This is a genomic window from Advenella kashmirensis W13003 (assembly GCF_000506985.1).
In the GTDB taxonomy this organism is placed as follows: domain Bacteria; phylum Pseudomonadota; class Gammaproteobacteria; order Burkholderiales; family Burkholderiaceae_B; genus Advenella; species Advenella kashmirensis_A.
Window position 1 is genome coordinate 57672 of record NZ_KI650982.1, and the last position, 57671, is coordinate 115342.

Below are 57671 nucleotides of genomic sequence, written 5' to 3' on the forward strand. Positions count from 1 at the left end.
TTGCCCGCGCCGCTGGGGCCAACTACGCCGATGCGCTCACCGGCCGCTATGTCCAAGTTCAGGCCGCTGTGCGCCATGCGCTCGGGTTGATACGCGAAAGTCACATTATCAAATCGGATATGCGGCTCCAGATCTGTGGGCGACATTTCACGTCCCGATGCTGTGTCGATACGATTCGCATCGTTGAGCGCATGGATACCGGCCGCTGCCGACTGTCCAAGCATGCCCTGGTGCAGGACTGAGCGCAGGTCGCGCAGCGGACGAAAGATTTCAGTACCCGCCATCAAGACTATCAGAAGCGCTTCCAGGCTCATCTCGCCCTGCACCACGCGCGTTGCACCCAGCGCGATGGCAATCGCGGCTCCCATGGCAACACCCAGATCGCTCATGCCTCGCGTGAGTACGCTAACCGACAAGACCCAGAATGTCTTGTCTGACAGATGACGGGCTCTCTCGGCCAGCCGCAGGCCGAAACTTTTTCCCTGACCAAATGCTTTAAGCGTAGGCAAACCCTGCATGGCGTCCAGAAAATCTTCTCCGAACTCTCTGAGTGCCTGTGCCCGCTCCTGGCTGGCGCGCCGATCCAGCGCGTGTACAGCAGCCGGAGCCAGCAACGAGAAGAGTGCCGCGATGAGCAGTACTGAGGCTGTTGGGAGGTCCCAGAACGCAATAACGGCGAAGATAGCTATGGGTGCAATGAGCGAAATGGCGACCTGGGGCAAATAACGGCCAAAAAACGTCTGCAATTGCTCAACCCCATCGATAACACTCAACATGACGCCACCCGTACGCTGGCTGCCCAGCCAGGCTGGCCCCAGTTCGACAAGACGGTCATACAGCCCCGCACGTAAGGTAAGCTGGATCCCGGCCGCAGACCGGTTAGCTTCGATCGTTCGCAAATGATCAAGCCAGGCGCGCAGCAGCACCATGGCAACCGCATATAACGCCGGCGCCAACCATTGCTGCCAGGGCTGCTGATCGAATACGCGGGACAATAACTGGCCCAGAAAAACGTAACGAGCGATGCCGGCCAGCAACGCCAGCAGGCCCAACAACACCCCACCGAGCATGCGAGTACGCAAACCGGCGGTCATCATCCACAGGCGATAGTCAAAGTACATAGCCACTCCTTTACATCACGATATCTTACTGACTGGACAAGTCAAAGACAATCAATTATGGCCAGCTGGCATTATTACAATCGGGATACATGAGGTCGCCAGATTGGCCGCCGTTGGAACGGGATAATCACACCGGTGTGCGTATACCGCGATTTCTTTCCCATGGCATAAAAACAAGCACTAACAAAGTACACAAGCCGGCGCCGATAAATGCATAATCATATCGGCCGCTGAACACCACATAGGATGCAAAGCACGCGGGCGCAATCATATTGACCAGGTTAACGAGTACGCTTGCACCTGCGGCTGTCTCAGAGACCCATTCCGGAGGCGAGCGCCGGGCAATCTCCGCTATTTGAACACCATTCCAACTTGCCGCTGTGCTTCCCGCCACGAATGCCAGGAGCATGACGGTCCACACAGGCCAATCCGGATTTGTCAGACCCATGAGTGCCGTTGTCGTGGCCGATAGAACCGCTGTTATCGACAATGTCGCAACGGAAGAGTCGAAATAGTCAGATAGCCAACCCAGCATGACGCGGCCCAACACGCCTCCTGTCTGCATCACAGCGAAAACGGCGCCCGCAAGCCCGAGTGAATAACCCATCGCATCGACTAAATAAATGACAGTGAAGGTGAACCAGCAGCTTTGGGCAACCGCAAACAGGCTGCCTACTATCGACATCTTGAATAATCCAGGCCCGCGAGCGAGTGATGCCAGCGGCACCGCAAGATTTCTGAACGATTGCCATGTAGGCAGATGAATCAGGCCTTGTGATATTCTGTTATTGATGCCATCCAGGGTAGCGCTGAGCGACCAGGTAATCACAGTTGGAATAAGCACAATAAGTCCGCAAACAAGCAGTGCAACGCGCCAACCCCACAGGACGACGATACCGGGTATGCAAAGACCCGCAACAATGCCGCCGAGCGGCACCCCGGCCTGCTTGATGGAAAACATCAAATTGCGCTTTCCGGGAGGCGAGAACCGCAGCAGGATTTCACTGCCTGCGGGATTTGCCACGCCATTGCTGATACCCATCGCGAAGCAGGCAGCCAGTGCCACGCCAATGCTTGGCGACAGGAAAAGCCCCAGGCACATCGTGCCCAGCACCAGCGTCAGCTGCAACGTGCGCATTCCGCCAATCGCTTTAAGCATTGCCGAACCGGCTATCAAAATGGCGAGACTGCCAAAGGAGTTACTCGCGGTAAAGTAACCGATCGCACTGCCGCTCCAGCCGAATTCTTCAGATACCGCCGGCGTAATGATGGGAATAAGACGAGAAAGAAATGATGAGGTAGTTTGGAGGATCAGGATGGCTGCGATCGGCGCAAGCCAGTTCGGTGTTGCGTGTTTCATCGTGTCTCGTCAATGATTCTAATGGGATTGTGCGCGGCTACCCTCCAGATCCCAATATGGCTCTGCTGATATCTGCTATGAAATATGATACGCCAATCTTCCGGGTGACATTTGCCAGGCGTCGGCTGGGCAATAAGTATCTGGGCAAACCAGATTGTTTTAATAATTGCCGGAAAGACAAGACCAGGGCAAGAACATGCCCTGGGTTTGATTCTATAACTGATTCAGAAACAATCACGCTCCGGCTTGATCACCCATACCAGTCATGTTGAAGACGCACTACCCTGCTACGCTGATTTAAAACCGATGCTCAACCCGCTGATGGGTTCATAAATTTCACCGAATCCGTGGTTTCAATCAAGCAGAAACGCGTGATGCTCTGGATCGAATTGGCATGCTCTTCGGCGCTATGGGCTGCGCAAGCGTCTTCAAGCACGATCACTTCATAGTCGCGATCGTGCGCATCCCGTACAGTCGCCTGCACGACCGCTTGCGTCGAGACGCCCGAGCAATAAATTCGCTCTACGCCTTGCGCGCGCAGCTGGGCCTGTAACGTTGTCGAATAGAAGGGGCTGACGCGATGCTTGACGACATGAATATCGCCAGGTTGTTGTTCCAGATCGGGGTGGATTTCAGTTCCCCAGGTTCCCAGTTTAAACATGCCGCCTTTGGGCGCACCTGAAAAAACCGGCGACGCAGCCGGGCACTCCTGATATTCAGGTGAAAATCCAACGCGCACGAAACCGACCAGTATCCCTGCCTGGCGCGCTTTTTTGATCGCCTCGGCCGTCCTGGCAATCACATTCCGTTCGCGTACCTGTTCTCCCATTGGACCTTTTCCGCTAGGCCCGTCATCGTGCACGAGATCGTTTTCCATGTCCAACACCAAATAAATCGAACGGGGAAGTTGCATATCGGTAATTCCTTAAATTGGCCAAAAAAATTTAGTCACACCAGATGCCACCATTAACATCCAGCGTTTCTCCTGAAATAAATGACGATTGCGGTGCAGCCAGGAACAGCACTGCAGCGGCCACTTCGGCGGCTGTTCCCATACGCCCCACCGGTATCAGATCACGCAGGGACGATGGGAAATTTTGCGTCATTGCCGAAGCCACCGGTCCCGGTGCAACTGCATTGACGGTAACACCGGAACTGGCCAGTTCCTTTGCGAGGAACGAGGTCATAATATGCACGCCGGCCTTGGACACGCCATAGGCGACATTGCTCGCTTGATCCTGCTCCTGTGGATTCAGCCACGGTCGTGGGTTTCCTCCATTTTTGCCGATGACGGAACCAAGATTGACGATTCTGCCAAAGCCCTGGCGGCGCATGTGAGGAATAACCGCCTGGCAACACAGAAACGTGCCCTTTAGATTGATATCAATCGTCCGGTCCCACTCTGCTTCCTGAAGATGCTCGGCGCTACCGGTGGATACCACGCCAGCAACATTTACCAGTATATCGAGTTGTCCGAATCGCCGAACGATTTCCGCGACACAGTCTTGTATATCGCCACGCACCGTTATATCCAGCAGTCGGCTTTCGATCCCCGGATGTGCCAGGGAATCTTCTGGCTCAGAGATATCCGCAGCCACAACGCGTGCGCCGCATCGGGCCAACGCCTCGGAGACGGCTCGCCCTATCCCCCCTGCTCCGCCGGTAACAAGCGCGACTCTGTTCGTTAACATTTCAGAATTGTACATATTCATTGCTCAAAGCCAGTCCTATGAAAAACCAGTTCGCCGCCCCAACGGCTCGCATATTGATCTCAGTATTGCATCAATCCTCTTGCCCAAGCCGGTCCAATCCGTAAAAAGAGAAGATCTCATCGACCCGGCCCATTTCGGGAAGATTGTGATAATAGCCATTACGGCACGGTTTGGTCCCGCAGAATTTGCGCATATCGGCCATGGCCTCTGCTTGCTTGACCCAGGCGGCCAGAGAGTCAAGAACCGGCACCCCGTCGACCTCCGAGACTTTATTTTGGGCCAGCAATATATTCAAGGGTGCTTCGCCCGGAATGATCACTTCCGCTCCTTTGGCGATGAGTTCGCGTGCAGACTGGCGAAAGCGTTCGATAAGGACGTGGGGGTCCTGAAAAGCATCCAGGACGTCATTGAAGGTGAATCCTACAGGCATCGCTCCCGCAAAACGCGCTGCCAGCCCGTGTACCGACGCGTTCTGGGAGATGAGATCATCGAAATCATCGATAAATACCAGCACGCCGAATTTTCTTCCGAGCATGCAGGCAGTCAACATTGCCGACTCCCCGTAACCCACGACGGGAATATCCACCAGGCCGCGAATTTCTCGCAGCGCCGGATCAGGCAAGGTGCTGATCGCAAACACATCATATCCCTGGCGCTGTGCCTCTACTGCAGCTGTCATGAATTGCAATCCATGAATATACTGTAGCGGTGCATGTCGTATATCGGATCCTGGGTAATTCGTTCTGTATGTTCCAGGAACCATACCGTGCAGATCAATTGTCGTATCCGGTCGGGCAATGCGTTTGAAGTGCTTCATCAATGCGTCATGATAGACGCCTAATTCGTCCAATACCGTAAAACTTTGATGCCAGATTTTCATAAATACACCGAAATTTGAATGATTAAAACAAGCGCTTTTATTTAATTCACTTGTACTTTTGCACTATGAACAACATCCGCCCATTTTTTGACCTCGGCCTGGAAAAAATCCTGAAACTGCGTGTCGGACGAGGCCACTGGCTCGGCGCCCACGCTACGCAGCGTCGCGCTGACCTGCGACGTTTTGACAGCATCTACTGCAGCCCGATTCAACGTGGACACGACAGATGCTGGCGTACCGGCAGGCACAAACAAACCAAACCATGACGTTGCGTCGTAATCTGTCACTCCTTGCTCATCAAGCGTGGGAATATCGGGAGCAACGGTAGACCGCCTTTTACTGCTGACAGCCAGCGCACGCAATTTTCCGGCCTTGATCAGCGGTAGCGTTGTAATGATGTTATCGAAAATCATCGGGACCTGGCCACCCAGAACATCGGCCATCGCGGGTGCAGCTCCCCGATATGGGACGTGCGTCAGTTTGATTCTCGCTCGGCTTGCAAGCAATTCGGTAAAAAGGTGAGCGCCGGATCCATTGCCGGCACTGGCATAATAAATGCGATTTTCGGTATCCGTTTTTTTGCCGGCGCTTATCAAGTCCGCGACAGACTGAATTGAAGAGGATGGATTCACAACAAGCAAGAATGGTGCAGACGCCAGCTCGGACACAGGAACAAGGTCTTTTGAAGGATCATAACTGAGCGTCTTGTACAGGCTGCCATTAATTGCAAGTGAAATCGTGCCGAATAAAATGGTATACCCGTCCGGAGCGGCTTTGGCTACGGTATCGGACGCGATATTGCTCGCAGCGCCCGGCTTGTTTTCAACTATGATCGGTTGCTTAAGTTGCAATGACATTTTCTCCGCAACTGCACGGGCCGCCACGTCAGAAGCACCACCAGCCGGAAATCCCACAACAAGTCTTATTGGCCTGTCGGGAAATTCGGCCAGCGCCAACCCAGGCGCAATCGCTCCAAGCGCCAACAAAATCGCTGTCAAGGAAAAAATCATACGGGATTTTTCTGTCATTAATTTCATTGTCTCATCCACATTGTCTTATTCAAGATAACGGTAGCTCTCATTCTGCACTCTCCGGCGTAAATAGAACATAGAACAATATTGAAGAGACTATTCATTAAAGTTGAATAGCTTGCACATTGGCGCGAATCTCTGCTACGTTGGCATTCGAGTGCCTCTATTTATCACTACCAAGCAATCTGCTTGCCGGATCAGGTCTGTTCATGCCTGGCTCTTGCCGTTATTCATATAAATTGAATGCCATGTTCACTCACAGCCTATTGTCATAATCATATAGACGGCGCACGCTATCGCTGTTTAACGTCATGCGCACGGGTCATTACAGTAAGACGCTTTCAACGGCCAAGGGCCGAATATAAATATGGAGACAAGCCATGAATACTTATTACTCGCTCACCAGCAACCGTGTACTTCTTGCTGCTGCGCTGGTCGCCGCGATGGGCGCCTATCCAGCCATCCCGGCTCACGCTGCCGATAGCGACACGCCATTCCCCAATCATGCCATCCACCTCATCGTACCGTTCTCTGCAGGAGGTGGCACCGACATCCTGGCCCGCCTGTTCGCCAAATCCATTTCCCAGGACTTGGGTCAACCCGTCGTTGTGGACAATGTTGCCGGCGCGGGTGGAATCATCGGTGCCCAACAACTGGCGCGTGCCCCCGCTGATGGGTATACATTAATGTTCGGGACCCCGGGTACGATTCAAATCAATCCGGCGATCAAGCCCGTACAGTATGATCCCTACAAAGACTTTGCTGCGGTTTCGCAATTTTCCGATAGCCCCATGGTATTGGTCGTGAATGCCAAAACTCCCTGGAAGTCTGTTTCTGACATCATCCAGGCCGCCCGGGCCAAACCGGCATCCATCAATTTCGGAAGCGCGGGGGTTGGCTCAATATCGCATCTTAGCGCTGAGATGTTCGAGTTCTTAGCCGATGTCAAACTGACTCACGTTCCCTATCGTGGTACGGCGCCGGCAATCACCGATCTTCGTGCCGGTCTCTTGCAACTGCAGGTCGAAAACATGCCGGCTGTGTTCGAACTGATTAAAAACGGACAAGTGCGTGCGCTGGCTGTGGGCACCAAGGAACGTTCATCGTTTCTGCCGGATCTACCCACCATGGAACAGGCCGGCGTACCAAACTATGTGTCGACATCCTGGACGGGACTATTCGCGCCGGCAGCCACTCCGCCCGGCGTGCTTAAAAGATTGGAACAAGCCGCGATGGCGGCAGCAAAAGAGCCGGATGTACTGAAGGCGCTAAAGGAACTGGGAGCACAGCCGGTGGGAAGCGACTCGGCGGCATTTGGTACAATGCTGAAAAACAACCAGCCGCTTATCGATAAAACAATCAAGGCCGCGGGTCTGGCGAAGAGCTGATATTGGGGCAAGACCCGTGCCATGCAATAGAGACATACATGACAACGCTCGACAAAAACAACGGCACGAAACTGAACCTGCTTTGGGCCATGGAAGTATTCGTGCGTGTTGCCGAATCCGGAGGATTCGCACGTGCTGCCGAGTCGCTTGATCTGGCCAATCCCACCGTGACCGCCTGCATGCGCAAGCTTGAAGTGCACCTGGGCGTCACACTTATCAATCGCAATACGCGGTTTATCTCGCTGACAGAACCAGGCAAACGTTATTTCCAGCACTGCAAGGATATTCTTGAAGCCGTTGCCCTGGCCGAGACAGATGTCGAATCCCGGCTGAAAGAGTTAAGCGGCACGCTGACGATAGAAATGCCCATTGCGATTGGCCAGGCATTAATCTGTCCGGCCCTTAACGAATTTGCCGCACGCAATCCCAGGCTTTCGGTAGCGGTCACACTGACCAACCAGCCCCGCAGCGTGGTCCAATATGGCATCGATGCTGCCATTCGGATGGACGAAATCAGGGAAATAGATCTGATTGCCCGGCCGCTTTGTCAGGCGCGATTCATTCTTTGCGGTTCTCCCGGCCTGGTACGCTCTCTGCCGCAACATCCGGCCGATCTCGATCCCCGGGCCTGCCTTGGACTGATACGCGAGGATCCGCGTGCAATTGTGCCATGGTCGTTGCAGCATGGTACGGAGCGTGTTGAAGTACGTCCACGAGGACCGCTGCACTTCAATAGCAGTGAAGCGTTGATCGGAGCGGCGCTGGCGGGCACGGGGCTGGTCAGGGTGGCCGATTTGTTCGCAAACACACATCTGCAGACTGGCGATCTCGTCACATATTGCCCGCAATGGGATGCGGGGCTGCAATCATTTTATGTGGTCACTCCGCGTGCACGCGCCCTGCCGGGCAAAGTGCGTGCCTTCATCGATTTTCTGCTCGATACGCTGAAAGCCTGGCCGTCTCCGCAGGCATGGCGGCAAGTACCCGTGCGATCACCCGCTCGCGGCGGCTGACGATTCACTGACATATCCATGATAAAGGAAAACGCATGACCTCATCCACGGATCTTCCCCCCGTCCAGGCTTTGACGGGCGGCAGACTGGCCACAACCGCAGAACTCATTGCACGTTTAGAAGAATTTCGCGAGCGCCGGGGCTATGTCAACCCGCAACAGGGTCCGATGGCTGCGGCATTGCCCGGTGTATTTGACGGCTATCGAGTATTCTACAAAGCGCTGGTCCTGGATGAGAAGCATCTGTCGCCGTTAGAAAAAGAATTTGTCTGGCTTGTATTGCTGTGTGTCGCCAGTGAACTGGGAACACACCACCTGAAACTTTTCTTTGATCACGGAGGCACCGATTCACAGGCGCTGGCCGCCTTTCGCCTGGCTGCCTGGGTCAAGGGTACTGACGCCTATACATTTGTCGATGAAAACTGGCAACCCTATTTCCCCAGGCTGTCTTCGCGGCAAGCTTATCTGGACGGCGTGAACTCGCTCATCGCGGGTTTTGACGATGTCACTTCGACGTGGGCTCACCTCGCGCTATTGTCGGCACAAAGCGGCGCGAAATCGAAATGGGGTGTCGCAGCCGAACTGCATGCATGCTATGAACTGGGCATCCCGGAAGCCAGCATGGCAGAGGCCATGAGCGTGGCGCTTTGGCCTTGCGGCGCCAACGCTTTTCATGATGCCGCAGGCGTCTGGCTGGAGATGGTCAGGTCTGGCCAGGTGAATGCCTCGCAACAATTCAAAGCGTGGGCGGCCATGCCCAGCCAGGACGGGCTTGATCTTAAAATACAATCAAAAGAATCAAGCTGATACCGTCATCCAGCGTTCACATGCGCAGTTGACGCCATCACCGACGAGCAAGCCAGCGCCGCCTCTTTGCCCTTGACCGTGAAATGCTCAAAGAAAAAGCGATGCTGTTTTTCATCTTCAAACAGTTCAATTGGCGTCAGTACGCAAGACAACACCGGTATGCGCGTTTCAAGTTGAACCTGCATCAGTCCCGAAATCACCGCCTGGGCGACAAACTCATGGCGATAGAGGCCGCCGTTGACCACAAACCCTGCCGCAACCACCGCCGCGTAGCGTCCGCTTTCCGCCAGCAGCTTGGCGCGCAAGGGAATTTCGAAAGCACCCGGCACATTGATAACGTCCACATTGGACGGATCATGACCAAGGCGAGACATTTCCTGCAGAAACGACAGCCTTGCCTGTCCGACGATATCGCCGTGCCAGCCGGCCTCAATGAACGCAACACGGTCCGGCGTCTGCCCCGTTGCAGATTGATGAGTAGTTTTGGTAAGCATGATGAAACTCCTGTTTTCGTAAACATATAAAAACAGGGCATGGATAGACAGGACATGCCAGACGCACACGTCAAGGTTTTGCGGCCGGGCCGAAAACCATGAACAGACGGTTCAATGCGAACCGACGCAACTGACGCGATCATCAGGCAGGCTGGGCCAGCCCAGCGATATCCCGCTCTCTCTTTATCCGGACTATGACCGTCGGCCCTGGAATCACACCAGGTCTGCTGACCTTGCCGGCGCATGTGAGAAATGGCACGCTGGCAAGCGCTCGCGGGCTAGGCGTCTGTTGACGCCATTACCGCCGGTGGGGAATTGCACCCCGCCCTGAGAACGTGCGGCTTGTCTTCGATCAGCCGAAGACGGATCCGCAGCGGGAGTGTAACACAAGGTCACAGTCAATGACCGTACCCGGCCCGGTCTGCTTCAGGAAGACTTTGACTGTTGCTTACTGCTCTGCCATCAGAATCTGGATTACTTCTTCTGATCTCGCTGAGAACATCCCTTGCGGCGAAAACGAGTATCAGGATAGCTGACGCGGTGACGACGGATACTCGCCAACGCGTGATTTTACTGCGTCCCGCTGAAAATCCCGTACTCATTCCGGCCTATTGATTTGTATATGCTTGCGTAACCGATCAAACACCCGCAGCGCGTTCTCGCCCATTATCCGTGCGCGCGCCTGCGCCGGCAGCCAGTCGACTGCATCGATATATCGCTTCGTATCGTCATAGTTGAATCCCGTCTGCGGATCCACGCCCTTGACGGCTCCGATAATTTCAGACGCAAACAGGATATTTTGATCCGGTATGACCTTGAGCAACAACTCGATCCCGGGCTGATGATAGACGCAAGTATCAAAAAACACATTCTCCAGCAGTGTGTCCAGAGGCGGCCTTCCCATATTCTGGGCAAGACCACGATACCGCCCCCAATGATATGGCACCGCCCCGCCACCATGCGGAATAATGAATTTGAGGGTCGGGAAATCACGAAACAGATCTGAATCAACAAACTGCATGAACGCCGTCGTATCACCATTCAGATAGTGTGCTCCGGTGAAATGAAAATTGGGATTGCAGGAGCAGCTCGTGTGTATCATCGCCGGAACGTTCAGCTCGACCAGTTTTTCATAGAGCGGATACCAATACCTGTCGGTCATGGGAGGGTCTCTCCAGTATCCGTCAGTCGGATCCGGATTTATATTACAACCCACGAAACCCAATTGCTCCACGCATCGTACAAGCTCCGGTATGCAATTGGCAGGACCCACGCCGGGTGACTGGGGCAATTGGCATACGCCTGCCAGCCGGTGCGGATACAGTTGCACGGCACGGTAGATGAGATCATTACAATGCCCGCTCCAGAGCTCGCTGGTGCGGGCATCGCCGACATGATGCGCCATTCCGCCAGCCCGCGGCGAAAACAGCGTCAGATCAATGCCACGCTCCGCCTGGATTCTGAGCTGGTTATCCTCGAGCGACTCCCGGATTTCGTCGTCGCTGATCTGCAATACGGGTTCGTCTCGTCTTATTTGAGCGTCGCTCAGTGTATCAATCTGCCACTGCCGGAATGCCTCCAGGGCCCGAGGTGCTGTTGTATAGTGTCCATGACAATCAATAATCATACTGAATCCAGTTTCCAGACCAAAGCGGGCATGCCCGCCCGCACAATTAGCCATAGTCAGATCAATTAACCTGAATATTGGCTTCTTTCACGACCCGCGTCCATTTTTGAACCTGTTCGCTATAAAACGTGTTGAACTGCTCGACCGTCCCACCGCCAATGACAATTGCCATTTGCTGCAGCTTATGCTGTACGTCGGTGTCTTTCAGGGCAGTGTTGATATATCTGTTGAGCGCCAGAACCACCTCCGAAGGGGTCGCTTTGGGAACAGCGAAGCCCCACCAGACTTTAGCTTCGAGATCAGGGTAACCCAGCTCTTTGGCTGTTGGCACATCCGGCAATTGTGCGATGCGCTTATCGCTGTCGACCATGAGCGCGCGCAGCTTGTGGCCTTCCACCTGGGGAACGGCTTCCAGAGGGTTCAGAAACATGAACGAGACCCGACCGGAAACGAGATCCAGTTTTGCCGGTGACCCGCCTTTGTATGGAACATGCAGCATATCGGTATGGGTGGTGATTTTCAGCAGCTCAGAGGCCAGATGCGGTGCGCTGCCACTGCCCGAAGTTGCAAACGAAACGGCCCCCGGCTTTGCCTTGGCTGCATCCAGCAGGTCACTGAACGTCTTGAAAGGTGAATTCTGGCTGACCACAAGAATCAGAGGCGCATATCCGACATAGGCCACCGGTGCAAGATCATCAACTTCGTTAAAAGACCGTCTGGGATAGACGGCCGGATTGGTCGCCAGGCCGTTGGCGCCGATCAGTATGGTGTAGCCGTCCGCCGCAGCTCTGACCACTGCTTCCGTGCCGATATTGCCGTTAGCACCTGCTCTGTTTTCCACGATGACCGGTTTGCCGGTTTGCTCACTGATACTGCCGGCAAAAATCCGCCCGAGCGTATCGACGGCTCCCCCAGGGGGAAACGGAACGACCAGTGTAATTGGCTTTTCCGGATAGGCAGCCTGTGCCGGGATGGCAATAAACCACCAGAGCGCACCCAGGCTGCACGCCACCACACTGACGATTCTCAAAATGATGATATTCATGAGCTAGTCTCCTGTCTTTTTTAATGTTCGAGAATGCCTGCTACCAGTTGCATGGTGATGACGCCCGCTATGCGTCATCACCATGCAACCATGCTAATCGCAGTCCTGTTCGCTGAAAAGCAACATTTCTGACTACCTGCTATTCCTGAAATGAATATCCGGAAACCGCTTTTTCTTCTATCGTTTGGCGCCGCAGAACAGGCAGGAAACCGGACGTCAATCGCCCTTATAGGAGTGTGTCTCAACGATCTCCTGCAGTAATTCGCCCGTGCACTCAAGCAGTGCGGTGCGAGGGCGTTCCGCCGAGGTAGCCATTGCCAGCACGCTGATCATGTGAGGCGCCGTAATACGGCGCATAAGGAGGTGCTCGCGCGCGTCGCTGATGGCGACAGCATGCTTTGTCGCAATGGCGTATCCCTCGTTTTGGGAAACCAACTGCACGATGGTTGCCACAGCATCAATTTCCAGTGCAATCGTCGGTTTGAGTGCCATGGTCGCCAGTCTGGTTTCAATGAGCATGCGCAATGGATGCGGGCGACGGGGAATAATAAGTGGCAAATCAGCAATCTTACGCAAGGCAATCGTGGGCCCGAGGCTGCGAGCATCAGATTTTTTGCGCGCCAGCAGAACAAGGGTATCTTCGCGCAAAGGTCGTATGTCCAGACTTGACGATGGAAGCGGATCATGTAAAAGCGCAATATCGATTCGTCCGGCCTGCAACCACTCATACAAATGAATGGTCAGTCCTTCGGTCACACACAAATGGGCGTTGGGGTATCGTCGCCTGAACGCCTGGATAAATGGAATGCTTAATGAACGGGCTGCAGCATAGGGCATCCCAAGCGTGACGCTTCCCAGCGGACAGTCCCTGGCATCCTCTACATCGTGACGCGCATGTTCAAATTGCATTTGAATTGTACGCCCATGCACCAACAGTCGTTTGCCTGCCTCTGTCAGGCTGACACCACGTCCATTTCGATAGAATAATGTCTGCCTGAGTTCCACCTCAAGACGCCTGACCTGGCGGCTCAGGGCTGACTGCCCGACGCCAAGCACCATCGCGGCCTGGGTAAAGCTGCCCAATTCTGCGACGCAGATAAAACACTCCAGTTGCCGCAAGTCCATTCCATGCCCCCTTAGTGCGCAATGACATGTGAATGGTTATAACACCAACATGAAATAACCGGTTAATACGTATTCAGTATCATACAATCTATTTTTAATATTGGACTAATATCATTCTTCTCTCATATGCTGTCTGCAAACAGGAACAGGCATATGAATGACAGAAAACCACCCACCTCATCCGCGCTTTCAGGCATCAAAATCGTCGACTTGACGTCCGTCATTTTCGGCCCCTATGCCTCGCTGGTTCTGGCCGATTACGGAGCCGAGGTCATCAAGGTAGAATCGCTCCAGGGAGACTCTACAAGATACACGGGCCCCGCCTACCAGGAAGGTTTGTCGGCCGTTTTTCTCGGCGCCAACAGAAACAAGAAAAGTATTGCGATTGACATCAAAACGCCGGAAGGACTGATGATCCTGCAACGACTGCTGGAAGATGCAGATGTCTTTATGCACAGTATCAGACCCCAGAAATTAAAAAAGCTCGGACTGGATCCCGCTACGCTGACTCAACATGCGCCAGGACTGATCTATGCAGCGCTGCTTGGATATGGATCAAAGGGGAGCTATAGCGGCATGCCCGCATATGACGACATTATTCAGGGCTTAAGCGGCATTCCGGAACTGATGCACAAGCAGTCCGGCGCAATACGCTACCTGCCCATTATTGCTGCCGATAAAACCTGCGCACTGACAGCGGCCCATGCAATTCTGGCCGCGCTCTTCCAGCGGGAACGGGATGGCCGGGGGCAGGTCGTCGAAGTCCCGATGTTCGAATCGATGGTCTCGTACGTGCTGCTTGAACATTTGTATGGCCGACATTTGGCAGACAAAGACCTCGACGCCGGTTATGTACGTGTGCTTTCAGAGTGGCGGCGTCCTTATCAGACGACCGATGGCCATATTTGCATGATGCCTTATACCGATGAACATTGGCGGCGCTTTTTCACCTGTTCAGGAAACCCCGGACGGGCTGAAGACCCCAAATTCCAAAGCATTGCCGCACGTACTCAAAATATAAACCAATTGTATGAGCTTACGGGCAGCATCGTAAAAGCACATTCGACCGCTCATTGGCTACAGTTTTGCCAGGAGCAGGAAATTCCGGCTGCCCGAGTCAATACGCTGAACGAGCTGGAGCGGGATCCGCATCTGCAGTCAGCCGGTTTCTTTTCTGAACTCATGGATCAGGGCCATCGATATCGTTTTACAGGCAATCCGGTTACGCTGTCCAACTCCAAGGTCACTGTCAAAATGCCGCCCCGGCTTGGTGAAAACACAGTTGAAATTCTCAGTGCACTTGGCTATTCAAATCAGAAAATCAATGATCTATGCAGGCAACACGTTATCAAGGATGCCGGGCAAACCACATATGCATAAACGGGAGAACAGGATGCAACAAAGCGAACGCAAAATACTGGGTATGGGCTTCTACTGGCAGGATCTGGAAGTCGGCCAGACATTCGTCACATTCAAGCGAACGATTACCGAAACCGACATCATCAATTTCATCAGTTGTACCGGCATGCTTGAAACCATCTTCATAGACAAGACGTTTGATGCCGGAGCCATTGCCGGCAGACCCGTGCCCGGCGCCCTCACCTACGGCATTATCGAAGGCATACTCATGCAATCCATGGTTCAGGGAACGGGCCTGGCTCTGCTTGAAGTTCATAAAAAAATGCTGGCGCCGGTCGTAGCAGGCGATACCGTGCACGCCGAAGTCGAAGTCAGCAGCGTCACGCCGACCAGCAAAGGAAACCGTGCCGTGGTGGACACCCATGTGGACATCAGGAACCAGAACAACACAATTGTCATCAGCTACGACGTCAAACGCATGCTGGCTGGAAGACCGCAATAAACGGCCATGATCAATATGACAAAAGCACCGGACCACGTATGCTGACCGACTTCAAAATAGCCCATCTGCCCGAAGAGGATGAACACCTGCGACAGGAAATCCGGGCGTTTGTCAAAACCCATACACAGCATATGTCCGCATTTGACCGAGCCCGCTCCTGGATGGGCTTTGATGCCGGATTCAGCAAAAAACTCGCACAACAGGGCTGGCTCGGACTGACACTTCCGGAACAATATGGCGGTGCAAACAAAGGATATTACACACGGTATGTAGTCTCCGAAGAACTGCTTGGGGCAGGCGCGCCCGTATCCGCCCACTGGATTGCCGATAGACAGAGCGGTCCGCTCATTCTGCGCTATGGCAACGAATCCCAGCGCGAATATTATTTACCGAAAATCTGTCGGGCCGAGGCCTTTTTTTGCATCGGCATGAGTGAACCGGACTCCGGATCCGATCTGGCCAGCATTCGCAGCCGCGCCGTCAGGACCGGCACCGGCTGGGTGCTGAACGGCAGCAAAATCTGGACCACCAACGCGCATCGCTCGCACTACATGATCGCGCTGGTGCGCACCAGCGGCGAACCGGACGATAAACATAAGGGGCTGTCGCAGTTCATTATTGATCTGGCCGCGCCGGGGGTAACGGTGCATCCAATCCGCGACCTGGCGGGTGACGAACATTTTTCCGAGGTCTTTTTTTCCGACGTACAGCTTGACGGACAAGCGTTGATCGGCACCGAGGGCGCAGGCTGGGAGCAGGTCAATGCAGAACTGGCGTTTGAGCGCAGCGGATCGGAACGTCTTTATTCAAGCATGGCCCTGGTTGAATGTTTTATCCAGGAGTGCCGCAGCCAGGGATGGGACAGTCCGGCGATACGCGCAACAGTAGGCGCGATCACTGCCCGGTTGGCAGTACTGCGCATGATGTCGCTCTCGGTCACAGGCAAACTGGCCGAAGGGGAACACCCTGCCCTGGAGGCCACGCTGGTTAAAGACTACGGCACCACGCTTGAACAGGACATCCCGAAAATGATCGACACATGCCTGGGCGAGTGTCCCGATTACCAGCCCTCCATTGAACTCGTCAATACGCTGTCTTTTGTCGGGCAGATTTGTCCCAGCTATTCGCTGCGTGGCGGCACGCGTGAAATACTGAGGGGCATTATCGCTCGTGGCCTGGGTTTGCGCTAAGGAATGTGAATGGATTCATTAATTGAAGATGCCCTTAAAGACCTGTTTGGTCAACTAACCAAACCTTCGCAGAATACGGTCACCAGCAAGGAACAGCGCGACGCGATAGCGGATGAAATACAGGCCGGCGGCTTTACCGATCTGCTCCTGCCACAAGAGGCCGCAGGTACTGGCATAACGCTTTTCGAAGCGATCCCCTTGCTCAAGCTGGAAGGCTTTTACAACCTGCCGGTGCCATTTGCACAGACCGTCGTTACGCGAGCATGGGCGCATAGGCACAACATCGCACTTCCGGAAGGCATGACAGGATACGCAGCCATTGCATCAAAACCGGACGCACGGCGGCGGTCTGCCACTTTGCATAAAGCGTGGTACGGCGACTGGGCACATATGCTGGTTGTGAACGGGAACGAATGTTATCTGGCGAGCAGCGGTACAGCTCAGGTGCAGTACCAATACGAGGGAAACCTGTTCGCCGCCATTTCCTGGCCTGACGAGAGCCTGGAGCGTCTTGAAGTCGGCCAGCAGGCCGCGGCGGAATTATCCCGGCTTTGTATATTTTCCATGGCGGCAACAATCGTGGGCGCCATGGAAAAGGCGTTTGAAATGACAGTGGAATATGCAGGCGAGCGTAAACAATTCGGCCGACCTGTGAGCAAATTCCAGGCAGTACAACATCAGATCAGCGAAATGTCGGAACATGTCTGCGCTGCAGGTATGGCGTTGCAAATGGCCGGTGAAACAGGAAGCGCTGTGCTGGCCGCGCCGGCAGCCGAACCGCTTGCCATTGCCCAATATCAGATCGCACATATTTCTGATCGGATTGCCGATATTGCGCACGCGGTTCATGGCGCTATCGGTATCAGCCAGGACTACCCCCTGCACCACTACACCCGCAGAATCCGGGAGTGCAAATCCTGCTATGGGTCCAGTCATTATTGGGCCGCCCTCATCGGTGACCGCATATTGAACAGGCATCAGGATACGTTGCTGTCCGCGCTCACGCAGGCGCAGCCCGGCCGTCAACCACATCAATAGAAGAAGCGCCCCTACCCTCTGGAGGAGACAAATCATGTATTTGCAAGACGTCAAAAGAAGCGGCACCACCTTGCTGTTGGGTGCCATCCTGAGTTGCGTGTCCGGTCTTGCCTTCGCAAGCGACGATCATGCGTGGCCGGAAAAACCGGTCACCATGGTTGTACCGTTTCCTGCCGGCGGGCCAACCGACATTGTGGCGCGGCAGATGGCCAAACAGCTTTCACAGCAACTTGGCCAGCCATTCGTGGTGGAAAATCGTGGCGGGGCCAATGCAACGATCGGCATGCAACACGTCGCCACAGCCAAACCGGACGGCTATACCATTCTGTACAACACCTCCTCCATCGCATTGAGTCCCGCGCTATACAAGAACCTGTCATACGATCCCATCACTGCATTCGACCCCGTTTCGACCACGGCAAATGTGCCATTGGTCGTACTGGTCAATCCTCGCCTGCCCGTCGATACGCTGAGCGAACTCAAGGCGCATATCAAGACGCACAAGACTACTTACGCGTCCGGCGGCATGGGCAACATCACTCACCTGGGTGGTTTTTTGCTTAACAAAAACCTTCAGATCAACGCACTGCATGTGCCCTATAAAGGCAGTGCGCCAGCGCTGGTCGACGTTATGGGTGGCCAGGTGGACTACATGGTGAACACGCTGAACGATTCTCTCCCGGCGATCCGGGGCAAGAAAGTCCGGATATTGGCGATTGCAAGCCTGCGCCGCAACGAAGCCTTACTGCCCGACGTGCCGACGGTTGACGAGGCCGGTCTCAAGAATTTCGAAATCGGCGCATGGCAAGGTGTCGTTGTACCCAGGGGCACTCCAAAACCGGTTATCGACAAACTGAACCAGACGATTCGTAACACCCTGAATCGTGCCGATTTCAAAGCAACCTTGCAGGAACAGGGAACGGAGGCGCTTGGTTCGACGCCCGAGGCTTATCGCGAATTCATCGGAAAGGAAACCGAACGCTGGAAACAGGTTGTGCAGGACGCGGGGGTCACGTCCAGTTAAACGCTGACAGTTACAACCGATACGACGCCTATCTACCCGCATCACACATAAAAACAGCGCACTGGAGACAACATGAAAAGACCATTATCAATCGTCCTTTGTACGGCGGTCTCGCTTTTTGGACTGATCGCACCGGCCACAGGCTGGGCGGCCTACCCCGACAAACCTATCAAAATGATTGTATCCTTCCCGCCGGGTAGCGGAACTGATACCAACGCACGCTATGCTGCAAAAAAAATGTCTGAGAAGCTGGGCGTACCGGTGCTGGTGGAAAACAAGCCCGGGGCAAACAGTTTTATCGCCGCTGAAGCCGTCGCCAATGCAAAGCCCGATGGGTACACGCTTCTATTCGCCAGCAATTCGCCGGTGGCGACCAATGTCGCCATGTTCAAATCTCTTCCCTATGATCCTGTCAAGGGCCTCACACCGCTGGCTAAACTGAGTTTTGGCGCAATGGGTGTCGCAGTTAACGCTTCTTCCTCCTACTCCTCTATCGCTGAGCTGGTCTCCCAGGCAAAACTCAATCCGGGGAAAATGAACTACGGCAGCGGGAGCGCTTCCTACAGGATTGCAACTGAGTTATTCCTGTCCATGGCCGGGATCGCGGCCAAGCAAATCCCATACAAAGGCGCGGCGCCGGCGCTGACCGATCTTGCCTCAGGCCAGGTCGATTTCGTTTTTGCCGACTATGGCGCGATATTGCCGCTGGCCAATGCGGGTAAAGTCCGGATTATCGCCGTCACGGGCACGGACAGGCTCGCAACGGCGCCGGACATTCCGACACTGAAAGAACTCGGTTATCCAGACTATTACATGGTCAACTGGACGGCAGCCTTCGGTCCCGCCGGGCTTCCCGCACAGATCACGAACACACTCGCCGCTACGCTGGAGGACATTTACAAGACGGATGATGCCAAAGCATTTCTGGCCCGGATCAACTGGGAAGCCTTCCCCGGGGGCGCACAAGATCTGGCGCGCTTTCAGCGCACAGAAATACAGCGCTGGTCTGCTGCGGCCGAACAGGCAGGCATACCCAAACAGTAAATTGATCCTTGCGGCCGCAGAAGGATCGGTTACTTTGATAGAATGACCCATGCCGTGACCGGATTGCCTTGTCGGCAGGTTTTCTACATTTGTGATTATCTGGACTCCCTAAATTGGAACTGCGCCGTATCAGACATTTTGTCGTGCTCGCCGAAACGCTGAATTTTCATAAGGCAGCCGAAAAACTCCATATTGCACAACCTCCGCTTTCTGTTTCCATACAAAAGCTTGAGGCCGAATTGGGGGTGATTCTGTTTGACCGCAATTCCAAAGGTGTCGCACTCACTACTGAAGGCGCCCGAATATTGGCCTTGTCGGTGCGTTTATTGCAGGCAGCCGAACAGGTTGAACAGACTGCGCTGGAAATCCGGGAGGGCACGAACGGATCACTGCGAATCGGAATTGTCGGCTCGACCACCCAGCAACTGTTCCAGAAACTGGTTTCAGCGTTTCGTGCCGCCTACCCCAAGATTGAAATTTCGATTCATGAGGCTACGTCGACCCAAATCGTTGAGGCGGTGAGTTCAGGAAAACTAGACATCGGTCTGATCCGTACGCCAATACTGACGAGCCTGGATGTCAATATGCAGGTTCTTGAGAATGATTATTTTATTTTAGCGATGCCCGAAGGCCATGCACTGGGCAGTCGCCCAATCAGGCTCAATGAACTGGCACAGATGCCATTCATCGTCTATTCGCCTGAACATGCGCGTGGCCTGCACTACGCCATGATGGCGGCATGTCAGTCTGCCGGTTTTTCGCCAAAGACCTCCCAAATCGCCGTCCAGGTTCAAACCGTTCTATCTCTGGTTGAGAGCCACTTTGGCCTGGCGCTGGTCCCGTCGGTTATGGCAAACATCAACCGCTACCGGATCACTTATAGAAAGCTCGAAGACGAGTCAGCAATCAAGCGCATCGGCTACGGGCTGGTGTACAAGCAGGATACCGAATCCATGGCCACGTCACGATTTCGAGCCCTGGCCTCGGACATGTCGGTTCGCACCTGACCGTTGTGCACGGACCTTGGACACCATTGCAGCGAACCGATACAATAGTCGATCCTGCCACCCTTTGACGCCCCTGCCCCGATGCCACGGTCAACGACGAATCGAACATGAACCTTTCTCTGCGCCAGATGAGAGCCTTTGCCGCCCTGGCAAGTATGCGCAATTTCACGCGGGCAGCCGAACATTGCTGCATTACGCAGTCGGCCTTCAGCGCATTAATCCTCAATCTGGAAAGGGACCTGAATGCGAAGCTGTTTTCACGGAATACGCGAAATGTAGAGTTGACGGCCGAAGGCGAAGTATTTCTGAACATTGTCAACCATCTTATGCCGGAAACCGAGCGCGCGCTCTCGGAAATGCAAGACCATGTATCCAGGCGTAAGGGACGGGTTGCGATCGCCGCATTGCCTACGATCTTTTCTGCACTCCTGCCCGACATTATCGCCACTTTTATTAATAAGTATCCAGGCATCGAACTGATTGTTGAAGACGTCTCAAACACTTCCTGCCTGGAACTCGTCAGATTGCGGAAAGTTGATTTTGCACTATGCGCCTCTGCCGAGCCCGGTGCTGACCTTATTATCGAAAAACTGGCGTCCGATACCTTTTATTTCGTATGTCAATCGACCCACCCCCTGGCAAACAGGAAGCGTCTGGCCATCATCGAACTGCTGCCTCACCCGATCATTGTGTTCGAGACCGCCAGCAGTATCCGCCAGCACCTGGACGCTTCCGTTTATCCTAAGCAATGGATCAAAGTGCTTCAGGTGAACAATCTTGCCACCGCCGCCGGGCTTGTCGGCGCCGGCATCGGCCCCACTATTGTCCCCCTTCTCGGTTTATGCCAATTCGATCTGAATATATTGCGCGCAATTCCCGTTACATTACCCATTAACGAACGGGATATTTGTCTGTTGCGACGCAAGGACGCAACCGAATCGATTGCCGCTCAGGAATTCATCCGCCTGTTGCGGGCCCGCCTGGCCCGCGAGGTGAGCCTGCTGGCCTCGCGTCACCCCGGCAGTTAAACAAGCTCTGTCCCAGCCCACGCTTCATCTTCGCACTGCTGCAAGCAGGCCGCATCAATCACATTTGTGATTTCGTTTATTAATCGTTTTTATCGATTAATTTACAAAAACAATCCATATATTAGCTAACTTGCCCGGGGTAGACTGCATAAAAAAACTATAACTGCCTACATCCAACAGGAGACCTAATCATGATCCGATTCGCCAAGCTGATGCAAACGGCCGTCCTGGCCGCGATGTCAGTCATCACGTTTAACGCCGTTGCCGACGAGTACCCAAGCAAGCCGGTACGTATTACCGTCGGCATGGCGCCGGGCGGCTCCAATGACACCATTGCACGCCTGATCTCGTCCGAGCTGTCCGAAAAAATGGGCAAGTCATTTGTGGTGGAAAACAAACCCGGGGCAAACAGCACCATCGCCACCAGCGAATTGAAACGGTCCAAGCCGGACGGTTATCAGCTGATGCTGGTGATTTCATCACATGTGACCAACACCATGCTCTACCCTGATCTGAACTACAAGCTGGATGACTTCAAGCCGGTTGCGCTTATTGCCGAGACGCCGTTCGTGCTCGTGGCCAATCCGAATTTCAAGCCCGATACGCTGGCGCAATTCATTGCCCTGGCCAAATCAGGCGAACAGAAAATAGACTTCGGCACCCCCGGCCTTGGCTCTACGCAACATATTGCGATGGAGTTGATGGATCAAATGGCCGGAATCAAAATGAACCATGTCCCCTACAAAGGCGGCGCACCCGCCCAGACGGATCTGCTGGGCGGTGTGATACCCGTTATTTTCGCCACGCCGACCCAAAGCCTGCCTTTTATCCAGAAGAAACAGCTGAAGGCAATCGCGGTTACGTCAAAAAAACGGCTCGCCCAGCTTCCTGAGGTTCCGACCTTCGATGAGGCCGGGCTCCCCGGCTACGACGCCAATGTATGGTTTGGCATCATTGCCCCCAAGGATACGCCCGATTCAATCGTCCAGACGCTCAATAAAGAGATCAACGGTATCGTGCAGAGCGACAAAATCCGCAAGCGCCTTGAAGACCTGGGGCTCACGCCGATCGACAGCACGACACAGGTTTTCCAGACATTGCTGGATCAGGAGCAGAAAAAATGGCGCGATGTCATTAAGAAAGCAAACATTCAATTTCAATGATTTTTTACCCCTTGTCAATTATCAGGAGCTTTGTATCCCATGCCAGTTATTGCATCCGTTTCCGTCTGTATCGCGCGCGTTCCTCTTGCCGCACCGGTCACCTTTTCCACACGCCGGGTGACCGCAAGGGAATATTGTCTTGTTCGCATTCGTTCCACCGACGGCGTCGAAGGGCTGGGCTATTGCTACGCAGTCAATAGTGCCGGCCGCCTGCTCTCCGTTGCTGTGACCGATCTGCTGGCGGCCCGGCTGGTCGGCCAGGATTCCCACAGGGTGGAGGGCTTGTGGGCGGAAATGTATCAGGAAGCGTTGCTGGTCGGCCGAACCGGCGCAGTCATGCGCGCCCTCTCGGCTTTGGATACAGCGTTATGGGATCTGAACGCCCGGTCCGCAAAGCTCCCGCTGTATCGATTTCTGGGTGCAAAAGCCCTGGATCGGGTACCTGGCTATGCGAGTGGTGGCTATTATCTGCCAGGCAAAACAACAGAGGATCTCGCCCGGGAGATGGCAGGCCATGTGCAGGATGGGTTCAAGGCGGTAAAAATCAAAGTCGGACTTGAAAGCATCGCAAACGAACGGAAACGAATGGCGGCGGTCCGCGAAGCCATCGGCGACGACACGCGCCTGATGCTTGATGCCAATAATGCCTGGAAAGATTTGCCGACCGCGCTCGAATACCTGCGGTGCTTCGAGCCGTTCAACCCGTTCTGGATCGAAGAACCCTTCTCACCGGACGATCTGGATAATCACGTTCGGCTGGCGCGCGCGACCCCGGTCACTGTGGCAACAGGCGAGGTTGAAGCGGGCAGATGGCGCTTCAAGGATTTGATTGCGCTGGAGGCCACGACCCTGCTGCAGACGGATGCGACCGTGTGCGGCGGCATCACCGAGTGGCGACGGATTGCCGCCACGGCGGCCAGCCACGGGATCATGGTGGAACCTCATGCCTGGCATGACGTTCATATCCATTTGGTGGCAAGCACCCCCAATACCACTTATGTCGAATGGATGCCCGACGATCACATCGTCAATTTCCGCAAAGTTATTGACCGTCAACTGGTTGCAGACGACGGCGATCTTCTGCTGCCCCAGGGCGAGGGGCTGGGATTTCAGTTTGACGACGCAGCCATCGAACAGTATGGTGTGATCTATCCCGGGGAACAAAACAGATGGATAACCATCGAATAAACCTCGCGCCGTAACAATGCGACAATATAGACTGCCTGGCATGCGTTATGATTACAGTTGCATTCACGCTGCCTTAGCGCTTGACCCTGTCGCATCACGGTTTTGTACCGACCCACACTCAGCCTAACAGGAGACATGATGTCAGAACGTATTAAGGGTGTGTTATCACCCGTTGTTACGCCCTTTAGGGAAGACTTGAGCGTAGACCTTCCGCGCTTTATCGATCAATGCAAGTGGCTGCAATCGAACCAGATCGGCCTGGCCTTTCTGGGTACGAACTCGGAAGCCAATTCTCTTTCGCCGCAGGAGCGGCTTGAGATGATCGAAGCACTCGTTCAGGCTGGTTTGAACCCCAAAGGGATGATGCCGGGAACCGGGGGATGTGATTTGCCTTCGACGGTGCGTCTGACGCAACGCGCAGTTGAACTGGGTTGTGCAGGTGTACTGATGCTGCCGCCGTTTTACTATAAAGGCGTGTCCGACGAAGGACTTTATCGCTACTTCTCCGAAGTCATACAGCGCGTCGCGGACGACCGCCTGAAGATCTATTTGTATCATATTCCGCCCGTCGCCCAGGTCGGCATCACCTTGCCTTTGATCGAGCGGTTGCTCAAGTCTTATCCTTCTGTCATTGCAGGTGTCAAAGACTCTTCTGGAGACTGGCAAAATACGCAAGCCATGCTTGAACGTTTCGGTCCGCAGGGCTTCGATGTTTTTGCGGGAAGCGAAACGTTCCTGTTGCAGACGTTGCGAGGCGGCGGCGCCGGCTGCATCAGCGCAACAGCAAATGTCAACGCTGTCGCCATTCATGGGCTGTATCAGAACTGGAAAGGACCGGATGCAGATGCCCAGCAAAGGGGACTGGACAGGATACGCCAGATCTTCCAAAGCTTCCCCATGATCCCTGCGCTCAAGTCGGCTATCGCCCACTGGAGTTCGAACGACGACTGGCTCCGGCTGCGACCGCCTCTGACGCAACTGAGTCCCGACCAGCATCGTGATTTGATACAACAACTGGAAGCCGCGGGATTCAGCATCACCGGTTTGAGGTAACTGCGGTATGAACGCTGCCCTGCAACTGACGTACGCATAAAAGATGCATAACGTCCGTTACCGGGCAGCAAACCCGAGAATCAGGCTTCGCCCTCACCCGCCGCGGGCTCCGGCGCCTGGCCCGAACGGACTTTTTCTTCGATACGGCGACCAACGTCGGCATCAATACTTTTCCAGTAATCAAACGCACGCTCCAGCACCGGACTACGTACGCCCCCCAGCAGGCTTCCGGCCACCTGTTCGATCAGCGCACTGCGCTGCGCGTCGTTGAATACATCGCGCACTAGCGTGCCGGGTTGGCCGAAATCATCATCTTCGGGATGCAAGGTATACGCTTGACGCACCATATCGCCGTCAGCTTCCCAACCATCTTCCGTCTTGCCAGTTTCATCGGCCCATGGGCGACCACCGCTGTTGGGCACATAAACGGGCGCATTTCCACTGTGTTCATAAGCCATCTGGCCATCAAACATATACGTGTTGACAGGCACTTTGGGCCGATTGACCGGCAGTTGATGGAAATTCGTACCAATACGATTGCGCTGTGCATCGTTGTAGGCAAAGGCACGGCCAAGCAGCATTTTATCGGGCGACAGCCCAATACCGGGCACGATATTGCCCGGCGAAAACGCAGCCTGTTCAATCTGGGCGAAGAAATTTTCCGGATTGCGGTTCAGCGTCATGGTGCCCACTTTGATCAGCGGGTAATCTTTATGCGACCAGGTTTTGGTCAGATCAAAGGGATTGAAGCGATAATTTTTTGCATCTGCATACGGCATAACCTGTACAGACAAGATCCAGCTTGGGTGCTCGCCTCGGGCGATGGCATCGAACAGATCACGTCTGTGAAAGTCGGCATCCTTGCCGGCCATCTCGGATGCCTCGGCGTTATTGAAAAACGCCATGCCCTGATTGGTATGGAAATGATATTTCACCCAGAATTTCTCGCCGGCGGCATTGACCCACATATAAGTATGTGACCCGTAGCCATTCATATGGCGCCAGGTCCTTGGCAGGCCTCGCTCCCCCATCAAATAGGTAACCTGGTGCGCGGTCTCGGGGTTATTGGTCCAGAAATCCCACTGCATGTGATTATCCCGAAGCCCCGAATCGGGCAGGCGCTTCTGGCTGCGGATAAAATGCGGGAACTTCATCGGGTCGCGCACAAAAAATACCGGCGTGTTATTGCCTACCAGATCATAATTGCCCTCGTCGGTATAGAACTTCAAAGAGAAACCGCGTACATCGCGCCACGTATCGGGGCTGCCCGCTTCCCCGGCAACGGTAGAGAACCGTGCCAGCATCTCGGTCTTACAGGCTTTCTGAAAAAGTGCGGCTTTAGTGTACTTGGACACATCTTCCGTGGTTTCGAAAACACCAAATGCACCGGCTCCCTTGGCGTGCGGCTGGCGTTCAGGCACCTTTTCACGATTAAAATGCGCCATCTGCTCCAGGAAATGCACATCATGAAGCAGAATGGGACCGTTAGCTCCGACAGTGAGCGAATTGCGATCGCTTTGCGCCGGTGCGCCTGCTCCGGTTGTAGAACCCGACGCTGTTTTGTTGTTCGAATCACTCATGACAATTTCTCCTTGCAACGTGTTAGGCAAGTACGCAGACAATAATCGTACCTGCATCCTCAATATAGAACATTTATGCTTGGCATGGGTCAGTCTATCCGGTCTATGTGTCACAATGATTGAATTGGAACGTTTATCAAGGTTAATGCAATGGGACTTCTCGTCGACGGCAAGTGGCATGATCAATGGTATGACACTAAAAAAACGGGAGGCCGTTTTGTTCGCGGCGACGCCCAGTTCCGGAACTGGGTCACGCCAGATGGCCGCGCAGGCGCGAGCGGTAAAGACGGCTTCAAGGCACAGGCAGGTCGCTACCACTTGTATGTTTCGCTGGCCTGCCCCTGGGCCAACCGCACATTAATCCTGCGCGCACTCAAGGGGCTGGAGCAAATGATCAGTGTCTCGGTCGTCAACCCCTATATGGGCGAAAATGGCTGGACTTTCCAGCCGGGACCGGGCGTCGTTGCAGACCCGGTAGGCCACGCCGATTTTCTTTATCAGATCTATCAGAGAGCCCAATCCGACTATAGCGGCCGTGTCACCGTACCTGTCCTGTGGGATCTGGAGCGCAATACAATTGTGAACAATGAATCTGCAGAAATCATCCGCATGCTCAACTCTGCATTCGACAGCATTGGTGCGACACCCGGAGACTATTCGCCCGCAGCACTTTTACCGGGCATTGACAAGGTGAACACGCAAATTTACGACAATATCAATAATGGTGTCTACAAGACCGGCTTTGCGACGGACCAGGCTGTTTACGAAAAAGAAGTAAGCAATGTATTTGCCGCACTGGATGAGTTGGAAATCAAGTTGGGGAAACAACGTTTCCTGCTGGGCGATACGGTGACTGAAGCCGATTGGCGGCTGTTCACCACACTGATCCGCTTTGACCCGGTATATCACGGTCATTTCAAATGCAATCTTCGCCGTCTGGTCGACTATCCGAATCTGTGGAGTTACACCCGCGAACTATATCAATGGCCGAAAGTCGCCTCGACAATCAACTTTGATCATATCAAACAGCACTATTATCGAAGCCATCACACCATCAATCCGAACGGAATCGTTCCCTTGGGGCCGGTCCTGGACCTGGACCGCGAACCCGATCGGACTCTCGAAAATGCCGACGACCCGCTATAAAATCAGCGGTTCGCCGGTACACCGCGCACTGGCCTTCTTAATACGATGTACGCGACAATGCCAACCGACAATACAATGGCAGACATCAAAAATGCAGACGTAAAAATATCGCCGTCCTGCAGCCGGAAAATATCATGCGCTTTTCCCGAGATCCATTGCATGAACGACGCGCCCATGAAGAGCGATGTGTTGAACAACGCGATCGCCCTGCCCTGCAAGTGCTGCGGATAAACTTCCTTGGCATCCGCCAGTTGCCAGACCGTATTGCAGGCTGCAATGGCAATGACAACGATAGAAAGAATGCTGACCCATAATTGTTGGCTATACGCAAGCACCACAAAACCGACCACCAGAATCCACGGCTCGATGCACAGATACCGGTACCGCTTTCCCGGGCCAGGGTCCAGGCGCCCGAACAGCATTGGACTGAATACTGAAATAATCGATAACAACAAAGCCAGATTGCCTGCAAATACCAGACTGACCTGATGACGTTCAACCAGCAGCGGCCCCAGCCACAATCCGCGCAGGGTCAGAAACGCAGCATAGATCACGAATACCAGCGCAAGAATGCCTGGTGTTTCGCGGATTTGCAGCAGGGATTTATAGCCGGAAATGGAACGAACCGCCGTGACTGCTTTCTGCTTTATGCTAAGCGCTGCGGAATCGGATTTTTCATCAACATTGCGCACACCAAAGAAAATCAGCAACCAGGTGAGAAAACTTAACACGGCCAAAATGTAAAAGCAGCTGCGCCAGCCAAGGTGCTCAACCAGCCAGGCCGTCGGTGTCGATGTGAAAACCAGCCCGAGGCTACCCGAACCCAGTGCAAAGGCATACATCATGGAAAATTGCTTGCCGGTGAAGTGTCGCGCCATCAGCACGATGCACACAAGGAATGCCGGTGCACAACCGAAGCCGATCAGAATCTGCCCCCACTGCAACATCGCCGGCGTCACCGCCGCAGCAGACAATACTGCCCCAATGACCGAAAACGGCGAAATGGCCAATATCGTTTTGCGTATTCCAAAATTGTCGATCAATAGGCCGATCAACAGTTGCAAACCGCCGAAGGCAATATGAAAGGAACCAATCACTCCGGCAAGCCGGTCGCTATTGAGCATGAATTCGGTTTTGAGCGGCACCGACAGAATGCCCCCCATGGTGCGGTAGGCCTGACTCAATATGAACCCGGACAGCAGAAAATAAAGCATGAGTTTGACTTTATTTATTGGAATTGCCTGCGTATTCAACGGATGCCTCGGATCGGGTTTGTAAAAATAATGAGAGGTTCGATTGTAGCGCACTGCGTCTTATGAGTTATGCACAACAAGATTTCGCGGCGGTCTTGCCTTCCACTTTAAAGGCGGCTTTGATTCTCGGACTCAATCGGCATGGTCATCTGAGCGCTCATTTCAACCAGATCACGCATCACCTGCAACGTGAGTTTCGAATGACTTTGGCCTTTCAATGTGAAAATACCGATCTGACGATTGGGCGCGCCCTTGAGTGTCAATATACGCAAATCCTCTTTGATGAAGGGCCGAGCCGCCGACAGGGGCAGCAAGGCCATGCCACACCCGGCTCGCACAAACTGGGAAATGGTGTTTAAATCCCGCAGTGCAAACGCGGGTGTGAACGTCGCCCCACGTTCAGAGAAATACTGGTCGACACCCGCCCGGGTGCTGGTACCCTCCGGCATGGAAATAATCGGCAGCGCCGCCAGCCCCTCTATGTCCCAGCGTTTGAGCGGCACCGCGACATCGGGCCGGTGCATCAGCACAAAGGGCTCCACAAACAGTTTGGTGAAGCGCAAGCCATCGACGGTGTTTTCTCTTGCCGCCAGGACAATATCGACTTTTCTGTCATAAAGCAGTTCCATGGCCTCGTTGGCGATCAGATCAAAGACCTGCACCTGCGCCTGCGGATTCGTCTTGCCCAGCGTGCGGATCAGTCTGGGCAAGAGCGTTGCGGCCAGCGTCGGCAAGGCGGCAATGGCCATGCGCTGATTGCGCAAGCGGACCATCTGCTCGAAATTGTTCAATCCTGTCTGGTAGCCGGAAACAACCTTGCGGGCCACCTCCAGTAGCGCCTGGCCGTCCCGGGTCAGGCCCACATGCCGGGTACTGCGCTCGAAAAGTCGAACGCCCACGCTCTCTTCAATCGTCCTGACCAGTTTGCTCAGCGTTGGCTGGGTCATATGCAATTGGTCTGCGGCTTTGTGAAAACTCAATGAATCGGCCAGTGTTACAAAAATATGCAGATGCCTTGGAGATAGATTCATGCCTTTTCTCTATCAAATAAGTAAAAAAAAGAACTTATTCTTTTGTCGTCTCAAGTGTAACCTTGATCCTGTACAGATAAAACAGGTGAACATATGCTAAGACTGGATAACAAAGTAGCCCTGGTGACAGGTTGCGGGACAATGGAAAGCGGCTGGGGCAATGGCAAGGCGACTGCCGTGATGCTGGCCAGACAGGGTGCGACCGTTTATGGATGCGACCTGAATCAGGAAGCGGCAGAACGAACGCGCGATATTATTCTGGAAGAAGGCGGCGCCGCGACCGTGCAGCCCTGCGACGTAACCCAGTCCGCCCAGGTCGCCGACATGGTCGCCAACTGCATTGCACAGTACGGCCGCATCGATATTCTGGTCAATAACGTGGGCCGCTCAGAACCCGGCGATCCGGTCACCATGGACGAAGCGGTCTGGCATGAGCAATTACAGGTCAATCTCACCTCTGCTTTCCTGTGTTGCAAGCACGTTATTCCCATCATGGAAGCCCAGGAAGGCGGCTCGATTATCAATATGTCTTCTGTCGCCGGCCTGCGTTACGTGGGAAAACCGCAAGTGGCCTATGCAGCGGCAAAGGCGGCCCTGATGCAAATGACCACGACTACAGCCGTCATTTATGCGAAAAAAAATATCCGGCTTAACTCAGTCGTGCCCGGATTGATGTTCACTCCCCTGGTTGAGCGCCTGGCAAAAAAATATGCAGGCGGCGATTATGAAGCCTTCGTTGCTCACCGCCACGGCCAGGTGCCGATGGGGCGCATGGGCGATGCCTGGGATATTGCGCACGCCGTCCTTTTTCTGGCCAGTGATGAAAGTCGCTACATCACGGCCCAACAGATCGTGGTCGACGGCGGCGTGACCATGACCACCCCTTAACTGTCGGAGACTGGTGTGACACAGTTCAAAGGCCGTGTAAACGGTAAAGTCGCGATTGTGACGGGGGCCGGAAGCGTCGGCGCAGGCTGGGGCAATGGCCGCGCCACGGCGGTTAGGCTGGCCCAGGAAGGTGCGATCGTCGTTGCGGTAGACCGGGATCTGGACGCCATGCAGGAAACCCGGCAATTGGCAGGTGAACATGCCGACGCCATCGCGCCGACTACGTGCGATGTAACAGATGATAACGCCGTGCAGGCGCTGGCGCACGCCACCCAGCAGAAATACGGTCGCATTGATATTCTGGTCAACAATGTGGGTGCCCCCGTGCCAGGCGGCCCCACTACGCTGACCCTGGCACAATGGCAGGCGCAACTTGATCTGAATTTGAGCAGCGTGTTTCTGACATGCCGGCATGTATTGCCCATTATGCAATCGCAAGAGAGCGGCGCGATTGTCAATGTGGCGTCAACCTCAGGCATTCGGTGGACGGGTGCTGCCCAGATCGCGTATGCGTCTGCCAAAGCCGGCGTCATTCAGTTTGGCCGTGTAGCCGCTGTCGAGCATGCACCCAGTGGCATTCGCGTCAATACCGTCGTCCCCGGCCAACTTCATACGCCCCTGGTGGATGCCTTCCTGGCACGGGATCAGGCCGATGGGGACACATCGGCGCTGCTTGCGCGTCGCCAGGCGAGAATTCCGTTACCATTCACCGGCGATGGACGCGATACGGCAAATGCCATCCTTTTCTTGGCTTCGGATGAAGCCCGTTTTATCACCGGAACAGAATTGGTCGTAGACGGAGGCATGAGCGCGCGTTGCGACTGAATGATTCCCCCATTATTTCAAACCTGATAAGGAGCCACAATGGCAAGAATACCCTATGCAACACTAAATCGGCCGGAAACCGCCGAGCTGGAAAAACGCATCACGAAAGAGCGTGGAGAAATATTTCATCTGTATGGAATGCTGCTCAATAGCCCTCCCATTGCCGAAGGCTGGCTGAATTTTCTGACTGCAGTTCGCCAGAAAAGCTCACTCGCAGCCGATGTGCGGGAGTTGCTGATCATGCGCGTGGCCGTCCTGAACGAAGCGGACTACGAGTTTGCGCAACACATGCCATTTGCCATTCGAGCAGGCTATACGCAGTCTCAGATGGAGCAGTTGCGGGAAAACAGGCTACAGGATTTCAGCGATCGGGATAAAGCGGCCCTGGCATACTGCGACGCCATGACACGCCAGATCCGCGTACCCGATGAAACATTTGAGGCAATTCGACCTTATTTCAATGAACAGGAACTGGTGGAAGTCACCGCCACCATCGCCGCCTACAACATGGTTTCCCGCTTCCTGGAGGCGCTACAGATCGACCATGATTAATCAAGACAGGTAAATCCTGGCACAATAACGAGGAGACAAAAGATGAACACAATATTCAAAGGCTGGAAAACAGCCATCGCATTGCTCTGCGGCGCGTTCATGATGCATTCGGCTGCGGCGCAGGAATCCTTTCCGAAAGAGCCGATCCAGTTGGTCATTCCCTTCGCCCCTGGCGATACGGATAAAATGTTGCGCCCCATCGCAGACCGGATGCGCGACACCCTGGGACAGCCCGTCGTCCTGCAATACAAACCTGGTGCAGGCGGTGGCGTCGGTGCCGGTCAGGTCGCCAACGCCAAGCCGGACGGCTATACACTGGTGGGCAGCTCACCCGGTGCATTGGTGATCGTGCCACTTGCAAACAAAGAAATCAAATATGAAACGGAATCCTTCGCGCCGATTGCCGCGTTCTCGAAAGGCGCATTTTTGCTCCTGGTACCGGCTGACTCTCCTTATAAAACGCTGGACGATCTGGTCAAGGCCGCAAAGCAAAAGCCAGGTACGATCACCTACGGCAGTTCGGGAACAATGGGTATCACCCATTTGCTGACCGAAATTTTTTCAAAAAATGCTAAAGTGCAGCTCATGCATGTTCCCTATCAGGGAAGTACACCGGCAGTGGTCGATTTGCTGGGTAAGGAAATTGACATGGCGACCGCAGCAATCGCACCGGCGCTGGGTTATGTGAAGGCCGGCAGATTGCGGGCACTGGCCGTCATCAGCGATCGTCGCACCGCCCTTTTGCCCGATGTACCGACGACGGCAGAGTTGGGTTATGGCGTGAACAGTCCCGCACTCTACGGTATTGTGGCGCCCAAGGGAACTCCAAAAGACAGGATTGACGCCATCTACCAGGCAGCAAAAAAAGCCGTTGCCTCGCATAAAGATGAAATCACCAAAAATCTGGCCACACTGGGCGCAGAAGTGCAATTGCTGGATCCCGAAGCCTATGCCGCCTATTTGCAGGAACAGAAAACGATGTTTGCAGAGGCGATCGACGGATTGACGATCGGAAAATGAGGGTGCGGCATCTGCCGGGCCGATCGCTGTTGCATCATTCTTCGGCCTCAAGCAGTGCTGCGGCAAGACCCAGCAAAACCGGACTGAGTTCCTTTTCAATCTCCGCCGGATCCCTCTGGGTATTGACACTGACATTCAAAACATGAACAGGATGAAACTGGTAGCGTAGCGGTGTTGCCAGTGCGATCACATTGGGCTGCCACGAAGCCAGGCAGTAGCCTGACTTCTGAACCTGCCTGACCGATCTGAGAATATCCCCCTCCAGCGACGCCCAGTCCGCATGACGCCGAAGATGCAGCCGCTGCAACAGCGCACGTTGTTCTGTGAGTGAAAGACTGGCCAGATAAGCGCGTCCAAGCGAAGTCAGTTCAATCGGCACGCGCTGGCCGGCGACCACATTGCGCAGTGACACCTTTTTATTGAAGCGCACTGATTCCAGATAGACCATCTCGTCCCCGTCAATGGTGGCAATACCCACATTGATTTTGTGCGTTTGGGCCACGCGTTGCATCAGGGGTGCAGCACTTTTCAGCACGGCAGAAGCCGAGCGCATTGCGTGTGCAAAACTGAGCAATGGAGCCGCCAGCCGATAGGCCCGCTCTCGTGCATCGTATTCCAGCATACCGGTGCGCACCAGTGTTTGCGTCAGGCGGCTGACCGTGGCCGGTGCAATGCCGGTACGTTCGCTCAATTCGCTGTTCCCGATCAAATCGGCCCCTGGACGAAAAGCCCGCAGAATATCAATTCCGCGTTCCAGCGATCTGTTTTGTGCCGGTCGTGCCAGACGTTGTTGCGCCGAATTTTTCGTCATCTGTCCCTGCCTGTATTTCCATCTAGTGAAATTGTCGTATTACGTTTGTGCAGTTTACCGCATAAACTGCAAACGTCATATTCAAGCGCATACGCCAGTAAGACGAACGTGCAACTACCCTTCAGACAGACAAAATAACAGGAGAGACAATGATACAGATTACGATATCCAAACGCTGGCGACAAACGATCCGTGCGACGCTTTTCACGATCACGGGACTTGCGTCGCTCGTGCCCGTTTCCGCAACGTACGCGGCATACCCGGAACGCCCTATCCGGCTGATCGTGCCATTCGCACCGGGCGGCGGTACGGACATGATTTCCCGGCTGATCGCCGAAGGCATGAGTAAAGACCTGCACCAGACCATCATTGTTGAAAACAAGCCGGGCGCCGGCACTACCATCGGCTCAGACGAAGTGGCACGTGCCAAGCCTGACGGATACACGCTGCTGATGGCGACCTTTGCCCATGTCGTCAATCCCTATTTGCATCCCAAACTACCCTACGATACCGACAAGGCTTTTGCTGCGATCAGCATGATCGGTCATTCCCCTAACGTACTGGTCGTCAAACCGGACAGCCCGATCAAATCGGTGAAAGCGTTGATCGAAGCGGCAAAACAGAAGCCGGGGACACTCACCTACGCTTCTCAAGGCGTTGGCACCTCAGCGCATCTGGCCGGCGAAATGCTGGAGTCCCTGGCCAAAGTAAACATGTCCCATGTCCCCTACCGGGGTGCGGGCCCTGCGCTCAATGATCTGCTGGGTGGTCATGTCGACATGATGTTCGGGACGGCCGCAGCGGTCGGTCCGTCACTGGAAGCGGGCACCTTGCGCGCCCTGGGCGTGACCTCCGCAGAGCGTTCTCCCAAGTTGCCCGACATTCCGACCATTGCCGAAAGCGGTGTGCCGGATTACGTTCTGGACGCCTGGTACGGCCTGTATGCCCCGGCAGGCACGCCTGCTGATGTCATTGAAAAACTCAACGCAGCTGCACACAAGGCGGCCAATGATGAAACGTTCCGTGCGAAAGTTCAGGGCGAAGGCCTTGTCATCTCGACCGGTACGCCAAAAGACCTGGATGACTATATCAAAGGCGAGCAAGCACGCTGGAAAAAGGTGATTTCCGCCAGCAATATCACACTCGACTAGAACCCACCCATAAAAGGAATTGAAGAAAATGAAAAATGCCCTGATCAACGTTGAGGTGCATGCCGGTATTGCAACCGTGTTTTTGAACCGCCCCGAGAAGCGCAATGCCATGAGCGACGATATGCGTACCGAATTCATACGGGTTCTGGAAGACATTGCAGCGGACAACACGATTCGTGCACTGGTGCTGACAGGCAACGGCAAAGGTTTCTGCGCGGGCGGCGACGTTGCCGGCATGCAGCGACGCATGGACGCCCCTGCGGGCGAAGTCGCGATGAATGGATGGAGCCGGCAACAACGGGTCCATCATGCGGTCGCACTGCTGCATACGATGCCTAAACCGACCATTGCCGCCGTCAACGGCGCCGCATCAGGACTGGGCGCTGACACAGCCATGAGTTGCGATTTTATTGTTGCTTCGGATGCCGCGACATTCACCTGGTCGTATATCAACCGTGGCCTGATTCCGGACGGCGGCGGCATGTATTTTTTGCCACGGCGTATCGGTCTGCCCAAAGCCAAGGAACTCATATTCAGCGGACGCACTGTCAAGGCAGAAGAAGCACTGGCTTTGGGAATCGCCGATCGAACCACCTCACCGGATGCGTTGCTGAGCGATGCTCAACAATGGGCACGAGAACTGAGCGCCGGTTCCGGTACAGCACTTGCGCTGGGCAAAACCATTCTGAACCAGACATTCGAGCTGACGGCTACCGAGGCATTCGCGCAGGGCAGCCAGGCTCAGGGGATCTGTTATACCAGCACCGAGCACCGTGAATCGGTAAAAGCCTTTCTCGCAAAAATGGCGGATAAAAAAACAGCCTCATCCACGGAGCACAAGCAGCAATCATGAATGCAATATCACGCCTGATTCAACCGCGCAGCGTTGCCATCATCGGTGCCTCGGCCGATCTGCAGAAAACGGCCGGCCGGCCCCTGTCCTATTTGCAAAAACATGGCTTTGAAGGCGCTATTTACCCGGTCAACCCGCGGGTCTCGCATATAGGGGATGTGCCTTGTTATCCCGATATCGATGCCATCCCCGGCGTTCCGGATGTGGCGATCGTGCTGCTGGGCGCAGGGCGCGCGCAGCAGGCAGTGGCCGAACTTGCCAGCAAAGGTACCGGCGCCGCCATTGTGCTGGCCAGCGGGTATTCAGAGGCCGGAGAAGACGGACAGCGGCTGCAGCAACAGTTGCGCGAGGCAGCCGGTCCGATGCGCATATTAGGCCCCAATACCATCGGCCTGGTCAACCTGACAGACAATATTCCCTTGTCGGCAAGCGGCGCACTGGAAATGGATCATTTTCCGGCCGGTTCCCTGGGCGTGGTATCGCAAAGCGGCGGCATTCTGGGGGCCCTGCTCTCACGCGCCGCAGCGCGCGGCGTCGGCATGTCCAAGCTGATTTCCACCAGCAATGAAGTGGATCTGGAACTGGCCGATTTCATCGACTACCTGGTCGATGATGACGCGACGCGCGTCATCGCGCTTTATATTGAAGCCATTCGCCATCCGCAGAAATTCCGCGCTGCCGCTCTGCGTGCACGACTTGCGGGCAAACCCATCGTCGCGTTCAAAATCGGTCGATCCGAAGCAGGCGCCCAGGCGGCGGTTTCCCATACCGGCGCACTGGCTGGCCAGGATACCATGTACGATGCACTGTTCAGGCAGACCGGCGTCATACGGGCCCAGCGATTTACGGATTTGCTGGACATGCCGAGTGCACTTGCAACAGGCAGAACACTGCACGGCAGGCGCATCGCGATTCTGACCTCGACAGGTGGCGCGGGAACCCTTGTTTCAGACAGTCTGGGCGTGGCCGATTTCGAGACCCCTGCACCGGGTGTCGAAACGTCATCCACCTTGCGCGCGTTGCAGACAGGCATGCCGGCAGCCCTGGATCGCAATCCGGTTGACGTCACGCTGGCGGGTTTACAACCGGACTTGTTGCGCGGTGCGATTCGCGCTCTCGCTGACAGCAGCGATTACGATGCGCTTATCATGGTCGTGGGCTCGTCCAGTCTTGCGCAACCCGAGCTCATGGCAAATGCCATTGACGATTGCCTGCCTCACACGAACAAACCCATTCTTGCTTTTGTCAGCCCGCATGCGCCCAATGTCGCGTGCCTGTTGAACCAGCGAGGCATTCCGGCTTTTATGGAGCCCGAAAGCTGCGCCGTTGCTCTCGATGCCCTGTGGCAGACTAAAGACGGGCTGCCATCAGAGAGCACGAATGCCGAAAGAATCGACGTCGCCCTGGCCGACCTTCCCCACGGTTCCCTGAACGAAGCACAAGCCAAAGCATTGTTTGCACGCTTTGGCATTCCGGGTGTGCGCGAAACCATCGTATCCACGCCAACCCAAGCGCAAGAAGCAGCGCAGGCACTCGGCAGCCGCGTGGTATTGAAAATTGTATCCGCTGACATTCTGCATAAAAGCGATGTCGGTGGCGTGGCGGTGGGCATCGCACCACAGCAGGTTTCCGATCGCATTGTTCAAATGCAAAAGGAAGTCAGCCTAAAGGCAGGGGTGTGCCCCGACCAGTTTCTTGTTCAGGAAATGGTCACCGACGGCGTCGAGCTGATTCTGGGCTTTCATCGTGACGCGTTGGGCAGCGCCATTCTGCTGGGCATGGGTGGCGTGACAGCGGAACTGCTGAAAGACACCAGCATGCGTCTGCTGCCCACGCATGGAGGCCTGAACCTGGACGATGCCTATAGCCTGATGCGTGATCTGCGTACCTGGCCCTTACTGGATGGTTATCGCGGCAGGATAAAAGCGGACCAGAAGGCGCTGGCACAAGCCATCGTGGCGTTTTCAAATATGGTGGCCGATCTCGGTGACAAACTCACCGTCGCCGAAATCAATCCGCTGTTTGTGCTTCCAGAAGGCCAGGGGGTGAAAGCGGCGGATGGGATTGCGATTCTATCTGAATAAATATCACAGATGTGTACCGGATGCAGGGGATGAATTACCCCCCTGCAGCAGTGCCTCATTACAGATCAAGTACCAGTAACTGGCTTTTCGCCCTGGATACGCACGCAGTCAAATATTCACTTTGCTCTTGCGCGTCCAGAATGTAATCCTGGTGATCGACTTCTCCTTCCAGATATCGGACTTTACATGTCCCGCATAAACCCGATACACAGGACGTTTCAAGCTGAATACCGGCTTCGGCCAGGGCGTCAATAAGACTTGTTTCTGCCGGCACGGTAATGGTCTGCCCTGTGCTGGCGATTCGGACACTGAAACTGCCATCGCCTGTCGAGCTCGAGTCAGCACGACTGCTGCCATTACTGTCGGCCACCGGTGCCTTGAAGTATTCACAATGCACGGCGCCGCCTGGCCAATTCTGAGTAGCGTTTGAACACGCGCTCATAAATCCGGGCGGGCCACAAAAATACACATGGGTTCCGTTTTCCGGCCTGCTCAGCAACGCTGCAATATTCAATCCCTGAGCCGGGTCTCCATTATCGAAGTGAAAATGGATATTCTCACGCCCGCCAAAACTGTCCAGGAACGCAACGCAGGATTGATTTTTTGCACAGTAATGCAGTTCATACTCGGTTCCTGTCCTGTCGAGCTCGTGAATCATCGACTTCAAAGGTGTAATGCCGATTCCGCCGGCAAGAAGGATCGCTTTTCTGGCATCCGGCGCCAGCGCAAAGTGATTGCGCGGAACACTGACCTTGACGATATCCTGTACATGGACAGATTCATGCAGGGACTTTGACCCCCCCTGCCCGTCTTCCGACTTCAGTACGGCAATCACATACCGCTTTCGTTCTGACGGATCATTGCAAAGCGAATATTGCCGCACAAGCCCTGGCTGAATATGAATATCCAGATGGGCGCCGGCAGAAAACACCGGCAGGTCTTCGCCTTCGGGATGGACCAGCTCATATGAATTGATGCCGGCTGCCTCGTAGCGAATCTGCCTGACCAGCAGCGACAGCGTTGATGCCATCTGGTTAACTGAATGGGTCTCCATCTTCACACCTTTTTACCATCATTAAACTGCGTTCGTACAGTGTTCCGGCGGACGCCATGCCACCGGAACATTCAGGCTTACTGACCGCCGTAAGTTTGTTTTGCCGATTGCTCCAGCAACTCCATTTTCTCGCGCACGAAGTCTGCCCGATCGGCCCCTTTATGCTTGTCGCTTTCGGTCAGAATGGCAACGATCTGTTTGGCAACGAAGCGTCGCTGCGCCACCTCATCCTCTACCGTGGCGGCTTCAGGCAAATCGAACACATTTCCCGAGCAATAGCTGTTGGGTGTCCCGGCAGACTCAAGCAGCCAGTCGCGGAACCCGTCAGGCGATGCCGCAGGATTTTTGCCCCGAATGGCATCACGCAGCATTTTCCTGAACATATACAGACCTGCGTCAAATTTTGTCGGATTTTCCAGCGCGTGGACCGCAATCGGACGCTGACTGATGATCGCCTCGTAATCGCCGGGCGCATACTGGCATTCTTTGTAATTGGCGCGTTCCCGATGATTCGGCGGAATCGGCGGCATATCTTCCAGTTTATATTTGCCGAAGCGTTCAGGACGTCGCATGGCCACCTGCCCCTCCAGAAAATCAATGGTTTCATAGCCGACCATTCCTTTATCGCCCACGCCCCGCGTATCAATGCCCGGTCCCATGACACGCCATCCGATCATTTTTGCATTTTCGTCATCGACCGGCACGGTCCAGCGAATAATATGAAAACGGCTGAACAGTTTCTTTTTCGACCCGTCTTCAGATGTGTAGGCGTGCAGGCTCAAATTGGGCAGAACCTGATGCTGTACCCGAATGAAGAGGCGATCCTTGTCGACGCGCCGCGCGCCCGAGCAGGCCAGGCTACGCCCCTGATGCACAGGAATAAACTGCATATCCGGCGGCACTTCCATGGAAGCGGCACCCACTTCATCAAATGTCGTTCCCTGATAGTGGCCATCGACCACGTTGCGGGCCGCATGCAAGGCCATCGTGTGGTAATTGTCCGCAGCGTTATCCTGAACCTGCAGCCAGTTGCAATGCTGGAAATTGCTGAAGGGCACCAATTCGTCACCTTCGGCTACCGTGAAGTTGCCTTCCCATTCGGGAAAAGGCGGCTCTTTTTCGGGCGGCCCCATATAGGCAAAAATCAGGCCATTGCGTTCAACCGCTTTATAGGCGCCCTGCTGGATCGAGCAGGCAAATTTTTCCGCTTCCTTTTCTTCGCCTTTCGGAAACGGCGCGTGCAGACAGGTGCCATCGACATCGAAGACCATGCCGTGATAGCAGCACATAATGCCATGTTCCTGGATGGCACCATATTCAAGCGACGCGCCCCGGTGCGCGCAGTGCGCATGCAGCAGGCCAATGCGACCGCTGCCATCTTTGAAGGCGACCAGTTCCTCTCCAAGTATCTTCAAAAAACGCGGGGTGTCTGTCAGCTCCATCGCCATGCAGACGGGATGCCAGAAACCACGCATATATTCGCCCATGGGCGTGCCCGGACCCACTTCTGTCAGTTCGGGATCATGCCCCGGGATCTTGTTGGTGTAGTAACCGCCATAAGGGATCAATTTCTTCGTGACGCCCCCCGATGTTCCGGTGCTTCTGCCCTGCTCGGCTTTATCCATTGGTTTGTTCATGTCCTGTCTTCCTCGTGAAGTGTGGTAAATGCCACCCCCTTGCTTTGAGGGTGTGTTGAGAATTTAATGTATACTGAACTCTGTATACAAAGAATAAAGCGTCACAATCTGCCTGTACATATGGGTAAACCCTTAAATTTGTATTCTGTATACAGAGAATGCTCTACAATTTGTAAAGGCCCTGTCACTGCCCTGCCGCTTTTACCCCTGGCCGCCCCGGTCTGGCCGGTAAGTGATTAACGAAAGGTATTGAAAATCCAGCATGACTACAAAATTGATGAAAATCCAAACCCGTCCCGATTACGTCGAGGAAGTCTATAAAGCACTTCTTGACGCCATCAGCGACGGCAGCCTGGCACCGGGCGCGCGTATCACGCAGGAAGAGATCGCTGAACAAATGGCGGTCTCCCGCTCCCCTGTCCTGCAGGCGTTACGCCTGCTCAAGAAAGACGGCTTCATTCAGGACGCGCCGGGACGCGGCATTCTTGTCTCGCCCCTGGATCCGGACTGGACGGGCAAACTGTATGAAATCCGGGGCGCACTCGATATGCTGGCCGTGCGTCTTGCTGCCGAACGCAAGGAAACAATCGATCCTGAACTGATTATCAATGGCCGCCTGGCATCCCAAAGCGGCGTGGTCAAAGATCTGATCGATACCGATATCGCCTTTCATACCGCAATCTATGAGGCTTCGGGCAACCCTCTTATCGCCGGCAGCGCGCTGGTCCACTGGAATCATCTCAGACGTGTCATGGGTGCCGTACTGCAATCTTCCGCTCAGCGGCAATCCATCTGGGACGAACACGAGGCCATTGCCAATGCCATCGCGGCCGGAGACAGCAAACGGGCGGTTGAACTGACCGACTCTCACACCAGCCGCGCCCGGGTCAATCTGGTGAAACGGTTGAGCGAAGTACTGAAGCAGCAGGCTGATCACGAAACAGCGTAAACAGCCTGCCTGCTATCAATGGATCATGCTTCGGCCCCCAGCATTTTTGAACGCGCCGCCGCACTTTCCGTATCTGTGCCGGGCACAGATACCTTTTTAATGTTAACCATTCGTGCCGGCACGGCAAATACCAACGCACTCCCGATCAACATGCTGATTGCCAGGCCATAGACACCGCCACCGGTTGCACCTGTGTGCGTCTGAAACCAGCCGATCAGATACGGGCTGACCACACCTGAAATACTGCCCACAGAATTGGCCAGGGCGATACCCGCAGCGGCGGCCGCCCCGCCCAGAATCGCCGGCGGCAACACCCAGAACTGCGAGATGGTTGTCATGACGCCCATGGTTCCGATGGTCAGAGCAACAATAGCGAACGCCGGATTATGAGCAAAAATCACACTGGCGCACAGGCTCAGCGCACCGACAATGCCTGGAACGGCCAGATGCCATCGACGCTCTCCCTTAGCATCGGACCGCCTGCTGACGACGACCATGGCAATGGTCGCTGCGGCATAGGGTACTGCGGTAAGCAGTCCGATATTAAGTGGATCGTTTATTCCCGTTGCCTTGATTAAAGACGGCAACCAAAAGCTCACGCCATACAGCCCCATGGTGAAACAGAAATAAATGCCGCTCATCAGCCAGATTTTCGGGTCCAGCAATCCGTCTTTGACCGAATGCAATTGATGTCCCTGTTTGTCCGCATCCAGGTTCGACGAGATCACTTGTTTTTCGGCTGCGTTCAGCCACTTGGCATCCGAGACCCGGTCATCCAGATAAAAGAAAGCAACGACACCAATCAAAACAGTTGGAATGCCTTCCAGCACAAAGAGCCACTGCCAGCCGGATAAGCCATGCACACCGGCCATGCCATTCAGTATCCAGCCTGACAAGGGACCGCCAATGACCCCGGACATCGGTATACCGGTAAGAAACAACGCGGTCACTTTACTTCTGCGCGAAGAAGGAAACCAATAGGTCAGGTACAGCAAAATCGCGGGAATAAAGCCCGCTTCGGCAACGCCCAGCAAAAATCGCAGAATGTAGAAACTGGTCGGCGTTGTGACGAACATCATACACGCCGACAAGGCGCCCCATGTCACCATGATCCGGGCGATCCAGCGTCTTGCCCCGACACGCAGCAGGACCAGATTGCTGGGTACTTCGAACAGCAAATAGCCGACAAAAAATATGCCCGCGCCCAGTCCATATATTTCTTCACTGAACGACAGATCATTCAGCATTTGCAGTTTTGCAAAACTGACGTTGATGCGATCCAGATACGCGCACATATAGCACAAAAACAGAAAAGGCAATAACCGCCACATCACTTTTCGATATAACCCTGCCTCATTCGGAACAACACGTTGTCCCACAGCGTCTTCAGTCTGCATGATTGTCTCCACCACAAAATGGGTTTAAATGGTCGACCTGATTTTTCAGGTTCGATGTCCCTTGGCGTTTATCAGGCGCGCAAGGAACGACTCAACGTCAAAACATCTTCAATCAAACATATCCGGCTGCGTCGCGACCAACTGATCCCAGATCGTCTGGAAATGCAACCAGCCTATGTACTCGCTGCCTACATGTTCACGACTGTAGCGAGCACGCTCAGGCGTGACCAGCCGGGGAGTTTGGCCTGTTGCTTCAATCATCAATTGCTGCTGGCAACAACGCTCCAGCGCAATGAACCAGAAGGCCGCGGCCTCGATGCTGTGCCGGCTGGCAGTGAGCAAACCATGGTTCTGATGAATTGCCGCTTTCACGCCGGCAAATGCATTGGCCACTTTATGGCCGGCCTTGACCTCCACGGCAACCTGACCTGCCTCATCCCCGATCACAACATGATCTTCAAAAAAGGCGGCTGCATCCTGGCTGATGGGAGCCAGCGGTTTTCCAAGCGCGGCAAACGCGGTACCGTAAACGGTATGGGCATGACACATGGCCACAATATCCTGATGCTGTTCGTGCACGGCTGCGTGCAATACAAAGCCTGCCCGATTGATCGCGTGGGTACCCTCAACGACCTTACCGGTGTGATCCGCCAGAATCAGGTTCGACACTTTTACCTGCGAAAAGTGAATCGCCATCGGGTTCGTCCAATACAGACCCGGATTTTCGGGATCGCGGATCGTGAGATGACCCGCGAACCCATAATCGTAGCCCTGCAGCGCGAATGCGCGACATGCCGCGACCAGGCGCTCTTTCAGATGCTGGCGATGTGCAGACACGCTCGCAAACTGAGGCAGTTCCGGAAAGATCAATCCTTTTTGTTCCGGTTGGTAAATAGAGACACGACCTTCATCAAGTACGATGCCGGTTTTTTCAAGTACAGCTGCCATGGGGGTTTCTCCTGCTGAGATAGTGAAATGGATGGTTGAACGCCCTCATCGTCCCACGCAGGCTGACCCTTGACAAACGATAGTTCTTCATGGAATCATGAATGTGATTCATGGATAACCAGAAAGATGAGAAATATCCCCAACTTCGCCCTGCTGCGGGCATTCGAATCAGCCGCCCGGTTAAAAAGCTTTACGCTTGCCGCCCATGAGCTGCACCTGACCCAGTCCGCAATCAGTCATCAGGTTCGCAAACTTGAAGATTATTTTGGCAGTGCCCTGTTCGTTCGCCAGAACCGCCGCGTGGAGTTAACACTGGAAGGCCAGCGATTGCTGGATAGCCTTTCGCGGATATTTGATGTGATTGAAGCGGCCTGTGCCGAAGTCTCGCTTGCCCCCAAGGCGCAAGTGCTGGCTTTATATTGCGCACCCAGTCTCGCAGTCAAATGGCTCGGGCCGAAACTTCCCCAATTCATGAAAGCGCATCCTGATATCACAATCCGCCTGACAACCGGCGCCGGGCAGGTTGACCTGACCCGCATGCGAGAACTGGATATGTCGATCTGCTATGGCACGATGTCAGAACGAGCCGGTATCATTAATAAGCCGCTTGGCACAGAACGCAATGTGCCCTTCTGTTCCCCAAAGCTGATCACGCCGGGTGTTGACCCCGGAAAACTGATCAAAGAACAGGTGTTGATCGACTCTCAATTGAATAATGTAACGTGGGCCCGTTGGTTCAAGTTGAATAATCTGCGTTTGCCCGCTCGCCCTCGCCCCTCTTTTGACCGGGCGGCGATGTCCGTCTCTGCAGCAACCGACGGCATGGGCATCGCACTGGAAAGCACACGCCTGGCCGAGCGTGAGCTGGAACGCGGCGATTTGGTTGAACTGGGAAAAGGCATGTTCAAAGAAATGGATGTGGTCACGCACACCGTTTCCTGGCGCGCCAACGAAAACCAGGTGGCGAAAATTCGTATTTTCAGGCAATGGTTGTATCAAGTGGCGAATGTCGAGCCAGACAGTATGAACGAGCGCAAATAGGCCAGCGCGCTGCGCAATAGTATCTGCATCCGTCACCGTCTAAGGAAACAGCACCCGCTCCTGCCCTTCTTCCCAGGGCACGTATTTTTCCATCACCTGTTCAAATAAATCAGATCCCTTCCACTCTTCGAGCCATCGCAGCACTTGCGGCCACGGTTGCGCCTGGAACCATGCAAGATCCGTGTGCGCATACTGGCGCACAAAAGGCAGGATCGCCATATCTGCCAAAGCCGGATGGTCGCCGGAAAGACAGGGCCGGCACGCCAATTGCCGTTCGAGTTCCATCAGCCAGCCAGCCGCCTGATCACGATGCATGAGACCATCCGGCAGATCGTAACGTTGTGGGTACTTATAACGATCAAGATGGTGTTTGAACACTTGCTCGCAGGTTTCGATGAGCGACAGCATATCAGGCAGTGAACTGTCTGTCGGTGCCAGCCATGCATGCGGGTCGTTCCGGCGCAATGCCCATAACATGATCTCCAGACTCTGTTCGATCACTTGCCCATCAGCCAGAATCAGGACCGGCACGGTCCCTTTGGGAGACGCAGCGAGCATGGGCGCCGGTTTACTGCGCAACACGATTTCACGCAGCTCACAGGTCGTGCCGCTGGCGGCAAGTGCAAGTCTGGCCCGCATGGCGTACGGGCAGCGTCGGAAGGAATACAGGATGGGATAAGACATAAATGTGGCAAAGTAAAATGGCGATGCCCGTCGCACAAGCTTGCGGAGCACGCACCAATGACTCTATCACATCCGGCCATCACAGATGAACCGATGTCTTATTTTTTGACGCTGTCACCTTCCGCGGGGGTTTTGAGTTTGGCCATCGCCTTTTCATAATCGGCGTGTGCTGCGGCCCGATCCTGACCTCCGTATTCAACGCTCAGATACTCCACGACAGCCGGGATCATCTCGTCTGTCACTGGCGCCTTGTAGACATCTTTCATTTTATGAATGGTGGCATTCCAGTAGGCGGGCGAAGACTTCGGAGGCTGCGACGATGCGTATTGAGAGGAGTGACACATCAGGCAAAGCCCGCTGGCGATCTTGTAACCGGGCAGGTCGCTTTTCTTGTAGCCACCAGTCTCTTGCGGAAATTCGACGCCGGCCGCCATCGCTGCCACAGGCAGCAGCGTACAGCCGTAAACAACACAATGCAGCAATTGTTTATGCAGATATTTCATTTGGCCGCTCCTTATGCCGCAGTCACGCGAATCTGTTCGATACGGTTCATGCGATAGCCGGAAGGATTCCAGTTGGCCTGCATGGGCTGAGTCTCGCCTTTCTGGTTGGTTGCCCGAACCATCAATTTCGTTTCGCCTTTGGTCTGGGGTGTAAATTCGCTGGTCCATTCACGGAACGAATATTTGCTGATTTCATCGCCCAGTTTGGTATCGGACCATTGCTTGCCGCCATCGGTTGAAATTTGCACGGCTTTGATACCCGATCCGCCATCAAAGGCGATACCGCGAAGCGCCTGCGGCTTGCCCACCTGCACTTGCGTGCCGTCAGCTACGTTTGTAATAAAGGAACGAACCGAGAACCGTTCAATGGGAATGGTTTTTTCAGGCGTTTCACCCGGTTTGACGCAATGACATTCGTTATCGGGAATTCTGTAGGCCTTGCTCATCCAGAATCCGTCGAAAACTTCATCCATGACATGAATATCATTCAGATGTTTGACCCAGTAGGTGCCGTAATAGCCCGGCACGATCAGACGCAGGGGGTAGCCGTTGAGTAGCGGCAAATCCTCATCGTTCATGGACCAGGCCAGCATCACCTCGCCATCCATACCGTGATCAATATCCAGCGCCTTGATGAAATCCGGACCGTCCGGTACCGGCGGATGATCCAGCCCGTTGAAGGCAACCTGCTTTGCAGAACCCGCTACACCAGCCAGTTCCAGCACATCTTTCAACGCAACGCCCTTCCATTTTGCGTTGCCCATGGCACCGTGTGCCAATTGTCCGCCGTTGATGCGCGGCTCGAAAAAACCGCGGCTGTTCCCCGAGCATTGATGGACCGCAGTGATTTCTCGGGCTGGCAACTTTTTCAAATCGTCAAGCGTCAGCTCAAGGGGTTTGCTGACAGAGCCATGCACTTTCAGGCGATACGTTTTCAGATCGACTTCTGTGGGAATACCGCTCCAGTGATAACGCACGAAAAACGCGTCATTGGGCGTGATCAACCCGTCATTGAAAACAGAAAATGGCGTTTCCAGTTGCGGTGGACGATTGGTCAGCACAATAAGCGGACGCTTGCCGGGAAAGGCTTCGAGTACGCGCTCGCCGTTGCCAAAAGGCAATGTGATGGTCTCTTTGTCCGCCGCTGCAAAGGCAGTCGGCCACGTCAGACCAGACCACAAGCCGACCCCCGCGTAGCCGGCCGTTTTCAGAAAGCGCCTTCTGGCATCCTTGGTATGTGCAAAGTCTCGCATGTCTCTTCCCTGTTTTCATCGGCACGCCGTGAACGTTCAGGCTAAACCAATGCTTCCTGATTATTACGTTTGTCATAGCGGCATCACAACAATATTGCTTCTTATATTACTACATGCAATTAACTTATCCTAGTTCCAGTTAAAGATTTTTATTATGCCAATTGTGATTACATTAAGCTGAACAAAACCAGTCCCAATAAACAGGAAATGCCGAAGAGTACGCAACTGTCCGGCATCGAAAATATAGATTTAAGCAGTCATGATCCGTGCAAGACTGCTTCTGCACAAGAGCATTCAGCCATTAGCAAGCATCAGCGATGTTGTCGATCGAATTGCCGGTGGGCATATGGTCCATGCGATTTCTCGCGCTCCATATGCAGGATTTTTCCGCTGCGCGCGTCCACATCTACCTGCACCAGCGACCTGGCCTGTCTGACATCTACGCTATAGGCGCGGCGTCCCTTATAGTGATCGGGCTCTGCCTTGTAGGCCTTTCCTCCGACCGCTCTTTCCGCAATGCGCATGGCCTGTGCCGGGGACACATCTGAACGGTGTCCGCCCTGATAGGCCAATGCCTGAGTAACAGGCGCTGCTGCGACAAGCAAACCAATCATGCTGGCAGTGATAAATTTTTTCATGATCTCACCTTGAGAAAGTCCCAAAAAAGTCGGGCAGAAAATTCACCTTGATTTTTCTGCAAATGCGGGCATGTCCCGCATCCGGCTTTAATATAATCACAAAAAAAATGGCCAGATTATTTTGAAAAGCACTGACACAACTGAGCATGACGAGAAACACACTGCAGTCATATGCACGAAGACGGTCATTGCCAGTCAGGCAAAAATCCTTCTTTGCACCCGCGAGCTGAACCGTAGCTTAATTACAAGAAGAGATCGATGAAAGACGAGATCGATGAAAGAAGAAATCAGCGTTATACGCCATCATTCATTTGCAACTGCACCTGCCCTTGCCGACACACAATATGACAACCTTGATGCTGCAGCAGGATATTGCGATCGTGGCCAAGCGCATGTACTTCCCGTAACTGACGCAGCCACTGATTCAACCGCGCTTCGGTTGGCATGGCAATATGCTGTCGTCGCAACCATTGGCGCAACACGTTCGCCTGACGATGCCGGGGCAGTTCGCGCCAGCGGGCCAGCGAAAAGGACAAGCCGTTCGGTGTGAGCTGACAGTGCGCCAGATCCAGTTCTCCCAGATCCTGCAGCAACAGTGTGTTCTCAGACATAACCCGTGCATGTCGCAGCAGATTGCCCTGCCACTGCGGCCAACGGGTATTCAGGACAGGCGTGAGCAGAGTCCTGACTGCCGCCCGGGTGTATTTGGCATCAAGATTGGTCGGGTCCAGGACCGGAATCCATCCGGTCTGTGCCTCATAACCGGCAGCCGCCGCCAGAATCCGGCTGCGCTCAACGTCGAGCCAGGGCCGGTACAACTGCAATGCGCCGCGCTGCGTTTGCGCGGCCATGCCGCTCATGCCCTGCACCCCCGCTCCGCGCAATAGACGCAGCAAGACGGTTTCGGCCTGATCATCACGATGATGAGCAAGCAGGATATGGTGACAATGATTGTCCTGCGACCAGCGTTGCCAGGCGTCGTACCGAGCCTGGCGTGCGGCCGCTTCAGTGCCTTTGCCCGTACCGGATGCGACCGTGACCGGCAAAAGATGAAAGGCGACTCCAAGGTCGCGTGCCAGTTGCGCCGTATGTGCGGCCCACGCATCGGCATCGGCCAGCAAGCCGTGATGCACGTGTACAGCCTGTACTGTTTGTTGCGTTTGAGCGGCAAGCTGCGCCGCCGCGACCAGCAGCATCGCCGAATCGGCGCCGCCACTGACTCCGATGGCAATATCGGCAGAATCGATCGCGGTCATCGCCGCCAGCAGCGGTTGCAGAAGACGGCTGTCCTCTAGCGGACTGGCAAACGGCAAGGCGGACTTATTTATCCTGGACACGACCGTAGGACATGAGTCGCTCCAGACGTTTGTCCAGCAGCTCGTCGACATCCATGCCAGAGACCTGGCGCAACGCTTCGGATAGTGAACGCTTCAGTGTTTTTGCCATGCTGATGGCATCACGCTGGGCGCCGCCGACAGGCTCGGGCACCACTTTATCGATCAGACCCAGTTCCAGCAGGCGAGGCGCAGTAATGGCCAGCGCTTCAGCCGCCACCGGCGCCTTGTCGGCACTGCGCCACAAAATAGAAGCACAGCCTTCCGGTGAAATAACGCCATAGGTGGAGTACTGCAGCATTTGCACGACATCGCCCACGGCAATGGCCAGGGCACCGCCCGATCCGCCTTCGCCGATAATGGTCGCGATAATGGGAACGCGCAACTCCGCCATGGCGTACAGATTATGTCCGATGGCTTCGGACTGTCCGCGTTCTTCCGCACCGATGCCCGGGTAGGCACCCGGCGTGTCTACAAATGTAAAGACCGGTAATTCAAATTTTTCAGCCAGACGCATCAGGCGCAGGGCCTTGCGATAACCCTCAGGACGCGGCATCCCGAAATTGCGCTTGGCCCGCTCTTTGGTGTCGCGTCCCTTCTGATGGCCGATCACCATGCAGGGTTCGCCGGAAAAACGGGCCAGCCCGCCCACGATGGACAGATCGTCTTCGTACATGCGGTCGCCATGCAGTTCATGAAAATCGGTAAAGATTTCGCGAACGTAGTCCATGGTATAGGGACGCTGCGGATGCCGGGCCACCAGGGCGGTTTGCCACGGGGTCAGCTTGGAATAAATCGTGTTGGTCAGACTTTCGCTTTTTTGCTGCAGCCTGGTGATTTCTTCGGAAATATCGACTGCTGAATCAGAGGAAACATGACGCAACTGCTCGATCTTCTGTTCGAGCTCTGCAATTGGTTCTTCAAATTCTAAAAAAGTAAATTTCATAGTTGTCTTGTCATGAATGTTTTCACGTGTACTTAACTTAAGCGACCTTTTCCAGGCTACGCCATAAGTACCATGTTGCCACTGTCCGCCACGGTTGCCATGATTGTGCCACTTCACGAACCTCGTAACGTGAGACGGGTTCGCCGCTGAAATAATGTTCCGAGATCGCCTTAAGCAGACCCGGGTCATCGATGGGCAGGATATCGGGTCTGTGCAAATTGAAAATCAGGAACATTTCCGCCGTCCAGCGAGAAATCCCCCGAATGGCGCACAACTCCGTGATGATGTCTTCGTCGTCCATTTTAGACCATTTCAGCGGATTTACTTTACGCTCGTTGAAATGATTCGCCAAATCCAGAATATATTCGGTTTTTCGTTTGGACAGCCCGGCTCCCCGCCATTGGGCCTCATTGTATTCAAGAACGGCGGCAGGAGACGGCCGATGGCCGCAAAGCTGGGTGAAATTTTTCCAGAGCTGGTCTGCCGTTTTTGTGGCGATCTGCTGGCCGATTATGGCGCGCGCCAGTGTTACGAACGCTGTTTTATTGGTCGCCAGCCATAAATTGGGGTAAGCCGGTATGATTTTTCGCAGAATACGATCTTTTTTGATCAGATACGTGACCGCTTCATCCCAGTACTCGGGTTTGACGGCCGCTGGTGCAACAGATGACATGTCTTCCCCTATCAGGCGCGACGCCACTGCGTCAGCCCACCTGGTTTATCCTCTAGTTCCACCCCATGTTCTTTGAGCTGGGCCCGGATCTGATCCGCTTTTTCAAACTGGCGCGCCTGTTTGGCTTCGCTGCGCTGCGCAATCAGCGTTTCAATATCCGATTCGCTCAATACGCCCGCGGTGGATGGCTGACCGTCCCGTTTAATGTAACGTGTCGGCGACTGCAAATACTGTTGCGGGTCCTGTCCCAGCAAGCCCAGCACGGCGCCCAGGGCACGAATGCGGCCACTAATCGCGGCGCTGTTCTGGCGATTGGCTTCGGTCACCATATCGAACAGGACGGCAATAGCGCCAGCCGTATTGAAGTCATCGTCCATTGCCGCCTTGAATGACTGCTCATATTCCTGAGACCAGTCGATGGAGGCAGGGACATCCAGCCCGGTATTGTTGAACGTTTGGTATATACGATCCAGTGCCGCCTGTGCATTGTACAGATTGTCCGGCGTAAAATTCTGCGGACTGCGGTAATGGTTGCGTACCACGAAAAAACGCAGCATTTCTGCTTCACGCACATTCACCTGATAGTCGGGCGCAGCCGGATCGGGCTGACTGCTGACGGTATCGCGGATCGTGCGGAAATTGCCCAGCGATTTGGACATTTTCTCGTCGTCCACCATCAGCGGGCCGCAATGCATCCACACATTGGCCAGCTGGCCGCCATAGGCACCTTCCGACTGCGCAATTTCGTTTTCATGATGCGGAAATTTCAGATCGGGACCGCCGCCATGAATATCCAGCGGTTGCCCCAGCAGCTCGCGACTCATGGCCGAGCATTCAATATGCCAGCCGGGGCGGCCACGCCCATAGGGTGAATCCCATACCGAATCGGCGGGCTCATCAGGCTTGGCGGCCTTCCACAGGACGAAATCCAGCGGATCACGCTTGCCATCCGATACCGCCACGCGATTGCCTGCGCGCAGGTCATCCAGGACTTTGCCGGACAACTTGCCGTAGCCGGCAAAGCTGCGCACTGCATAATTGACATCGCCATCAGGCGTTTGATAGGCCAGATCCTTGTCCTGCAAATCCCGGATAATTTGCAACATACCCGGAATATGCATGGTCGCACGAGGCTCCTGGTCGGGCGCCTGTACGCCCAGTGCACGCTCATCTGCATGCATGGCGTCGGTATAAAAAGACGTAACTGCATGTAAGGGCTGATTGAGCGAGACGGCCTTGTTGATGATTTTGTCGTCGATATCGGTAATGTTTCTGACGTAATCAACCTGATATCCACTTTGACGCAGCCACCGCTGGACAATATCGAAACTGACCAGCATACGGGCATGGCCAAGATGGCAGAAGTCATAGACTGTCATGCCGCAAACGTACATCCGCACTTTACCGGGTTCGACCGTAACAAAAGGCGCTTTGGCGCGGGAAAGGGAATTGAATATTTGCATGGCGGACATAAAAAACCGGACTTGCCTGCAGTCGGAATTGACCGATGCAGCAAAGAAAATAGGCGTAGTGGGTTAGGGTTGAGACGTCTTTCGCCCAACTAAGGCTAAAATACGAACGTGTAAGTATAGCAAGTCCTCGTTAACGGCTGCTTGCACTTGAAGGTTTTCTTTCACGATTTTCTGGATTAGCGCTGTGAAACTCAAAGTCATTCACCGTTCGCTGGCGGTGTGCGCCCTGTGCCTGTTGCCAGCGCTGCCAACCCTGGCCCAGCCGGCAAGCCCCGCCTATCAGGCCGACAATCAACACGCCGGCAACGGCATCCCCTCGCCCATGTACAGTCAGGATGATGCCGCCAATGCGCGCGAACCCGGCTGGCAGGGATTGGCAAATGTGCTGAAAAAGCTGGAGCCTTCGGTCGATACCTCCATTCCCGAAACGGCATCGCAGGCGGCCTCCCGCCTGAGCAACATGATCGCCCAGGGCCAGGCAGCCCGGGCGCTCCAGGAAATCGAGCGGCGCCAGAACGCCAATGACCGCATTACGGCGCCTGCGACCGACGTCCAGATGCTGTTCCTGAAAGGTCGCGCGCTGGCTGCGCTTGGTCGCAACGAGGAGGCCATGACCGTCTATCGCGGCATGACCTCCAGCTATCCGGAACTGGCCGAACCCTGGAATAACATGGCTGCACTTTATCTGCAGGCGGGGCTGACCGATCCGGCCTACGAGGCGCTGAAAACAGCACTTTCAATCAATCCCCGCTACGGGGTTGCATTACGCAACATGGGTATGGTGCAATTGATCCAGTCCCGAAATGCCTTTGCGCAGGCCGCCCAACAGGGCATTCCCGACGCCAGCCGGCAGGCGCAGGCTCTCGGACGCATTATCGAAGGAAAATAAACGCAATGCCCAATTTTGCATTTTTACGCCGCATTGCCGGCTTCACCCTGGGAACCGTTTTGTCGGTCGCAGCCCTGCAGGCGGCACAGGCCGCACCCACTTCAACCAAAAAGGAAACATCCATGAGTCAACCACAGGTCAAACTGCAAACCAATCAGGGCGATATCGTTCTGGAGCTGAATGCCGAGAAAGCACCGGTTACCACAGAAAATTTTCTGAAATACGTCAATAACGGTTTCTTTGACAACCTGATCTTCCACCGCGTCATCAAGGGCTTCATGATCCAGGGTGGCGGCTTTGACGTGGATATGAAACAGAAAGCGACTGAAGCGCCGATCAAGAACGAAGCCGACAACGGTCTGAAAAACGACAAATATACTATCGCCATGGCACGCACCAACGATCCCGAATCGGCCACGGCGCAGTTTTTTATCAATGCCAAGGACAACGATTTCCTGAACTTTTCTGCACCGACAGCCCAAGGCTGGGGTTATGCCGTTTTTGGTAAAGTGGTCCAGGGACAGGATGTAGTCGACAAAATCGAAGGCGTCAAGACAGGTAATCGCGGCTTCCACCAGGACGTGCCTGTTGAACCCGTCATCATCGAAAAAGCCAGCGTTGTCGAAAACTGATTACACACTGCCCGGTACTGTCTGGGTCGCATCAGATATACATCTGGCGCGGCAGGTCCCCGAAACCTGCCGCGTTTTCTATGCCTTTCTGGCCCAGGCGGCGGCGCACGCCGATGCGCTTATTCTGGCGGGCGATATTTTTGATGCCTGGATCGGCGACGATGCCGCGATCCGGATGCCCGAACCCTGGCTGCAACAGGCCATCGAGCACCTGTCGGAAACGGCAAAAACCATTCCGGTTTATATAGGTCATGGCAATCGCGATTTTCTAATGGGTCCGGAACTGGCAGGAAAAATCGGTGCAACATTGATGGCCGAATCGGCCCTGTTTCACACCGATGCCGGCCCTGTTCATATCAGTCATGGCGATGAACTGTGCACGCACGACGTGTCTTTCCAGCGATTTCGCAAACTCTCCCGGCACCCGCTGGTACGCGGCCTGTTCCTGGCCCTGCCCTTGCGGCTGCGCCGCACGATCGCCCGTCGTGCCCGCAAGACCAGCATGCATGCACATGGCACCAAGCCCATGTATCTGATGGATGTGGCCCATGAGGCAGTATCGGCTGTATTCAGGCAACATCCTGCACTGGTGCATATGGTGCACGGCCATACCCATAAACCCAAATGCCATCAATTCGAGGATCAGGGCACGCAGCGCTGCCGCTGGGTACTGCCCGATTGGGAATGGGACCACCCCCCCTTTCGTGGCGGGTATCTGTCGATCAGTTCATCCGGCATTCAAATGCATCACTTTGCTGCGCCTGAAGCCGGTCAGAATCCATCGACAACGCCAGCATCGCCAGCCGCGGCCTGACCGGCTGCCACGCCGGCTTGGTGAAGCTGCACCACGTGTTACGCCAGGCTGCCCTGACTAACGTCCCTGAAACAGGGGCTTGCGTTTTTCCCTGAATGCCTTGCTGCCTTCCCGATAGTCTTCGGTCATGCCCATTTCCCGCTGCAGCTCGATTTCCAGATCCAGCTGTTGCTGCAGGGTGTTGTCGGCGCTCGCATACAACGCGTGTTTGGTCGCGGCCATCGCCCGGGTCGCCCCTGTCGTCAGCTGGGTGTGAACTGTCTGTATCTGTGATTGCAACTGGTCGTCTGCAATACACTTCCAGATCATGCCCCACTGCTCGGCCTGCTCGGCAGATACCGGCTCAGCCAGCAAGGCGGCCCCCATGGCGCGCTGGGTTCCGACCAGGCGCGGCAGAAAATGCGTGGAACCGGCGTCGGGTACCAGACTGATTTTAGCGAACGCCTGAATGAAGCGGGCAGACTGCACGGCAAAAACCAGATCGCAGGCCAGGGCCAGGCTCATGCCCGCCCCTGCCGCTACGCCGTTGACAAAACAAACGACAGGTGCTGGCAGGGCACGCAAGCGTGTAATAAGCGGCTTGTAATTCTTTTCAAGCGCTTCGCCCAAATCCCGGAACTGCCCCGGCTCCAGAGGCTGGCGCTCGCCCAGATCCTGGCCGGCGCAAAAACCGCGACCGGCACCTGTCAGAATCACACCACGCAGATCGGCGCGCGATTCCAGAAAATCCATAGCCTCGCGCAGTTCGTCATGCATCTGCTGGGTAAAACTGTTGAGCCGGTCTGGCCTGTTGAGCGTGATGTATCCAACCCCATCCCGATAGTCAAACAGAATGGCCTCAAAAACTTTTTTTTCCACTGCGGCACTCCCCAATAATTTCAAACAAACCGACCCCGATATTGCTGACGGCTATCTCGTGCCCGTCATGATACCGATTTTTGGACAGTCAGGCGCGGGCAAACGAGCCTGCACGACTGCAATATCACTATAAATTGCCGCTGCCGGCAATTCTGTATTCCCAAAGCCCCCCTTCATCGGGACTGGTCACGACGGCCGGCCTGAGGGAAAACGTGAGTTAAGTGTGTCTGAAGTAATCCTTCTGAAAAAACAGATTGTCAATCCTGTCTGCAGAAACAATACTGTATGACGATACACATATTCGATACAGGAATAAGCCATGACCGTAAGCAATCAGACGCTGGAGACCGGCGCAGAAAAGTATTATCAAACGCAGTTGCAGGCCGGTGCGTTTACCATTCAACGTTGCGGCGACTGTGACAAAAGCATCTTTTACCCGCGCATGGTCTGCCCGCATTGCGGCAGCGATGATCTGCAATGGTATACGCCGTCAGGCAAAGGCACGGTGTACTCGGTCACCGTGGTCCGCAATAAACCTGAAAACGGGGGTGATCACAACGTGGCCCTGATCGATCTTGAGGAAGGCCCGCGCATGATGAGCCGCGTGCAGGATATTGCCCCGGGAGAGGTACGCATCGGACAGTCTGTCGTTGCCTGCATCCAGCGTACCGGCGACGAGGCATTACTGGTCTTTGTTCCAGCAGGAGACAAGGCATGATTGATCCCAAACTTCGCGGCGCAACCGCCATTGTCGGGGTCGGACATGCCGGCCTGGGTCTGGCCGAAGGCTATACGGAAATGGAGATCCTTGTGCAGGCTGCAACACGAGCCGTGCGCGATGCGGGCCTGACCATGCAGGATATCGACGGCATCGCCACGGCCAGCGTATCGTCCACCATGTGGGTCATGCCGGTCATTGAGCATCTGGGTATCAGGCCCACCTTCATCGACAACACCATGGTGGGCGGCTCCAGCTTTGTTGCCCACCTGATGCCGGCCATTCAGGCCCTGGTGTCGGGCCAGTGCAATGCGGTCCTCGTCTGCTACGGCAGTACCCAGCGCAGCTCAACGGTTAACCGCGCCGCCATTGGCAAGATGCGTCGCATGATGGATCCGCAGCCTCACGAAACGCCATACGAGCCGTTAAGCCCTCTGAGTTCCTATGCCCTCGCAGCCGCGCGACATATGCACCAATACGGCACAACGCGCGAGCAACTGGCCGAGGTTGCGGTAGCTGCCCGGGAGTGGGCCCGGCTTAACCCCGAAGCCTCGATGCGTGATCCCCTTACGATCGACCAGGTGCTATCGTCGCGCATGGTTTCCGATCCGCTGACCGTGCGCGACTGTTGTCTGGTCAGCGACGGCGCGGGTGCCTATGTACTGGTGCGTGCCGATCGCGCTAAAACACTCCGGCAAAAACCCGTTTATGTATTGGGCAATTCGACTGCTGTGTGGAATCGCCAGATCTCGTCCATGGACGATCTGACCGTGACTGCTGCCCGGCAGTCAGGAAAAATTGCATATGAAATGGCCGGCGTCAAACCCGCCGATATCGAT

The 57671-nt window shown here is 54.8% G+C and carries 56 protein-coding genes and 1 riboswitch (2 of these 57 cut by a window edge); of the genes, 29 read left to right on the forward strand and 27 right to left on the reverse strand.

Annotated features, from left to right (window positions below; translation table 11 throughout):
- From W822_RS42230 to W822_RS42255, 6 genes are all read right to left on the reverse strand, one after another.
- Positions 1–1121, reverse strand: the 5' end (the start) of a protein-coding gene (locus W822_RS42230) for an ABC transporter ATP-binding protein/permease (protein ID WP_024006834.1). Its footprint begins 2434 nt before the window's first position; only the first 1121 of its 3555 coding nucleotides appear in the window; its start codon is at positions 1119–1121; the stop codon falls past the left edge of the window.
- A gap of 127 nt (positions 1122–1248) precedes the next feature.
- Positions 1249–2481: an MFS transporter gene (locus W822_RS42235; RefSeq protein WP_024006835.1), complete on the reverse strand. Its 1233-nt coding sequence runs from the start codon at positions 2479–2481 to the stop codon at positions 1249–1251.
- Positions 2482–2791: 310 nt separating this feature from the next.
- Positions 2792–3394 (reverse strand): cysteine hydrolase family protein, encoded by a 603-nt coding sequence (locus W822_RS42240; protein WP_024006836.1) that lies wholly within the window; start codon positions 3392–3394, stop codon positions 2792–2794.
- 31 nt (positions 3395–3425) lie between these two features.
- Positions 3426–4172 (reverse strand): SDR family NAD(P)-dependent oxidoreductase, encoded by a 747-nt coding sequence (locus W822_RS42245; protein ID WP_031243505.1) that lies wholly within the window; start codon positions 4170–4172, stop codon positions 3426–3428.
- Positions 4173–4263: 91 nt separating this feature from the next.
- Positions 4264–5073, reverse strand: a complete 810-nt coding sequence (locus W822_RS42250; RefSeq protein ID WP_024006838.1) for an aspartate/glutamate racemase family protein — start codon at positions 5071–5073, stop codon at positions 4264–4266.
- Between the two features lie 41 nt (positions 5074–5114).
- Positions 5115–6110: a Bug family tripartite tricarboxylate transporter substrate binding protein gene (locus W822_RS42255; protein ID WP_253272337.1), complete on the reverse strand. Its 996-nt coding sequence runs from the start codon at positions 6108–6110 to the stop codon at positions 5115–5117.
- Positions 6111–6484: 374 nt separating this feature from the next.
- On the opposite strand from W822_RS42255, the gene W822_RS42260 reads away from it, so the two are divergent.
- From W822_RS42260 to W822_RS42270, 3 genes are read left to right on the forward strand one after another with little or no spacing between them, the layout of a single operon-like run.
- Positions 6485–7492: a Bug family tripartite tricarboxylate transporter substrate binding protein gene (locus tag W822_RS42260; protein ID WP_024006840.1), complete on the forward strand. Its 1008-nt coding sequence runs from the start codon at positions 6485–6487 to the stop codon at positions 7490–7492.
- A gap of 38 nt (positions 7493–7530) precedes the next feature.
- A complete protein-coding gene (locus tag W822_RS42265) occupies positions 7531–8505 on the forward strand; it encodes a LysR family transcriptional regulator (protein WP_024006841.1) in 975 nt (324 codons plus the stop codon).
- A gap of 35 nt (positions 8506–8540) precedes the next feature.
- Positions 8541–9311, forward strand: coding sequence for a hypothetical protein (locus W822_RS42270; protein WP_024006842.1), 771 nt, complete (start codon positions 8541–8543; stop codon positions 9309–9311).
- Between the two features lie 5 nt (positions 9312–9316).
- On the opposite strand, the gene W822_RS42275 is transcribed toward W822_RS42270, so the two are convergent.
- The 4 genes from W822_RS42275 to W822_RS42290 form a co-directional block, all read right to left on the reverse strand.
- On the reverse strand, positions 9317–9805 hold the full coding sequence (locus tag W822_RS42275) for a 6,7-dimethyl-8-ribityllumazine synthase (RefSeq protein WP_024006843.1): 489 nt from the start codon (positions 9803–9805) through the stop codon (positions 9317–9319).
- Positions 9806–9975: 170 nt separating this feature from the next.
- Positions 9976–10144: riboswitch (FMN riboswitch) on the reverse strand.
- Between the two features lie 259 nt (positions 10145–10403).
- Positions 10404–11432, reverse strand: coding sequence for an amidohydrolase family protein (locus W822_RS42280; RefSeq protein ID WP_024006844.1), 1029 nt, complete (start codon positions 11430–11432; stop codon positions 10404–10406).
- A 61-nt stretch (positions 11433–11493) separates the two neighbouring features.
- Positions 11494–12477 carry a Bug family tripartite tricarboxylate transporter substrate binding protein gene (locus W822_RS42285; protein WP_024006845.1) on the reverse strand — a complete coding sequence of 328 codons (984 nt, stop codon included), beginning with the start codon at positions 12475–12477 and terminating at the stop codon, positions 11494–11496.
- Between the two features lie 216 nt (positions 12478–12693).
- Positions 12694–13602 (reverse strand): LysR family transcriptional regulator, encoded by a 909-nt coding sequence (locus W822_RS42290; RefSeq protein WP_024006846.1) that lies wholly within the window; start codon positions 13600–13602, stop codon positions 12694–12696.
- Between the two features lie 153 nt (positions 13603–13755).
- Here W822_RS42290 and W822_RS42295 point away from each other — a divergent pair, with 153 nt between their 5' ends.
- From W822_RS42295 to W822_RS42345, 11 genes are all read left to right on the forward strand, one after another.
- Positions 13756–14982, forward strand: coding sequence for a CaiB/BaiF CoA transferase family protein (locus W822_RS42295; RefSeq protein ID WP_024006847.1), 1227 nt, complete (start codon positions 13756–13758; stop codon positions 14980–14982).
- Between the two features lie 13 nt (positions 14983–14995).
- Positions 14996–15463, forward strand: a complete 468-nt coding sequence (locus W822_RS42300; protein ID WP_024006848.1) for a MaoC family dehydratase — start codon at positions 14996–14998, stop codon at positions 15461–15463.
- Between the two features lie 38 nt (positions 15464–15501).
- Entirely contained in the window at positions 15502–16653 is a 1152-nt protein-coding gene (locus W822_RS42305) for an acyl-CoA dehydrogenase family protein (RefSeq protein WP_024006849.1), read from the forward strand.
- A 9-nt stretch (positions 16654–16662) separates the two neighbouring features.
- Positions 16663–17691: an acyl-CoA dehydrogenase family protein gene (locus tag W822_RS45990; RefSeq protein ID WP_024006850.1), complete on the forward strand. Its 1029-nt coding sequence runs from the start codon at positions 16663–16665 to the stop codon at positions 17689–17691.
- Positions 17692–17725: 34 nt separating this feature from the next.
- Positions 17726–18715, forward strand: coding sequence for a Bug family tripartite tricarboxylate transporter substrate binding protein (locus tag W822_RS42315; protein WP_024006851.1), 990 nt, complete (start codon positions 17726–17728; stop codon positions 18713–18715).
- Between the two features lie 72 nt (positions 18716–18787).
- Positions 18788–19759 (forward strand): Bug family tripartite tricarboxylate transporter substrate binding protein, encoded by a 972-nt coding sequence (locus tag W822_RS42320; RefSeq protein ID WP_024006852.1) that lies wholly within the window; start codon positions 18788–18790, stop codon positions 19757–19759.
- 113 nt (positions 19760–19872) lie between these two features.
- On the forward strand, positions 19873–20766 hold the full coding sequence (locus tag W822_RS42325; protein ID WP_024006853.1) for a LysR family transcriptional regulator: 894 nt from the start codon (positions 19873–19875) through the stop codon (positions 20764–20766).
- Between the two features lie 107 nt (positions 20767–20873).
- Complete coding sequence (locus W822_RS42330) at positions 20874–21794, forward strand: LysR family transcriptional regulator (RefSeq protein ID WP_024006854.1); 921 nt, start codon at positions 20874–20876, stop codon at positions 21792–21794.
- A gap of 191 nt (positions 21795–21985) precedes the next feature.
- Positions 21986–22957, forward strand: a complete 972-nt coding sequence (locus W822_RS42335; protein WP_024006855.1) for a Bug family tripartite tricarboxylate transporter substrate binding protein — start codon at positions 21986–21988, stop codon at positions 22955–22957.
- 39 nt (positions 22958–22996) lie between these two features.
- Entirely contained in the window at positions 22997–24145 is a 1149-nt protein-coding gene (locus W822_RS42340; protein ID WP_024006856.1) for a mandelate racemase/muconate lactonizing enzyme family protein, read from the forward strand.
- Between the two features lie 138 nt (positions 24146–24283).
- A complete protein-coding gene (locus tag W822_RS42345; RefSeq protein ID WP_031243511.1) occupies positions 24284–25198 on the forward strand; it encodes a dihydrodipicolinate synthase family protein in 915 nt (304 codons plus the stop codon).
- A gap of 80 nt (positions 25199–25278) precedes the next feature.
- Here the strand turns inward: W822_RS42345 and W822_RS42350 are convergent, their stop codons facing one another.
- Positions 25279–26778 carry a catalase gene (locus W822_RS42350; protein WP_024006858.1) on the reverse strand — a complete coding sequence of 500 codons (1500 nt, stop codon included), beginning with the start codon at positions 26776–26778 and terminating at the stop codon, positions 25279–25281.
- A gap of 150 nt (positions 26779–26928) precedes the next feature.
- Between W822_RS42350 and W822_RS42355 the strand changes: the two genes are divergently transcribed.
- Positions 26929–27924: a glutathione S-transferase family protein gene (locus W822_RS42355; protein WP_024006859.1), complete on the forward strand. Its 996-nt coding sequence runs from the start codon at positions 26929–26931 to the stop codon at positions 27922–27924.
- Positions 27925–27926: 2 nt separating this feature from the next.
- Here W822_RS42355 and W822_RS42360 read toward each other — a convergent pair whose 3' ends face one another.
- On the reverse strand, positions 27927–29138 hold the full coding sequence (locus W822_RS42360; protein ID WP_024006860.1) for an MFS transporter: 1212 nt from the start codon (positions 29136–29138) through the stop codon (positions 27927–27929).
- 146 nt (positions 29139–29284) lie between these two features.
- Entirely contained in the window at positions 29285–30208 is a 924-nt protein-coding gene (locus tag W822_RS42365) for a LysR family transcriptional regulator (RefSeq protein WP_024006861.1), read from the reverse strand.
- A gap of 93 nt (positions 30209–30301) precedes the next feature.
- On the opposite strand from W822_RS42365, the gene W822_RS42370 reads away from it, so the two are divergent.
- From W822_RS42370 to W822_RS42385, 4 genes are read left to right on the forward strand one after another with little or no spacing between them, the layout of a single operon-like run.
- Positions 30302–31096: an SDR family NAD(P)-dependent oxidoreductase gene (locus W822_RS42370; protein ID WP_024006862.1), complete on the forward strand. Its 795-nt coding sequence runs from the start codon at positions 30302–30304 to the stop codon at positions 31094–31096.
- A gap of 15 nt (positions 31097–31111) precedes the next feature.
- Complete coding sequence (locus W822_RS42375; protein ID WP_024006863.1) at positions 31112–31921, forward strand: SDR family NAD(P)-dependent oxidoreductase; 810 nt, start codon at positions 31112–31114, stop codon at positions 31919–31921.
- 39 nt (positions 31922–31960) lie between these two features.
- Positions 31961–32473, forward strand: coding sequence for a carboxymuconolactone decarboxylase family protein (locus tag W822_RS42380; protein ID WP_024006864.1), 513 nt, complete (start codon positions 31961–31963; stop codon positions 32471–32473).
- A gap of 42 nt (positions 32474–32515) precedes the next feature.
- Positions 32516–33493, forward strand: coding sequence for a Bug family tripartite tricarboxylate transporter substrate binding protein (locus tag W822_RS42385; RefSeq protein WP_024006865.1), 978 nt, complete (start codon positions 32516–32518; stop codon positions 33491–33493).
- A 34-nt stretch (positions 33494–33527) separates the two neighbouring features.
- Here W822_RS42385 and W822_RS42390 read toward each other — a convergent pair whose 3' ends face one another.
- Positions 33528–34304, reverse strand: a complete 777-nt coding sequence (locus W822_RS42390) for an IclR family transcriptional regulator (protein WP_024006866.1) — start codon at positions 34302–34304, stop codon at positions 33528–33530.
- Between the two features lie 149 nt (positions 34305–34453).
- On the opposite strand from W822_RS42390, the gene W822_RS42395 reads away from it, so the two are divergent.
- Genes W822_RS42395 through W822_RS42405 form a run of 3 tightly spaced genes read left to right on the forward strand, consistent with a single transcriptional unit; the run spans position 34454 to position 38392 of the window.
- Positions 34454–35455 (forward strand): Bug family tripartite tricarboxylate transporter substrate binding protein, encoded by a 1002-nt coding sequence (locus tag W822_RS42395; RefSeq protein ID WP_051401845.1) that lies wholly within the window; start codon positions 34454–34456, stop codon positions 35453–35455.
- 28 nt (positions 35456–35483) lie between these two features.
- Entirely contained in the window at positions 35484–36308 is an 825-nt protein-coding gene (locus W822_RS42400; protein ID WP_024006868.1) for an enoyl-CoA hydratase/isomerase family protein, read from the forward strand.
- Positions 36305–38392 (forward strand): acetate--CoA ligase family protein, encoded by a 2088-nt coding sequence (locus W822_RS42405; RefSeq protein WP_024006869.1) that lies wholly within the window; start codon positions 36305–36307, stop codon positions 38390–38392. Before W822_RS42400 ends, W822_RS42405 begins: the two co-directional genes overlap by 4 nt.
- A 58-nt stretch (positions 38393–38450) precedes the next feature.
- On the opposite strand, the gene W822_RS42410 is transcribed toward W822_RS42405, so the two are convergent.
- Positions 38451–39446, reverse strand: a complete 996-nt coding sequence (locus W822_RS42410) for a PDR/VanB family oxidoreductase (protein WP_024006870.1) — start codon at positions 39444–39446, stop codon at positions 38451–38453.
- Between the two features lie 77 nt (positions 39447–39523).
- On the reverse strand, positions 39524–41083 hold the full coding sequence (locus W822_RS42415) for a Rieske 2Fe-2S domain-containing protein (RefSeq protein ID WP_024006871.1): 1560 nt from the start codon (positions 41081–41083) through the stop codon (positions 39524–39526).
- Positions 41084–41345: 262 nt separating this feature from the next.
- On the opposite strand from W822_RS42415, the gene W822_RS42420 reads away from it, so the two are divergent.
- Positions 41346–42032: a GntR family transcriptional regulator gene (locus W822_RS42420; RefSeq protein WP_024006872.1), complete on the forward strand. Its 687-nt coding sequence runs from the start codon at positions 41346–41348 to the stop codon at positions 42030–42032.
- Between the two features lie 23 nt (positions 42033–42055).
- Here the strand turns inward: W822_RS42420 and W822_RS42425 are convergent, their stop codons facing one another.
- Positions 42056–43429: an MFS transporter gene (locus W822_RS42425; RefSeq protein ID WP_024006873.1), complete on the reverse strand. Its 1374-nt coding sequence runs from the start codon at positions 43427–43429 to the stop codon at positions 42056–42058.
- Between the two features lie 108 nt (positions 43430–43537).
- Entirely contained in the window at positions 43538–44377 is an 840-nt protein-coding gene (locus W822_RS42430; RefSeq protein WP_024006874.1) for a class II aldolase/adducin family protein, read from the reverse strand.
- 126 nt (positions 44378–44503) lie between these two features.
- Between W822_RS42430 and W822_RS42435 the strand changes: the two genes are divergently transcribed.
- The gene (locus W822_RS42435) at positions 44504–45418 is read left to right on the forward strand and encodes a LysR substrate-binding domain-containing protein (RefSeq protein ID WP_024006875.1); all 915 of its coding nucleotides are present in this window, start codon (positions 44504–44506) and stop codon (positions 45416–45418) included.
- 39 nt (positions 45419–45457) lie between these two features.
- Here the strand turns inward: W822_RS42435 and W822_RS42440 are convergent, their stop codons facing one another.
- The 8 genes from W822_RS42440 to cysS form a co-directional block, all read right to left on the reverse strand.
- Positions 45458–46102, reverse strand: coding sequence for a glutathione S-transferase (locus W822_RS42440; protein WP_031243516.1), 645 nt, complete (start codon positions 46100–46102; stop codon positions 45458–45460).
- 98 nt (positions 46103–46200) lie between these two features.
- On the reverse strand, positions 46201–46605 hold the full coding sequence (locus tag W822_RS42445; protein ID WP_024006877.1) for a hypothetical protein: 405 nt from the start codon (positions 46603–46605) through the stop codon (positions 46201–46203).
- Between the two features lie 11 nt (positions 46606–46616).
- Complete coding sequence (locus W822_RS42450; RefSeq protein ID WP_024006878.1) at positions 46617–47858, reverse strand: SorA family sulfite dehydrogenase catalytic subunit; 1242 nt, start codon at positions 47856–47858, stop codon at positions 46617–46619.
- Between the two features lie 311 nt (positions 47859–48169).
- Positions 48170–48496 carry a PepSY domain-containing protein gene (locus W822_RS42455; protein ID WP_024006879.1) on the reverse strand — a complete coding sequence of 109 codons (327 nt, stop codon included), beginning with the start codon at positions 48494–48496 and terminating at the stop codon, positions 48170–48172.
- A 293-nt stretch (positions 48497–48789) separates the two neighbouring features.
- Positions 48790–49833 carry a tRNA lysidine(34) synthetase TilS gene (gene tilS, locus W822_RS42460; RefSeq protein WP_253272338.1) on the reverse strand — a complete coding sequence of 348 codons (1044 nt, stop codon included), beginning with the start codon at positions 49831–49833 and terminating at the stop codon, positions 48790–48792.
- Complete coding sequence (locus W822_RS42465) at positions 49817–50776, reverse strand: acetyl-CoA carboxylase carboxyltransferase subunit alpha (RefSeq protein ID WP_024006882.1); 960 nt, start codon at positions 50774–50776, stop codon at positions 49817–49819. Before W822_RS42465 ends, tilS begins: the two co-directional genes overlap by 17 nt.
- 37 nt (positions 50777–50813) lie before the next feature.
- Positions 50814–51449, reverse strand: a complete 636-nt coding sequence (locus W822_RS0124050) for a DNA-3-methyladenine glycosylase family protein (RefSeq protein WP_031243519.1) — start codon at positions 51447–51449, stop codon at positions 50814–50816.
- An 11-nt stretch (positions 51450–51460) separates the two neighbouring features.
- A complete protein-coding gene (gene cysS / locus W822_RS42470; protein WP_253272339.1) occupies positions 51461–52921 on the reverse strand; it encodes a cysteine--tRNA ligase in 1461 nt (486 codons plus the stop codon).
- 184 nt (positions 52922–53105) lie between these two features.
- Here cysS and W822_RS42475 point away from each other — a divergent pair, with 184 nt between their 5' ends.
- The 3 genes from W822_RS42475 to W822_RS42485 all read left to right on the forward strand — a co-directional run bounded on the left by W822_RS42475 (position 53106) and on the right by W822_RS42485 (position 55256).
- Entirely contained in the window at positions 53106–53810 is a 705-nt protein-coding gene (locus W822_RS42475) for a tetratricopeptide repeat protein (RefSeq protein ID WP_024006884.1), read from the forward strand.
- Between the two features lie 122 nt (positions 53811–53932).
- Positions 53933–54442 (forward strand): peptidylprolyl isomerase, encoded by a 510-nt coding sequence (locus W822_RS42480; RefSeq protein ID WP_024006885.1) that lies wholly within the window; start codon positions 53933–53935, stop codon positions 54440–54442.
- On the forward strand, positions 54429–55256 hold the full coding sequence (locus W822_RS42485; RefSeq protein ID WP_253272340.1) for a UDP-2,3-diacylglucosamine diphosphatase: 828 nt from the start codon (positions 54429–54431) through the stop codon (positions 55254–55256). Before W822_RS42480 ends, W822_RS42485 begins: the two co-directional genes overlap by 14 nt.
- Positions 55257–55313: 57 nt before the next feature.
- Here W822_RS42485 and paaG read toward each other — a convergent pair whose 3' ends face one another.
- Complete coding sequence (paaG, locus tag W822_RS42490) at positions 55314–56114, reverse strand: 2-(1,2-epoxy-1,2-dihydrophenyl)acetyl-CoA isomerase PaaG (RefSeq protein WP_024006887.1); 801 nt, start codon at positions 56112–56114, stop codon at positions 55314–55316.
- A 319-nt stretch (positions 56115–56433) separates the two neighbouring features.
- Here paaG and W822_RS42495 point away from each other — a divergent pair, with 319 nt between their 5' ends.
- Both W822_RS42495 and W822_RS42500 read left to right on the forward strand, forming a co-directional pair.
- Positions 56434–56832, forward strand: coding sequence for a Zn-ribbon domain-containing OB-fold protein (locus W822_RS42495; protein ID WP_024006888.1), 399 nt, complete (start codon positions 56434–56436; stop codon positions 56830–56832).
- Positions 56829–57671 carry the 5' portion of a thiolase gene (locus W822_RS42500; protein WP_024006889.1) on the forward strand. It continues 330 nt past the right edge of the window, so 843 of the gene's 1173 nt are visible here — the first part of the coding sequence; its start codon is at positions 56829–56831; its stop codon lies beyond the right edge, outside the window. The genes W822_RS42495 and W822_RS42500 overlap by 4 nt, the downstream gene beginning before the upstream one ends.

What these genes read in the sequence shown, in the direction of transcription:
- W822_RS42495 (WP_024006888.1), top strand. Translation starts at nt 56,434, where the DNA reads ATGACCGTAAGCAATCAGACGCTGGAGACCGGCGCAGAAAAGTATTAT.
- W822_RS42235 (WP_024006835.1), bottom strand. Translation starts at nt 2,481, where the DNA reads ATGAAACACGCAACACCGAACTGGCTTGCGCCGATCGCAGCCATCCTG.
- W822_RS42455 (WP_024006879.1), bottom strand. Translation starts at nt 48,496, where the DNA reads ATGAAAAAATTTATCACTGCCAGCATGATTGGTTTGCTTGTCGCAGCA.
- W822_RS42465 (WP_024006882.1), bottom strand. Translation starts at nt 50,776, where the DNA reads ATGAAATTTACTTTTTTAGAATTTGAAGAACCAATTGCAGAGCTCGAA.
- W822_RS42240 (WP_024006836.1), bottom strand. Translation starts at nt 3,394, where the DNA reads ATGCAACTTCCCCGTTCGATTTATTTGGTGTTGGACATGGAAAACGAT.
- W822_RS45990 (WP_024006850.1), top strand. Translation starts at nt 16,663, where the DNA reads ATGGATTCATTAATTGAAGATGCCCTTAAAGACCTGTTTGGTCAACTA.
- W822_RS42440 (WP_031243516.1), bottom strand. Translation starts at nt 46,102, where the DNA reads ATGTCTTATCCCATCCTGTATTCCTTCCGACGCTGCCCGTACGCCATG.
- W822_RS42340 (WP_024006856.1), top strand. Translation starts at nt 22,997, where the DNA reads ATGCCAGTTATTGCATCCGTTTCCGTCTGTATCGCGCGCGTTCCTCTT.
- W822_RS42345 (WP_031243511.1), top strand. Translation starts at nt 24,284, where the DNA reads ATGTCAGAACGTATTAAGGGTGTGTTATCACCCGTTGTTACGCCCTTT.
- W822_RS42370 (WP_024006862.1), top strand. Translation starts at nt 30,302, where the DNA reads ATGCTAAGACTGGATAACAAAGTAGCCCTGGTGACAGGTTGCGGGACA.
- W822_RS42355 (WP_024006859.1), top strand. Translation starts at nt 26,929, where the DNA reads ATGGGACTTCTCGTCGACGGCAAGTGGCATGATCAATGGTATGACACT.
- W822_RS42480 (WP_024006885.1), top strand. Translation starts at nt 53,933, where the DNA reads ATGAGTCAACCACAGGTCAAACTGCAAACCAATCAGGGCGATATCGTT.
- W822_RS42330 (WP_024006854.1), top strand. Translation starts at nt 20,874, where the DNA reads ATGAACCTTTCTCTGCGCCAGATGAGAGCCTTTGCCGCCCTGGCAAGT.
- W822_RS42435 (WP_024006875.1), top strand. Translation starts at nt 44,504, where the DNA reads ATGAGAAATATCCCCAACTTCGCCCTGCTGCGGGCATTCGAATCAGCC.
- cysS (WP_253272339.1), bottom strand. Translation starts at nt 52,921, where the DNA reads ATGTCCGCCATGCAAATATTCAATTCCCTTTCCCGCGCCAAAGCGCCT.
- W822_RS42385 (WP_024006865.1), top strand. Translation starts at nt 32,516, where the DNA reads ATGAACACAATATTCAAAGGCTGGAAAACAGCCATCGCATTGCTCTGC.
- W822_RS42445 (WP_024006877.1), bottom strand. Translation starts at nt 46,605, where the DNA reads ATGAAATATCTGCATAAACAATTGCTGCATTGTGTTGTTTACGGCTGT.
- W822_RS0124050 (WP_031243519.1), bottom strand. Translation starts at nt 51,449, where the DNA reads ATGTCATCTGTTGCACCAGCGGCCGTCAAACCCGAGTACTGGGATGAA.
- W822_RS42390 (WP_024006866.1), bottom strand. Translation starts at nt 34,304, where the DNA reads ATGACGAAAAATTCGGCGCAACAACGTCTGGCACGACCGGCACAAAAC.
- W822_RS42430 (WP_024006874.1), bottom strand. Translation starts at nt 44,377, where the DNA reads ATGGCAGCTGTACTTGAAAAAACCGGCATCGTACTTGATGAAGGTCGT.
- W822_RS42280 (WP_024006844.1), bottom strand. Translation starts at nt 11,432, where the DNA reads ATGATTATTGATTGTCATGGACACTATACAACAGCACCTCGGGCCCTG.
- W822_RS42405 (WP_024006869.1), top strand. Translation starts at nt 36,305, where the DNA reads ATGAATGCAATATCACGCCTGATTCAACCGCGCAGCGTTGCCATCATC.
- W822_RS42305 (WP_024006849.1), top strand. Translation starts at nt 15,502, where the DNA reads ATGCTGACCGACTTCAAAATAGCCCATCTGCCCGAAGAGGATGAACAC.
- W822_RS42335 (WP_024006855.1), top strand. Translation starts at nt 21,986, where the DNA reads ATGATCCGATTCGCCAAGCTGATGCAAACGGCCGTCCTGGCCGCGATG.
- W822_RS42400 (WP_024006868.1), top strand. Translation starts at nt 35,484, where the DNA reads ATGAAAAATGCCCTGATCAACGTTGAGGTGCATGCCGGTATTGCAACC.
- W822_RS42245 (WP_031243505.1), bottom strand. Translation starts at nt 4,172, where the DNA reads ATGTTAACGAACAGAGTCGCGCTTGTTACCGGCGGAGCAGGGGGGATA.
- W822_RS42410 (WP_024006870.1), bottom strand. Translation starts at nt 39,446, where the DNA reads ATGGAGACCCATTCAGTTAACCAGATGGCATCAACGCTGTCGCTGCTG.
- W822_RS42450 (WP_024006878.1), bottom strand. Translation starts at nt 47,858, where the DNA reads ATGCGAGACTTTGCACATACCAAGGATGCCAGAAGGCGCTTTCTGAAA.
- W822_RS42380 (WP_024006864.1), top strand. Translation starts at nt 31,961, where the DNA reads ATGGCAAGAATACCCTATGCAACACTAAATCGGCCGGAAACCGCCGAG.
- W822_RS42290 (WP_024006846.1), bottom strand. Translation starts at nt 13,602, where the DNA reads ATGGACTTGCGGCAACTGGAGTGTTTTATCTGCGTCGCAGAATTGGGC.
- W822_RS42255 (WP_253272337.1), bottom strand. Translation starts at nt 6,110, where the DNA reads ATGAAATTAATGACAGAAAAATCCCGTATGATTTTTTCCTTGACAGCG.
- W822_RS42365 (WP_024006861.1), bottom strand. Translation starts at nt 30,208, where the DNA reads ATGAATCTATCTCCAAGGCATCTGCATATTTTTGTAACACTGGCCGAT.
- W822_RS42300 (WP_024006848.1), top strand. Translation starts at nt 14,996, where the DNA reads ATGCAACAAAGCGAACGCAAAATACTGGGTATGGGCTTCTACTGGCAG.
- W822_RS42425 (WP_024006873.1), bottom strand. Translation starts at nt 43,429, where the DNA reads ATGCAGACTGAAGACGCTGTGGGACAACGTGTTGTTCCGAATGAGGCA.
- W822_RS42260 (WP_024006840.1), top strand. Translation starts at nt 6,485, where the DNA reads ATGAATACTTATTACTCGCTCACCAGCAACCGTGTACTTCTTGCTGCT.
- W822_RS42275 (WP_024006843.1), bottom strand. Translation starts at nt 9,805, where the DNA reads ATGCTTACCAAAACTACTCATCAATCTGCAACGGGGCAGACGCCGGAC.
- W822_RS42250 (WP_024006838.1), bottom strand. Translation starts at nt 5,073, where the DNA reads ATGAAAATCTGGCATCAAAGTTTTACGGTATTGGACGAATTAGGCGTC.
- W822_RS42320 (WP_024006852.1), top strand. Translation starts at nt 18,788, where the DNA reads ATGAAAAGACCATTATCAATCGTCCTTTGTACGGCGGTCTCGCTTTTT.
- W822_RS42420 (WP_024006872.1), top strand. Translation starts at nt 41,346, where the DNA reads ATGACTACAAAATTGATGAAAATCCAAACCCGTCCCGATTACGTCGAG.
- W822_RS42295 (WP_024006847.1), top strand. Translation starts at nt 13,756, where the DNA reads ATGAATGACAGAAAACCACCCACCTCATCCGCGCTTTCAGGCATCAAA.
- W822_RS42415 (WP_024006871.1), bottom strand. Translation starts at nt 41,083, where the DNA reads ATGAACAAACCAATGGATAAAGCCGAGCAGGGCAGAAGCACCGGAACA.
- W822_RS42395 (WP_051401845.1), top strand. Translation starts at nt 34,454, where the DNA reads ATGATACAGATTACGATATCCAAACGCTGGCGACAAACGATCCGTGCG.
- W822_RS42285 (WP_024006845.1), bottom strand. Translation starts at nt 12,477, where the DNA reads ATGAATATCATCATTTTGAGAATCGTCAGTGTGGTGGCGTGCAGCCTG.
- W822_RS42270 (WP_024006842.1), top strand. Translation starts at nt 8,541, where the DNA reads ATGACCTCATCCACGGATCTTCCCCCCGTCCAGGCTTTGACGGGCGGC.
- W822_RS42315 (WP_024006851.1), top strand. Translation starts at nt 17,726, where the DNA reads ATGTATTTGCAAGACGTCAAAAGAAGCGGCACCACCTTGCTGTTGGGT.
- W822_RS42360 (WP_024006860.1), bottom strand. Translation starts at nt 29,138, where the DNA reads ATGCTTTATTTTCTGCTGTCCGGGTTCATATTGAGTCAGGCCTACCGC.
- W822_RS42350 (WP_024006858.1), bottom strand. Translation starts at nt 26,778, where the DNA reads ATGAGTGATTCGAACAACAAAACAGCGTCGGGTTCTACAACCGGAGCA.
- W822_RS42265 (WP_024006841.1), top strand. Translation starts at nt 7,531, where the DNA reads ATGACAACGCTCGACAAAAACAACGGCACGAAACTGAACCTGCTTTGG.